Genomic DNA, 51,011 nt, shown 5'->3' on the forward strand with positions numbered 1-51,011 from the left:
CCCCCGCACCGGCTGCGCCCGCCGCACAGCCCCCCGGCTCCGAGGCGCGCGGCGTGCCCGAGGTGATCGACACGGGCACGCTCTCGTTCCGCGGCCGCACCGTGCGACTCACGGGCGTCGACGGCCAGGGCGGCCACCTCGCCCGCCAGCTCGCCCGATACCTGCGCCGCCGCGAGGTGGTGTGCACGCCCGATGCCGGCGGAACCCAAGGCACCCGCTGCCGCATCGACGGCGACGACCTCGCCGCCCTGATCCTCTCGGCCGGCGGCGCCCGCGCCACCGAGGACGCCCCGCCGGACCTGCTGGCGGCGGAAGAGCAGGCCCGCTCGGAACGCACCGGGATGTGGGGCGGGCGGCGGTGACGGACGCGTGCCGGGACAGACGGCCTTCGCCCTATCGATCCCCGAGCCGTCCGGCCTGACGCGAACGCCGTCCGGCTGCTAGCGTCCGATCCGACGCGAACAGAACGTCGATGGGAGGTCACGATGCGGAAACCCGTCCTGGGCGGCGTATGCGCGCTGCTGTGCTTCGGCTCGCTGGCCCTGGCCGAGCCCGCCCCCGACCCCCCGGCGACCTTCAAGCCGGCGCAGCGCGAGGGCTACTTCTTCGTCGGGGGCACCTACGAGACGGCCGGCGGCAAGGCGGCTGCGGTCGGGCAGATGTTCGTCCAGTATCACGCGCCGTTGCAGGTGACGCAGCCCTACCCCGTGGTGATGGTGCACGGCACGGCGCAGACCGGCGTCAACTTCCTCGGCACGCCCGACGGCCGTCCCGGCTGGGTCGACCGCTTCGTCGAGAAGGGTTTTGCGGTCTACGTGGTCGATCAGGTCGGGCGCGGCCGATCCGGGGACAACCCCGAGGCCTACGGCCCCTATGCGCGCCTCGCGCCGAACGACCTCGAGACGATCTTCACGGGCCAGGAAAACTTCGGCCTGTTCCCGCAAGCCAAGCTCCACACCCGTTGGCCGGGCGGAGCCGGCGTGAAGGGCAACGCGGCGTTCGACCAGTTCTATTTCTCGCAGGTCCCGTTCATCGCCAGCGCCCTGCGCAGCGAGGAGCTCGTCGACCCGGCGCTGATCGCGCTTTTGGAAAAAATCGGTCCCTCCGTCCTGCTGACGCACTCGCAGGCCGGCGTGTTCGGCTGGGCGGTGTCCGACCGGCGGCCCGACCTCGTGAAGGCGCACGTCGCCGTCGAGCCGAACGGGCCGACCTTCTACGACATCCGCTTCAAGGGCGGCGCCGACTGGTACGAGAAGGTCGGCGAGGCCCGCGCGCGGCCCTACGGGATCACCCGCGTGCCGCTGACCTTCGATCCGCCGGTCTCGTCTCCGACGGACTTGGTGGTGGCGCAGTCCGAGGCGCCGCTCCGCCCCGGCCAGATCCGCTGCTGGCTCCAGGCCGAGCCGGCACGCAAGCTGCCGAACCTCGCGCGCGTGCCCGCCGTGATCGTCACGGCCGAGGCGTCGTTCCGCGCGACGATGGACGATTGCACGGGCGCCTTCCTCGAACAGGCCGGCGCCAAGCCCGACCGGCTGGCGCTGGCCGAGCACGGCATCCACGGCAACGGCCACATGATGATGCTGGAGACCAACAACGGCGAGGTCGCCGACGCGATCATCGGCTGGATTGCCGGCACGCTGAAATAGCGAGGACGCTCTACCGGAACGGCGGCTCGTCGAAGCTCCTGAGTTTGCGCGAGTGCAGGCCGTGGCGGTCGCCGCGCAGGATGTCGAGGGCGGCGAGCCCGATCAGCAGGTGTTCGGCCACCGCGCGCTCGTAGAACGCGTTGGCCGCGCCCGGCAGCTTGATCTCGCCGTGCAGCGGCTTGTCGGAGACGCAGAGCAGGGTGCCGTAGGGGACGCGGAGCCGGTAGCCCTGCGCGGCGATCGTCCCGCTTTCCATGTCGACGCCGATGGCGCGGCTGAGGTTGATCCGGCGGCGCTCCTGGCTGAAGCGCAGCTCCCAATTGCGGTCGTCGTAGGTGACGACGGTGCCGGTGCGCAGGCGGCGCTTGAGCGCGTCGGCCTTCTCGCCCGTCACCTGCGCGGCCGCGGCCTGCAGCGCGAGCTGCACCTCGGCGAGCGCCGGCACCGGCACGTCCGGCGGCACCAGCTCGTCGAGGATGCGGTCGCGGCGCATGTAGCCGTGGGCGAGCACGTAGTCGCCGATGGTCTGCGACTGCCGCAGGCCGCCGCAATGTCCGACCATCAGCCAGCAATGCGGACGCAGCACCGCGAGGTGGTCGGTGATCGTCTTCGCGTTCGACGGGCCGACGCCGATGTTGACGAGCGTGGTGCCCTGCGCGGTGCCGTCGGCACCTTCCGCGACGAGGTGGTAGGCCGGCATCTGGAAGCGATGCCAGGGCGAGGCCGCCATCAGCGCCGCCGGATCGGCCGACGCCGCCTCGCCGCGCGTCACGGTGATGCCGCCCGGCATGACCAGCTTGGTGAAGCCCTCCGCGCCCGAGGCCAGGCGCTCCAGTCCGTGGCGGACGAACTGGTCGACGTAGCGGTGGTAGTTGGTGAGCAGGATCCAGGGCTGCACCTCGCGCCAGTCGCAGCCGGTGTAGTGCACGAGGCGGCGCAGCGAGTAATCCACTCGCACGGCGTCGAACAGGGCGAGCGGGCGCGGCTCGTCGGCCATTGGCTGCCACAGGCCGTCGGCGATCTCGTCGCCGACGAGCGACAGCAGCGGCACCGGGAACCAGGTCGCGAGCTCGGCCGGGCTCACCCGCCCGGCGCCGAGGTCGGTGCCCGGCTCGAGCACATAGGAATACGGGATCTCCTGTGCGCTCAGGCCGACCTCGAGCCCGACGCCGTAATCGGCCACCAGCGGCTCGAGCTGCGCCGTCAGGTAGGCGCGAAAGTCCGCGGGGCTGGTCACGGTGGTGCTGTAGGTGCCGGGCGCCTGCATCTTGGCGGTGGCGCGGCTGATCCGCGGCACCGGGCCGGCGGGGCGGTAGGTGACGCGCAGCTCGGGGTAGCGGAACTGCAGCCGCTCGGCGGCGTCCGGCGGCGGGCCGCCGTCGAGGGTCCGGGTCAGCGCCGTGCGCAGGGCCTGGGTCGCGCCGGCATGCAGCTCGACGAGCCGGTCCACGGCGGTCGCGACGTCGGCCACCGCCTCCATCGGGCGCAGTTCGTTCTCGATCACGCGCGATCCCCTTGCTGCTTCGTCCCGGCTCTACACCCCCCTGCCCGGTCGCGCGAGGCGGGGCTTGCGGTCCGCGCCGACTTGTCGGAAAGCCGCCGGACGGACCGGTCGGGACGCCATGGACGCTGACAGCAACGATTTCGCGCGCCGCGAGGGCGAGGAGGCAATCGCCCTCCCCGAGCAGGCCGATGCCGGCGTGCACTTCATCGGCCGTATCCGCACGCCGTGGACCATCCGCGGGCAGTGCCCGAAGAACGGGCTGCAGACCGACGCGGCCTGCACCGTCGAGGTCGACCCGGTCTACGCCGCGGGCCTCCAGAACGTCGAGTGCGCGAGCCATCTGATCCTGCTCTACTGGATGGACCGGGCCGAGCGCGGCCTCCTCGTCCAGCGCCCGCGCCACGCGAACGGGAGCCGCGGCACGTTCTCGCTGCGCTCGCCGGCGCGCCCCAACCCGATCGCGCTCTCTGTGGTGGAGTTGCTGGGGCGCGATGGCGCGACGTTGACGGTACGCGGGCTCGATTGCCTCGACGGCACGCCGCTCCTCGACATCAAGCCCTACTACGCCACCACCGATTCCCGGCCCGGGGCCACGGTCGACCGCGCCGGGACCGTCCGCGCATGAAGCGCCGGGTCGCGCTCGCCGCCACCGCCGTGCTGCTCGTCGGCGCCGGCATCCTGGTCGGGCGGATGCTCTCCACCGCCCCGGTCAACGTGCGTGCCTACGCCCTGGGGCGGCTCTACGCGGTGCAGGCGCATCTCGACGAGGCGCCGGGGGCCTACGTGTTCCTGGCCGGCGATTCCCACGCGGAGCTGCAGGCCCCGGCCCAGCGGCCCTGCGGTCTCGAACTCGTCAACGGCGGCGTCAGCGGCGCCACCGCACCGGTCTACGCCGACCTCGTCGCGACACTGCGGTTCCCCGTGCGCCCGCGGGCCGCGGTGCTGACGATCGGCACCAACGACATCCTGTCCAAGAACGACCCGCGCGACCCGGCCGCGGCGGCGCGCTACGAGGCGGCCGCGACGCGGATCATCCGGCAGCTGACGGCCACGACGGATCGCCTCGTGGTCACCGCGCTTCCGCCGATCGGGCGCGAGCTCGACGGACGCCTCGACCCGCTGGCGGTCGGCGACTACTCGGAGCGCCTGAAGGCCCTGTGCACGCGCCTCGGCTGCCGCTTCGCCGACCCGTTCGCCGCCATCCGAGACGGGACCACGGGCTTCGCCAAGCCCGGCGCGATGCGCGACGGCTTGCACTTGTCAGCCTATCGCCCCGCGCTCGCCGCCCTCGCGCCCGCTCTGTGCAGCGCCGGCACGCCTTAAGCGAACTTCCGCCGGCAAATAAGGTTGTGTCGGCGGAGACAAGTTTCCACGTTGCAGGTGCGCAACGCCCGGGAACAGGTCTAAGTATTCCGGAGACCGGGACGATCCGGCATCGCGTGGCGATGAACGGGTGAACAAGTCCCGGCGGGGTGTGGCCAATGGGTCGATCGAACGAGGGCGCCCATGAGCCGCCCGACGTAAACGAAAGCACGAGCGCCATGGTGGACCCGAAGGTCTACGTGCCGGCGCTGCTGACCCTGTTGTCCAACACGCTGACCAACAACGCGTCGATCTTCTACCGGCAGCATTTCGGCGTCGGCCTGACCGATTGGCGGATCATGTACCGGCTCGCCTCGGACCCGTGGATCACCGCACACCGGATCTGCGAGCTGTCCGCCCTCGACAAGGCGGTGGTGAGCCGCAGCATCGCCTGGATGGAAAGCCGCGGCCTCGTGCTGATCCGCGGCGACGCCGAGGACGCCCGCCGCCGCCTGCTGGCGCTGTCGCCCGCCGGCCTCGACCTGCACGACCGCATCACCGTGGTGGCGCTGCAGCGCGAGCGCAACTTCCTCGCCGCGCTCAAGGAAGACGAGGTGGCCGAGACGATCCGCCTGCTGACGAAGCTGGTGGACAACCTGGGCGCGTTCTCGACGCCGGTGGCGATCCCGCCGCAGCGGGTCGCCCCGATCGAGTCCGCACCGCCGACCTCGCCGCGGCGGGCGATCAAGCCGCGTTAGGCTTCGGACCGTTCGCGGCCGGCGGGCGGATCCGGTACCACCCGACGTAGAGCGCCGGCAGGAAGAACAGCGTCAGGAAAGTCGCCGCGATGATGCCGCCGATCATCGCGTAAGCCATCGGCCCCCAGAACACCTCGCGGGCGATCGGCACCATGCCGAGGCTCGCCGCCGCCGCCGTCAGCAGGATCGGGCGCATGCGGTGGCGCGTCGCCTCCACCACCGCGTCCCAGGGGGCGAGCCCGTCGGCCTCGCATTCCTCGATCTGGCTCACCAGGATCACCGCGTTGCGGATGATGATGCCGATGAGCGCCAGGATGCCGAGGATCGCGACGAAGCCCATTGGCTTGCCCGAGGGCAGGAGCGCCGCGACGACGCCGATGAGCCCGAGTGGCGCCACGCTCGACACCAGGAACAGCTTCTGGACGCTCTGAAGCTGGATCATCAGGAACACCGCCATGGTCAGCAGCATCACCGGCACCACCGCCGCGATCGGTCCCTGGCCCTTGGCCGCCTCCTCGACGGCGCCGCCGGTGGCCAGCGCATAACCCTCGGGCAGCGCCTCCGTGAAGGCGGCGATGTCGGAGGCGAGCGCCGCTACGATCGTCGGCGGCTGGGTCGCGTCGACGATCGGTGCGCGAACCGTGAGCGTCGCGACCCGGTCGCGGCGCCAGACGATCGGCTGCTCGAGGTCGAAGCCGATCCGCGCGAAGGCGAGCAGCGGCACCACCGAGCCGTTGGCCAGGCTCACCTGCAGGCTCTGGAGGGTGTCCAGCGAGGTCCGCTCCGCCGCCTGCGCCCGGCCGACGACGTTGACGAGGTAGATCGAGTCCCGCACCTGTGTGATCGAGGAGCCGCCGACGACGCCGTTGAGGATGCCGGCGATGTCCTGGCTGGTGACGCCGAGCTGGCGCGCCTTGTCCTGCAGGATCTCGACCCGCAGCACCTTGCCGGGCTCGTTCCAGTCGAAGGTCGGCACGCCGACATGCGGGCTCTTGGCGACGATGTCGGCGAGCGCCAGCGCCTTGGCGCGCACCACCTGCAGGTCCGGCCCGCTGAGGCGGTACTGGATCGGCCGTCCCACCGGTGGGCCGAGCGAGAGCGGGTTCACGAACACGTCGGTGCCGACGAAGTCGCGCTTCGTCCGCGCCTCGAGCTTGGGGAACAGGCGGTCGCGCGCCTCCAGCGACTTCGTCACGACGACGACCTGCCCGAAGAAGCTGTTGGCGAGCTGCTGGTCGAGCGGCAGGTAGAAACGCACCGCGCCCTGTCCGACATAGGACGACCAGCGCTCGATGTCGGGGTCGCCTTTCAACGTGGCTTCGAACCGGTCCATCTGCGCCCGCGTCTCGGTGATGGTGGCGTTCTGCGGCAGGGTGAAGTCGACCAGGATCTCGGTGCGGTCCGAGGCCGGGAAGAACTGCTGCTGCACGAAGGTCATGCCGAAGATCGACAGGCCGAGCAGCGCGACGCAGGCCGCGACCGTGAGCCAGCGCCAGCGCATGGCGGCGACGAGCACGCGCAGGAACAGGCGCCCCATCCGGCCGGGCTCGTGGCTGTGCTTCTTCATGGTCTTGGGCAGCAGCGTCACGCCGATCAGCGGCGCGAACAGCACGGCCACCACCCACGAGACCAGAAGCGAGGCCGCGATCACCACGAACAGCGAGTAGGTGTACTCGCCGGCCGAGGAGCCGTTGAAGCCGATCGGCAGGAAGCCGGCCACGGTCACCAGCGTGCCCGTCAGCATCGGGAAGGCGGTGGAGGTGTAGGCGAAGGTCGCGGCCTTCTTCAGCGAATCGCCGAGCTCGAGCCGCGCCACCATCATCTCGACGGTGATCATCGCGTCGTCGACCAGCAGGCCCAGCGCGATGATCAGCGCACCGAGCGAGATGCGCTGCAACGTGACGCCCATGATCTGCATCACCACGAAGACGATGGCGAGCACCAGCGGGATCGAGATCGAAACCACCAAGCCGGCGCGCACGCCGAGGCTGACGAAGCTCACCGCGAGCACGATCACCACCGCCTCGACGAGCGCCTGGGTGAAGCCGCCGACCGCCTCCTCGACGATGCGGGGCTGGTCCGAGACCAGGTGGATGCCGACGCCGATCGGGAGCTTGGCCTCGATCAGGCGCATCCGCGCCTTCAGGTCCTCGCCGAAATGCAGCAGGTTGGCGTTCGGCCGCATGGCGATGGCGAGACCGATCGCCGGCTTGCCATCGACGCGGAACAGCGCCGCGGGCGGGTCCTCGTAGCCGCGGCTGATCTCGGCCACGTCGGAGAGGCGGAAGAAGCGGTCGTTCACCCGAAGGTTGATCGTCTCCAGCGAGGTCTCGGACGAGAACTGCCCGCTCACCCGCACCGAGACCCGCTCGGGGCCGGCCTGGACCACGCCCGAGGGCGAGATCGCGTTCTGGCTCTGCAGCGTCTTGATCAGGGACTGGATGTCGATGCCGTAGCCGGCGAGCTTGCGCGTGGAGAAGTCGAGGAAGATCGTTTCCTTCTGCGTGCCGAGCAGTTGCGTCTTGCCGATGTTGGGCACCTTGAGGATCTCGGTGCGCACGCCCTCGACGTAGTCGCGCAGCTGACGGTGGCTCAGACCGTCGGCGGTGAAGCCGTAGACGTTGCCGTAGACGTCGCCGAACTCGTCGTTGAAGAACGGCCCCTGCATCCCCTGCGGGAAGGTGCCCTGGATGTCGCCGAGGCGCTTGCGGACCTGGTAGAACGACGGCTGGATCTCGGACGCCTTCGTGGTGTCGCGCAGCTGCACGAACACCGTGGCGTTGCCCGGCGTGGTGTAGCTGCGGACGTAGTCCAGGGTCGCGACCTGCTGCAGCTCCTTCTCGATCCGGTCGGTGACCTGCTCGAGGGTGTCGCCGATCGTGGCCCCGGGCCAGACCGCCTGCACCACCATCGTCTTGATCGCGAAGGGCGGGTCCTCCTCACGGCCGAGGCCGCGATAGGCGAGCGTGCCGGCCACCAGGCAGATCGCCATGAGGAACCACACGAACGAGCGGTGCGACAGCGCCCATTCCGACGCGTTGAAGTTACCCACGATCCAGAATCCTGCCCACGATCAAAGGTCCTGCGTGCCGGGAACGGCGATGGGCGTATCCGCGAGGCGGATCGCCTGGCCCTCGGCGAGGGAGCGGACGCCGGCGACGACGACGCGGTCGCCGGCCGAGAGGCCGCTCGCGACGCCGACGTAGTCGCCCCTCCGGTCGGTCACCGTGACCGCGACGCGCTTGGCCGCGTCGCCGGCGGCGTTGACGACCCAGACCGCGTCGCGGCCGTCTGCGCTCAGGATGGCGGTGGCGGGCAGGACGAAGCGCGGCGGGACCTTGCGCACCAGCGAGACGGTGATCGTCGCGCCGAGCCGGAAGGCGCCCGGCGGGTTCTCCAGCGACATCCGGATGCGCCGGGTGCGGGTGCTCGAATCGGCGAAGGGCGCCGTCTCGCGCACGGTGCCGACCGCCGTCACCGTGGGCGCGCTCTGGAGGGCGACGGTGAAGCGGCCGTCCTTGGGCATGGCCGCGACGAGGTCGTCGGGGATGTCCACCACCGCCTCGCGCACCTCGGGCCGGGCCACGGTCACCACCGTCTGCCCGGCGGTGAGGTCCTGCCCGATCTCGGCGTTGCGCTGGGTGACGACCCCGTCGAAGTCGGCGTGGAGCTCGGTGTAGCCCATCTGGTCGCGGGCCTTCTGCAGGCTCGCCTGCGCCTGGGTCAGGCGCGCCTGCGCGGTGTCGCGGTTGGCCACCATGCCGTCGAGCTGGGCCTGGGTGACGTTGCCGCCCTCCATCAGGCGGCGCGTCCGCGCCTCGGTTGCGGCGGCGTTCTCGGACTGCGCCTTGGCGTCGGCGACGTCGGCTTCGGCGCGGGTCATGGCGAAGCGCGGCACCACCGTGTCGAGGGCGGCGAGCCGCTGCCCCTTCTTCACGAGGTCGCCGACGGTCACGTCGCGGGCGACGACGCGGCCGCCGACCTGGAACCCGAGCTGCGACTGGTAGCGCGGCTCGACCGTGCCGGCGAACGGCCCGAACCGCACCGCCTCGATCGGCTTGGCGACGGCGTACAGCACCGGCCGCACCGGCGGCGCCTTCGCCTCCTCGGCGGGCTTGCAGGCGGCGAGTGCGAGCAGCGATGTCCCGGCGAGGATGGTGACGAGAGGCAGCTGGATGCCGCGAAACGCGGAATGCCTCACGCTTCCATCCTTCACCTGCGGCGCGGCGTGACACGCGGGTCCCCTCTCCCGAGCGGGAGAGGGACAGGGTGAGGGACGAGAACGCACCGGAGAGGTCACGCCCCTCACCCCACCCCTCTCGCCCTGGGAGAGGGGACCGCGATGCGACGCGCGGAAACCGTCAGCGATCGAGTGAAACACCATCACTTCGCGGCTCCCGTAGCGACCTGCTCGGCCACCGTCACGGTCTGGCCCGGGCGAAGGAACTGGATGCCGGCGATGACGACCTCCTCGCCGGACGCGACGCCGCCCGCCAGGGCGATGCTGTCGGGGCCGTAGCGGTCGATGGTCACGACGCGCGGCGCGACCGTCCCGGCGCTTGGGTCGCGCACCCACACGGCGGGCTGGTTCTTCCAGCGGTAGAGGGCCGACCACGGCAGCACGACCGCCGCATGGCTCTGGAACCGGCCGCGGCCGATCACCACCGCGCCGAGCGTCATCGCCGGCGGCGTCTCCTTGAGGCCGACCTTCACCCGCACCGTGCCGGAAGCCGGGTCGACGCTGGGCGAGATCTCGCGGACGCTGCCGACGGCGGTGACCGTCGGGTTGCCCTGAAGCGTCACGTCCACGGTGCCCGATTGCGGCGGCGCGGCGAGCAGCGCCTCGTAGACGTTGAAGACCGCGTCGCGCGGCCCGTCCTGCGCCAGGGTCAGGACCGACTGCCCCGCCTGCACTACCTGGCCGACCTCCAGGGACCGGTTCAGCACCACGCCGGCCACGCCCGACCGCAGCTCGGTGTAGGACAGCTGCTCCTGCGCGGTCCCCAGCGCCGCCTTGGCCGAATCGACCGCGGCCTGGGTCGTGCGCAGCTGCTGCTCGGCGTTGTCGTAGGAGGGCCGCGTGGTGTAGCCGCTGGCCATCAGCTGCTCCTGGCGCTTGAACCCGAGCTTGGCCTGCGTCGACAGGGCCTCGGCCGAGGCGAGCGCGGCCTGCGCGTTGGCGAGGTTCGAGCGCTGCTCGCGCGGATCGAGCCGGGCCAGGACCTGGTCGGCGGCGACGTGGTCGCCGACCTCGACGAGGCGGGTCTCGATCTTGCCGGCGGTGCGGAACGAGACGCTGGTCTGCCCCTGGGCCTGGACGTCGCCGGTGAAGACGGCGTCGGAAGCGATCATGCTCTTCGTCGCGATCACGGTGCGCACCAGGGTCTGCGCCATGAGGCCGACCGGCGCACCGGCTTGCGGTTGGGCTTGTTCGGCGCTTGCCGCGGCCGCCGCGAGCAACGCCGCGGCAAGAGCGGAGACAAGCACGACAGAGAAACTTCGGTTCACGGCGTTCCTCGGCTCCGCACGCCCTATCGCGGCGCGAACCTATCCACTATCTTACCGACCGTCCAGACGGTTTTTACGGGGGAGGGTGATGGACGACGTGACGGCCAAGGCGCGCAGCCGCCGGCAGGACCGCGCCGAGGTGATCCTCGACGCGGCCGAGGCGCTGCTGCGGCGCTCGGGCACCCGGACGCTGACCATCGACGCGGTCGCCGTGGAAGCCGGCTTGAGCAAGGGCGGGGTGCTGCACCACTACGCGTCCAAGGACGCGCTGTTGACCGCTCTGGCCGTCCGCAAGGTCGGCCGGATCCGCGTCGGCATCGCCGCGTGCCTCGCTTCCGCCCCCGACGGGCCGGCGGCGCTGCCGCTCGCGGTGGTCGCGCATGCACGCCAGGTCTACGCCGAGGAATGCGGCTTTCCCGATTCGCTGCTGATCGCGTCGGCCGACAACGCCGGCGCGGCGGCGGCGTTCGCGCAGTTCCTGGGCGAACAGCTCGCCGCCATGGGCGCGATCGAGGCGCGGTCGGGTCAGGGGGCGGCGCTGACCTTCGCGGTGCTGGGAGTGATGCTGAGCCGGTCCCTCGACTTCCACCGCATCGACGGCGCGCCCCTGGAGCGCCTGTTCGACGCGCTGGAAGCGCAAGCGCGCGCTCTGCCGAAGGATCAGTAGAGCGCGTTGGCGGCGAGCGCCTGGAACACTAGGGCGTGGCGGCTTGCGAGCGCGTCGACGTCGTGGGTGTAGCCGCCGCCGATCACCGCCACGAGGGGGATGCCCCGCGCCCGCGCCTGCCCGACGACGTAGCGGTCGCGCGCCAGCAGCCCGTCGTCGGTGAGCGCGAGCCGCCCGAGGCGGTCGTCCCGGTGCGGGTCGACGCCGGCGTTGTAGAAGACGAGGTCGGGCGCCAGCGCGTCGAGCAGCGGCGGAAGCCGCGCCTCGAGGACGGCGAGGTAGCCGGCATCGTCGAGCCCGTCGGGCAGGCCGACGTCGAGGTCGCCGGCGATCTTGGCGGTCGGGTAGTTCTTCTCGCAATGGATCGACAGCGTGAACAGGTCCGGTGAGCGGGCGAGGCAGTCGGCGGTGCCGTCGCCCTGGTGCACGTCGCAATCGACCACGAGCGCCCGGCGGATCGCACCCTCGCCCTGCAGCGCGCGGGCCGCGACCGCCACGTCGTTGAACACGCAGAATCCCGCCCCCTGCTCGCGCCGGGCGTGGTGGCTGCCGCCGGCGGCGCTGCCGGCGAGTCCCTGCACCAGGGCGAGGCGCGCGGCGAGCAGCGTGCCGCCGACGGAGGCGCGCGAGCGTCGGACCACGCTCTCGTCCACGGGCAAGCCGATCGCCCGCTCGATCGCCCGCGGCACCGCGAGCCCGAGCACGGCCTCGACGTAGGACGCGTCGTGGGCGAACCGTAGGAGCTCGGGCGAGGCCGGCTCCGGCGTCGTGAACCCGCGCGGCGCCAGCCCGCGCTCCATCAGCACCTCCGCAAGCCGCCCGTACTTGCGCATCGGGAAGCGGTGCCCGGCCGGGAGGATCGCCTCGTAGGCCGGATGGAACACGATGGGCGGGATCACCGCCCGAACGTCAGGTCGGCGGCGATGCGGTCGGCGAGCGCCCGGCCGCTGTCGAAGGCCGCCTCGATCCGCGGACCCAGGCACCAGTCGCCGGCGGCACCCAGCCGCTGCGCCGGATCGTAGAGGCAGGGGTGGCCGAGCGCCGACTCGACCATGGCGTAGCGCCAGCGGTGGACGGCGGCGTAGGTCGGGCGGACCGACGTCCCCAGGCGCGCTTCGAGGGCGGCGACCAGGGCGGCCTGCACCGCCTCGCGCGCCTCCTCCAGGTGGGCGCGCGACCAATCCGGCGCGGCGTGGACCACGAGGCGATGCCCGGGCGCCCGGCCGGGCTTGGTCTCCTCGCGCGCGATCAGCGCGATCGGACTCTCCGAAAACGTGAGATGCGTTTCCGGGAAGCCTGGTGCCGCATCGAGGTCGAGCAGCAGCGACCAGCACGGCGCGTAGGATGCGCGCTCCGGCCCCGGCAGCGCGACGCCGCTCGTCTCCATCAGCGCCGTCACCTGCGGCGCCGGGAAGGTCACCGCCACGGCGGCGAATGGGCCTTCGGTCGCGCCCGCGGCATCCGTCAGCATCCAGCCGCGATCCCCCCGCGCAATGCAGGCGATCGTCGTCTCCAGCGACACCGGCAGCCCGTCGAGCAGGTGGCGGACAGGCGCCGGCATGCCGGGCAGGCCGACCTCGCGGCCCTCGACGCCCCAGGGCGCGGCGACGCCGGCGGCGATCCAGGCCGCGCATTGCGCGCGAAACGCCTCGCCCTTCGCGCGGAAGAACTGTGCGCCGTGGTCGAAGCGGGCGCCGGCTTGCGTGCGCCGCGTCGCCATGCGCCCGCCGATGCCGCGGCCCTTGTCGAAGACGCGGACGTCGAGGCCGGCCTCGGCGAGGCGCCGGGCGGCGGCGGCACCCGCCATGCCGGCCCCGAGGATCGCGACGGTTCCGCCTTCGGCCAAAGCTTCGCTCCCTCATCCGCTTGGTGCTGCTGTCATACGGCTGAAACGCGCGCGCTGTTAGGGGCAGTCAGCCGACGCGGCCGCGCGCCGCGGGACAGGCCAGTTCGGAGATGCGCGCCGCATGGGTCTCGTCAGCACCTTTCCGGCCCCGGACGGCACCACGGTCGCCCTCGTGCTCTGCGCACTCCTGACGGCCCTGCACCTCGCGAGCCTCGTCGTCGCCGGCCGGCGGATCGGGCGTCATGCGTGCGGGACGACGTTTCCGGTGGGCGCGCCCGTCTCGCTGGTGCGCCCGGTCTGCGGCCTGGAGACCTTCAGCGAGGAGACGCTCGCCCGCGGCTTCGCCCTCGACTACCCGGCCTACGAGATCGTCTTCTGCGTCGCCGACGCCGCCGACCCGGTGCTGCCGCTGGTCCGCCGGCTGATCGCGGCGCACCCGCGGGTCCCGGCCCGCATCCTCGTCGGCGACGAGCGCATCAGCGACAACCCGAAGCTCAACAATTGCGTGCGGGGCTGGGAGGCGGCGCGGCACGATTGGATCGTCATCGCCGATTCGAACGTGTTGATGCCCACCGATTACCTGCAGCAACTGCAGGCCGCCTGGCGCGACGACACCGGCCTCGTCTGCTCGACGCCGATCGGCGCCCGCCCGGACGGGATCTGGGCCGCGGTCGAATGCGCCTTCCTCAACACCCTGCAAGCCCGCTGGCAATATGCCGGCGAGGCGGTGGGGCTCGGCTTCGCGCAGGGCAAGAGCATGCTCTGGCACCGCCCGTTCCTCGAGGCGCGGGGCGGCATCCGGGCGCTCGCCGCGGAGATCGCCGAGGACGCGGCGGCGACGAAGCTCGTGCGCGCGGCCGGCCGCCGGGTCCACCTCGTCGCCGCCCCGTTCGAGCAGCCGCTGGGGCGCCGCGCGGCGTTCGAGGTCTGGTCGCGGCAGATCCGCTGGGCGCGCCTGCGCCGGGTGACGTTCCCGCTGTTCTTCGCGCCCGAGATCGCCAGCGGCACCTTGCTGCCGTTCGTGATTGCGGGGTCGCTCGCGGGCACCTGGACGGCGGCGGCCGGGCTCGCGGCGCTGTCGGCTTTGGGCTACGCGGCCGAGTTCCGGCTCGCCGCGCGCGCCGGCTGGTTCCACGCGCCGCGGCTGCTCGTCGGCTTCCTGCTGCGCGACGCCCTGATCCCGCTGGTCTGGTGCGCGGCCTGGACCCATCGTGCGATCGTCTGGCGCGGCAACGCCATGGACATCCGCCTGAAGGGCGCCGTCGGCCCGCGCGCGGTCCTCCGGCGGGCACGCGCCGCCTGAGGCGGTTGCATCGCGCGGTGAACGGCGCGATGCCGAGCCTGTCGCCCACAGCAACGGTCAGCCCGTGCGCATCGCCATCCTCGAAGCCGGCTCGCCGCTGGCGCGGCTCGCCCGCTTTCCGTCCTACGGCGCGATGACCGCGCGCATGATCGGCCCGGCGCATGCCGCCACGATCCTCGACGTGCGCGCCGGCGAGCTACCGACAGACCCGGATGCCTTCGACGGCTACGCGGTCTCCGGCTCGGCCGCCGGCGTCTACGATCCGCTGCCCTGGATCGCGCCGTTGATCGGGTTCCTGCGCGCGCTGCCACCGGGCAAGCCGCTGGTCGGCATCTGCTTCGGCCATCAGGTCGTGGCGGAGGCCTATGGCGGCCGCGCGGTCCGCTCCGGGAAGGGCCGCGGGCTCGGGCTCCACAGCTATGCGGTGACCGAGCGGGCGCCGTACATGGACGACGCGGACCGGATCGCCGTGGCGGCCTTCCACCAGGATCAGGTCGTCGAGGTTCCGCCCGCCACCCGGGTGCTGGCGGCGAGCGCCTTCACCCCCTACGCGATGCTGGCCTATGAGGACCGCGCCGCGCTCTCGGTGCAGTTCCACCCGGAATTCGAGCCCGATTACACCCGCGCGCTGATCGCCGGCCATTCGGAGGCGCAGGACGACCCCGAACGCGCACGGGCCGCGCTCGCCTCCCTCGACGCACCGGACGACCGGCACCGGGTCGGCGGCTGGATACGGCGGTTCCTCGAATAGAGTTGAGAGGCGTTGGTGCGGGTAGAGGGAATCGAACCCCCACGCCTTGCGGCTGGCGATTTTGAGTCGCCCGCGTCTACCAGTTCCACCATACCCGCGACGGGGAGCCTTTTCGCACAGGTTCCGCGGTCGGGCCAAGCCCTTTCCGGGTCGCGCCGCGTGCGCCGGCACGCTGGTGCGTTCGGGCCGGCTGTGCTCAAAGGGCGCCCTCCCCCCGAACCGGATGCAGACGGTCCCGATGATCCGCCGCCTCTACGAGTGGATACTCGCGCTCTCGGGCAAGCCGTCGGCGCCCTACGTGCTGGGTGCCGTGGCCTTCGCCGAAAGCTCGTTCTTCCCGGTCCCGCCCGATGCGATGCTGGTGCCGATGGCGGTGAGCCGGCCCGACCGGGTCTGGTTCTACGCGCTGATCGCCACGGTCGGCTCGGTGCTCGGGGGCCTCGTCGGCTACGCCATCGGCGCGCTGCTGTTCGACTCGCTCGGAACCTGGCTGATCCGCCTCTACGGGCTGCAGGACAAGGCCGCGACCTTCCAGCAATCCTATGCCGAGTACGGCCACTGGGTGATCCTGCTGAAGGGCCTCACGCCGATCCCCTACAAGCTCGTGACCATCACCTCGGGCTTCGCCCATTACAGCCTGTTCTGGTTCACGCTGCTGTCGATCGTCACCCGCGGGGCGCGCTTCTTCATCCTGGCGGGGCTGCTCGGGCGCTACGGCGTCCAGATCCGCGGCGTGCTTGACCGGCACCTCAACGCGGTCGTCGCGATCTCGGTCGCGGTGATCGTCCTCGGCTTCGTCCTGTTCAAGGTGATCCTCTAGATGAGCTACGCCGCCCTGCTGCGCCTGCGCCGCGCCGCGCTCAGCCTTCTGATCGGGTCCGTGCTCACGGTGGGCGCCGCCCTCGTGCTGCAGTTCGGCTACGGCTACGCGCCGTGCAAGCTCTGCCTGACCGAGCGCCTGCCCTACTATGCCGCCGTGCCGTTGAGCCTGCTGGCTCTCTTCCTGCCGGAGCGGCTCTCGCGCCTAGCCCTCGGGCTGGCCGCGGCCGGCCTGCTCTACGGGGCCGGGCTCGGCGCCTACCATGCCGGCGCGGAATGGGGGTTCTGGCCGGGCCCGACCGATTGCGGTGGCGGGACCGGCGCGAACCCGGCCGCCGTCGGCGACTTCCTGAACACCCTCCAGACGACGAAGGTGGTCGATTGCTCGGTCGCGGCGATGAAGGTGCTGGGGATCTCGCTCGCGGGCTGGAACGCGGTCGTCGCCTTCGTGCTCGCCTGCGTCGCCAGCACGGCCGCGGCAAAGCCCTGACGCGACGACCGGCGCCGGCCCGTCCGGTGGATCAGTTGCGGTCGTCGGGCATCGGCGGGAGCGGGGCGACGTCGATGCCCTCGTCGATGAGGGCGCGGGCCTCGTCCGGGCTCGCCTGCCCGTAGATCGCGCGCTCTTCCGTCTCGCCGTAATGGATCTTGCGCGCCTCCTCGGGGAAGCGCGTGCCGACATGCTCGGCCGAGGCGACGACCTGCTCGCGCAGGGTCCGGAGCATCGCGCGGATGCGCCGCTCGGGCTCGCCGGTCGTCGGCATCGCCGAGGGCGGCGCCGGGACGACCGGAGCCGCCTCGCCGTCCGCAGCGGCCCGCGCCCGGTCGGTGCGGGCGAGGCTCGGCGCCATCAGGCCCTTGGTGACGTGCGTCGAGTCGCAGACCGGGCACGTCACCAAGCCGCGCGCGGCCTGTTCGTCGAAGGAGTCGGAGGAGGGAAACCAGCTGTCGAAGCCGTGCCCGGCCTCGCATACGAGGTTGTACCGGATCATGCCGTCACGTCGTGGCGGCTCCGGGCGTGCCGACGCGCTCGACGGTGAAGGGCCGCCCGTGCTGGAGCGAGGGAATCCGCGCCCGCGCGTCGGCCACCGCGGCGAGGTCGATCTCGGCCAGGATCACGCCGGGCTCGGTGCCGCCCGCGTCGGCCAGCACCCGGCCCCAGGGATCGACGATGAGCGAGTGCCCGTAGGTCTCGCGCCCGTCCTCGTGCTTCCCGCCCTGCGCCGCCGAGATCATGAACGATCCGGTCTCGATGGCGCGGGCTCGGTGCAGCACGTGCCAATGCGCCTCGCCGGTCTGCTTGGTGAAGCAGGCAGGCGCCGTCAGCACCGAGGCGCCGGCCTCGGCGAGCGCCCGGTACAGCGCCGGGAAGCGGATGTCGTAGCAGATGCCGAGCCCAATCTCGGCCCACGGCGTCGGCGCCACGACGGCGCAGGCGCCGCCGGTATAGGTCGAGGATTCCCGCCAGCGCTCGCCGCTCGGCAGGTCCACGTCGAACAGGTGGAGCTTGTCGTAGGCCGCGACGATCGCGCCGTCGGCGCTGATCAGGAAGGCGCGGTTGGCGACCTTCTCGCCCGCGAGGATGGCGAGGGAGCCGACCTGCACCACCGTCCCGGTCTCGCGCGCCACGTCGCGAAGCGCCGCCAGCGTCTCGTCCGCGTCCTGGCCGCGAACCACGGCGAACAGTCGCGCCCGATCGCGCTCGACGAGCGAGGTCATCTCCGGGGTCTGGACGAACTGCGCGCCGCGGGAGGCGGCCTCGCGCACGCCGGCCACCGCCGCGTCGCGGTTGGCGGCCGGGTCGCGCCCAGACCGCATCTGCACGCAGGCGGCGACGAAGCGCGGCTCAGGCATTGGCCGACGCCGTCAGCAGCGCATCGAGCTTGCCGGCCTTGTCGAGGGCGTAGAGGTCGTCGCACCCGCCGACATGGGTCTCGCCCACGAAGATCTGCGGCACGCTGGTGCGCCCGCCCGCCCGCGCCATCATAGTCGCGCGCTCGCCCGGCGCCTTCTCGACGTCGATTTCCCGGAACGCGGCGCCCTTCTCCTTCAGCAGGCTCTTGGCCGCCGAGCAGTAGGGGCACCACGCCGTGGTGTAGATCTTGATCGGATGCATAGGCGTGTTCGCGTCCCGCGGATGACACGAACCATATAGCGGCCGACGGTCCCGAACGCCTATGGCCGGAACGTCACGCCGGCCGCCTCAAGCGGCCAGGAGCTTCTCGACCTCGTTGACGAGGTCGCGCAGGTGGAAGGGCTTCGACAGCACCTTAGCGTCCTTGGGGGCCTTCGAATCCGGATTGAGCGCCACGGCGGCGAAGCCCGTGATGAACATCACCTTGATGTCAGGGTCGAGCTCGGTCGCCCGGCGGGCGAGCTCGATCCCGTCCATCTCCGGCATCACGATGTCGGTCAAAAGCAGCTCGAAGGGCTCTTCGCGCAGGCGGTTGTAGGCCGAGAGGCCGTTGTCGAACGACAGCACGTCGAAGCCGGCGTTCTGCAACGCCTTGGCCAGGAACCGGCGCATGTCGTTGTCGTCTTCCGCCAAGAGAATTTTCATCAGACGGTTCCGGACCCTCGAATCGCAACGTTCTTTTCATAAAGGGCGGCTTCGGTAAACAGAACGTTAGGATTAGGTCGTCCCGCGAGGTGACAGGCCGCACCGCGCGTGCCCGACTTGGCCGGTCGGCATAGTGGACAGGCCGTCGCCGCCGCCGCACAGTGTGACCTGACGTTGGCCGTTCCCATCCCCGACGGTGCGCCTCCCTGCCGATGACGCTGCCCCTCCCGCACCTGACCGACGCCTTCGGATTCTCGCCCGCCTTCGTCGTGGACGAACCGACGCGGCACAGCCTGCCCTTCGTCTTCAACACCGGCCATTCCGGCTCGGTGTACCCAGAGAGTTTCCTGAAGGCCTCGCGCCTCGATGCGCTGGCGCTCCGCCGCTCGGAGGACGCCCATGTCGACCGGCTGTTCGCCGGGGTCGTCCAGCTCGGCGCGCCGCTTCTGCGCTGCAACTTCCCGCGCGCCTACCTCGACGTGAACCGTGAGCCCTACGAACTCGACCCGCGGATGTTCGAGGGCCGGCTGCCGCCCTTCGCCAACACCCGCTCGATGCGTGTGGCGGGCGGCCTCGGGACGGTGCCCCGCGTCGTCTCGGACGGGCAGGAGATCTATGCCGGCCGCATGCCGGTGGACGAGGCGGTGGCGCGCATCGACGGGCTGTACAAGCCGTACCACCGGGCCTTGCGCGGGCTGATCCTACGCACGGTTCGTGAATTCGGGCGCTGCCTGCTGATCGACTGCCACTCGATGCCGTCCTCGAGCCTCGGGCGCGACCACGACGCGCGGGCCGACTTCGTCCTCGGCGACCGCTTCGGCACCTCCTGCGATCCGGCCCTGATCGACGCCTTCGAGGCAGCGTTCCGCGCCCGCGGGTACAAGGTGGTGCGCAACAAGCCCTATGCCGGCGGCTTCATCACCGAGCATTACGGCGAGCCGAACATCGGCCGGCACGCGCTGCAGATCGAGATCAACCGCGCCCTCTACATGAACGAGGCGAGCCTTGCGATCACGCAGGGCTTCTCCGGCCTCGTCGAGGCGCTGCGGGGTGCGATCGTGGAGGTCGCCGACGAGCTCGGCTCGGAGACGCCGCTCGGCATCGCCGCGGAGTAGGTCGCGTCTAGGAAAACGACCCGCACAACACCATCATTCCGGGAGGCCGGAGGCGAGCCAGAAATCCAAAAGCAGGGTTCATTTTCCAGCTGGCGCCGTCGCCGGCTCTGGCTCTCGGCCTCCGCTGCGCGGCCTCGGGATGACGGAGAGGTTCCGAGGAAGGGGTCCGCACGGCCTGATGATTCAGGCGCGACACGAAATGCCGTTCGGCCCTGCGACCAAGAAAAAAGGCCACTCCCGAAGGAGCGGCCCGAAGTCTAGGGAGGAAACGCCCAAGAAGGGCTGCCGGACCGCGACGCCATCGCGATCCCGCAATGCACAAAGTAGATTGCGGCGCACAAAGCGCAACTGAAATCCCCCTACCGCGCGCGCATACCCCGCCCGCACCGGCTGCACGTCCGGCGACGCTCAGTGCTCCGCGAGCAGCTTGGCGATCTCCGCCTTGAGCGGCCCTACGAGGTCCTTGCGGTCGAGGGCGTAGGCGATGTTGGCGGTGAGGAAGCCGAGCTTGGAGCCGGTATCGTAGGTGCGGCCCTCGTAGCGCATGCCGAAGAAGTCCTGGCTTCCCATCAGCTTGATCATCGCATCGGTGAGCTGAATCTCGCCGCCCGCGCCCTTCTCGCCGTGCTCGAGAATTCCGAAGATCTCCGGCTGGAGGATGTAGCGGCCCGAGATGATGAAGTTCGACGGCGCGGTTCCCTGCTTCGGCTTCTCGACCATGCCGGTGACCTCGAAGGTCTGGCCGAAGGTCTCGCCGACGCTGACGATGCCGTACTGGTGCGTCTCCTCGGGCGCGACCTCTTCTACCGCGATGACGTTGCCGCCGTGCCGCTCGTAGGCGGAGAGCATCTGGCCCATGCAGCCGCGACTGAGCATGTCCGGCAGCAGCACGGCGAAGGGCTCGTCGCCGACGATTTCGCGGGCGCACCACACCGCGTGGCCGAGGCCGAGCGGCGCCTGCTGACGGGTGAAGCTGGTCTGGCCGGCGGCCGGCAGGTCGCGCTTCAGCTCCTCGTAGGCGGCCTGCTTGCCGCGCTCCTGCAGCATCCGGTCGAGCTCGAACGCGATATCGAAATGGTCCTCGATCACCGCCTTGCCGCGGCCCGTGACGAAGATGAAGTGCTCGATGCCGGCTTCCCGCGCCTCGTCGACTACGTGCTGCACGACCGGCCGGTCGACCACCGTCAGCATCTCTTTCGGGACGGCCTTGGTGGCGGGCAGGAAGCGGGTGCCGAGGCCCGCAACGGGGAGGACGGCCTTTCGGATCGGTTTCATCAAGCAAAAACCCAAACGTGGGAGTTGGACGGGCCGGGCGTTCCTGGCAACACTAGCACGGCGAGCGATCGGCCATGGGCCGTCGCGGCGCACGATTGAGCATTATCGGTTAAAAGCAAGCTCGCGCAGGCCTGCGCGAGCGATTTCTTTCCAAGGGCGACGATGGCGGTTCTGGTCACGGGCGGTGCCGGCTATATCGGCAGCCACATGGTTCTGGCGCTTCAAGACGCCGGGCACGAGGAGGTGGTCGTCCTCGACGACCTTTCCACCGGCTTCGATTGGGCGCTGCCGCCGGAGGTGCCGCTCGTGCGCGGCGACGTCGGCGACCCCGCCCTCGTCACCGAGACGATCCTGCAGCATCGGGTCGACGCGATCGCCCACTTCGCCGCCCGCATCGTGGTGCCGGACTCTGTCGCCGACCCGCTGCACTACTACCTCGCCAACACGGTCAAGACCCGCGCCCTGATCGAGACCGCCGTCCGCACCGGCGTGAAGCACGTGATCTTCTCCTCGACCGCCGCGGTCTACGGCGAGCCGGAGACGGTGCCGGTGCCGGAGGACCTGCCCGCCAACCCGATCAACCCCTACGGCCGCTCGAAGCTGATGAGCGAGTGGATGATCCGGGACGCGGCCGCCGCGCACGGCTTCAGCTACGTCATCCTGCGCTACTTCAACGTCGCCGGCGCCGACCCGCGGGGGCGCACCGGGCAGTCGACGCCGAACGCCACACACCTGATCAAGGTCGCGACCCAGGCCGCGCTCGGCCAGCGCCCGCACCTCGAGGTGTTCGGGACCGACTACCCGACCCCGGACGGCTCGTGCCTGCGCGACTACATCCAGGTCTCGGACCTCGCCGAGGCGCACCGGGTCGCCCTCGACCACCTGCGCGCCGGCGGCGAGAGCCTGACGCTGAACTGCGGCTACGGCACCGGCTACTCGGTGCTGGAGGTGATCGACACGGTGAAGCGCGTGTCGGGGCGGGACTTCCCGGTTCGCGTCTCGACCCGCCGCCCGGGCGACCCGGCACGGATCGTCGCCGAGGCGTCGCGGATCCGCGACCGCCTCGGCTGGCGCCCGAAATACGACGACCTCGACGGGATCGTCCGGCAGGCGCTCGATTGGGAAGACGCCTTGTCCAAGCGCAACCGGATCTGATGGCAATCCACCCGTTCCCCGCCGCGCTTCTCGCGCTCGGCCTCTGCATCGCCTCCGGGGCGTTCGCGGCACAGGCCGCCCCTGTCGGGAAGGCCGGCCAATCGGATGCGTTTCCGGCCTTCGTCGCCGCCCTGCGCGTCGACGCCCTGGCGAAGGGCATCACGCCCGCGACCTTCGATGCGGCGTTTCGGGGCGTGACGCCCGATCCAACTGTCCTCGCGCGGATCAAGGGTCAGAGCGAGTTCGGGCGGCCGGTCTGGGAATACCTCGTCGGCGCGGTCTCGCCCGGACGGATCGCCCGCGGCCGGGCGCGTGCCGCAGCGCTCGGTCAGGCCCTGCCGGCGATCGAGGCGCGCTACGGCGTCCCGGCCTCGGTGCTGCTGGCGATTTGGGGCGTCGAGTCGGATTTTGGCGCGAGCGGCGGCACGGTACTAACGGTCCGCGCCCTGGCGACCCTCGCCGCCGCGCGGCACCGCGGCACGCTGTTCCGCGACGAGCTGCTGGCCGCCCTCGCGATCCTGCAGCGCGGCGACGTCGCGCCGGAGCGGATGCTCGGCAGCTGGGCCGGCGCCATGGGGCAGGTACAGTTCCTGCCCTCGACCTTCCTGGCGCACGCCGTCGACTTCGACGGCGACGGCCGGCGCGACATCTGGACGAGCGACGCCGACGCGCTCGCCTCCATCGCCGCGTACCTCAAGGATCTCGGGTGGAACCCCGCCATCTCCTGGGGTTATGCGGTCAGCCTCCCCGATGGGTTCGACCTGACCCGCTACGCGGCCGACCTCTCCGACTTCGCCCGCCGCGGCGTGCGCCGCATCGGCGGCGGCGACCTGCCGGACAAGGGGTCCGCGTCCGTCTTCCTGCCCGGCGGCGCCGGCGGCCCCGCCTTCCTGATCACCGACAACTTCGAGGTGATCCGCGGCTACAACACCTCGGACTCGTATGCCCTCGCCATCGGGCACCTCGCCGACCGGCTGGCCGGAGGGCCGCCGCTCGCCGCCCCCTGGCCGAGCGCGGCCTCCCGCCTCGACAAGGTCGGGCTGCAGAAGCTGCAGGTGGGCCTTTCGCGCGAGGGACTCTATGCCGGCGAGGCCGACGGTCGGGCGGGCCCGAGGCTGCGCGAGGCGATCCGCCGCTATCAGATCCGCGAGGGCCTGACCGCCGACGGCTACGCGACGCCGGCGCTCCGTGACCGGCTATCGGGCAGGCCTTAGACGCGCGGTAAGGGCTCGGCTATGCTCAACCGCGGGTCGAAGTCCGCGGCACCGGAGGGCGCATGATCGGAGGGCGGATGAGACGCGATGCGACGAACCGAGTTGTGACAACCGCCAAGGGGGCCCGCATCGTCCTGGCGCTCGGGTTCGGCCTCGCTCTACCGCTCGTCCTCCTGCCGCCGTCGCCGGCCGAAGCGCAGTGGGGCGACAGCTACGACCAGCCGCGCCGACGCGGCCGCGACGCCTATTACCGCGAGGACGACGGCTATGCTCGTGCCCCGCGCCGTACCGTGGCGCCGGAGCCCGAACGAAGGCAGTTCTACTGGCCCTGGGAGGACAGGCCGAGCGCGCCCGAGCCGCGCCAGGTCGCCCCGACCTACCGTCCGCCACGTCCGCGCCCGCCGGTCGGTGCCGACGCTGCACCGCGCCAGATCCGGCGACCGCAGACCCGGCCGGCGCCCACGATCGCGGCCCCGACGCCGGCGGTGAAGAAGACCGAGGCGAAGGTGCAGATCGCAGTGTTCGGCGATTTGCTGGCCGACCACCTGAGCCGCGGACTCGACGACGTCTTCGCGGACAGCGCCGACATCGCGGTGATCGACCGGGCCAAAGGCGACAGCGGCCTCGTGCGCCGGGACGTCATCGACTGGCCGAAGGCCGCAGACGACTACCTCAAGGCGAACGCGAAGGTCGGCTACGCCGTGGTCATGCTCGGCGCCAACGATCGCCAGCCGATACGCGACGGCGACCAGACCCTAGACCCGCTCACCGATCGCTGGCGCGAGCTCTACCGCGCCCGCGTCGAGGCCTTGGTCAAGGTGTTCGCCGACCGGAAGATCCCGCTGGTCTGGGTCGGCACCCCGCCGATGCGGAGCGAGAGCCTGACCCGAGACCTCGGCAGCATCAACGACATCGTCCGGGACGCGGTCACCAAGGGCGGCGGCACCTACGTCGACGTCGGGCCGGGATTCTCCGACGACCGCAACCACTACACCGCCACCGGGCCGGACCTCGACGGGCAGACCGCCAAGCTGCGCACCGCCGACGGCGTGCACTTCACCCATGCCGGCGCCCGCAAGCTCGCACATTTCGCCGACGTGGAGTTGAAGCGGCTGATGGGCGCGACGACGCCGACCGCACCCGAGCAGCCGGCGGCGGCCGTCTCGGCCCTGCCTGCGACGCCGCTGGATGCGGCGCCGACGAAGCTCGACGACGTCACCGCGATCGACCGGCAGATCACGGCGATGCTGCCGAGCCTGCCCGAGCCCCCGGGAGTGCCGGCGCTGCCGGTGAAGCCCGCGGCGGGTCCGGTCGTGCCGCTCGGCCGGGTCGAGCTCTCGCCCGGCGGCGTCCTCGTCAGCGGCCGACCGCGCGACGGCGACGCCACCGGCACCGTCGAACGCGCACTCCAGCGCGGCGCGGCGCCCCTGCCGCAGCCCGGCAGGGCCGACGACTTCCGCTGGCCCCCGGGCTGAACGCCCGACAGAGACTCAGCGCGGCAGGATCGAGGCGCCCATCAGCGTCTCGTCGATCGAGCGGGCGGCCTGCCGGCCCTCGCGGATCGCCCACACGACCAGGGACTGGCCGCGGCGCATGTCGCCGGCCGCCCAGATCTTCGGATCGGAGGTGCGGTAATCCTCCTCGTTCGCGGTGACGTTGCCGCGCTTGTCGACCGTGATGCCGGACTGCTCCAGAAGCCCCTTCTGGATCGAGCCGGCGAATCCGATCGCCATGAACACGAGGTCGGCCGGCAGGACGAATTCCGAGCCCTCGATGGGCTGGCGCTTGGCGTCGACGCGGGCGCAGACGACCCCGGTGAGACGCCCCTTCTTGTTGCCTTCGAGCCGGAGGGTGGCCGCCTGGAACTCGCGCTCGGCGCCCTCGGCCTGGCTCGACGAGGTCCGCATCTTGGTCGGCCAGTACGGCCAGACCGAGAGCTTGTCCTCGCGCTCGGGCGGCCGCGGGCGGATGTCGAGCTGCGTCACCGACAGGGCGCCCTGACGGAACGCGGTGCCGACGCAGTCGGACGCGGTGTCGCCGCCGCCGATCACCACCACGTTCCTGCCCGACGCCAGGATCGGCGCCTCGCCGTTGCCGCGCATCGGCTCGGCACCGACCCGGCGGTTCGACTGGATCAGGTAGGGCATCGCGTAGTGCACGCCCTCGAGGTCCTGCCCCGGCAGCTGCGGGTTGCGCGGGTCCTCGGCGCCGCCGGAGAACAGCACCGCATCGTACTCGGCGGTCAGCTCCTCGACCGGCTTCGTCACGCCGACGTTCTGGTTGTAGTGGAAGACCACGCCTTCGGCTTCCATCTGCTTCACGCGCCGATCGATGTGGCGCTTCTCCATCTTGAAGTCGGGGATGCCGTAGCGGAGCAGACCGCCGGCCTTCGGCTCGCGCTCGTAGACATGGACCGCGTGCCCGACGCGGGCGAGCTGCTGCGCCGCCGCGAGGCCGGCCGGACCCGAACCGATCACCGCCACCTTTTTGCCGGTGCGGATCGACGACGGCTCCGGCTTCACCCAGCCCATGTTCCAGGCCCGGTCGGCGATGGCCTGCTCGATCGTCTTGATCGCCACAGGCTGGTTCTCGAGGTTCAGCGTGCACGCCTCCTCGCACGGCGCCGGGCAGATGCGGCCGGTGAATTCCGGGAAGTTGTTGGTGGAGTGGAGGTTGCGCGCCGCCTCCTCCCAATCCGACTGGAAGACGAGGTCGTTCCAATCGGGAATCTGGTTGTGCACCGGGCAGCCGGTCGGCCCATGGCAGAACGGGATGCCGCAATCCATGCAGCGCGCCGCCTGCTTCTTCAGGTCGTGCTCATCGAGCGGCAGGGTGAACTCGCGGAAGTGCCGCACGCGGTCGGCCGCGAGCTGGTACTTCTGGTCCTGCCGGTCGAATTCGAGGAAGCCGGTGATCTTGCCCATCGGTGTACTCAGCGTCGGTAGCGAAAAATCGGTGTCGCAGCTTTCCGGTCAGCGACCGGCGGTAGCGGCGATAGCGTCGGGTTCGAGCCGGAACGCGACCCTGCATCGGTCGAGCCAACCCCGGATCGCGGGCCTCCCCGCCAAGTCGAATCCACCCTCGTCGGCCCACTGGGTGTAGGCGAACAGGGCGACGTCGGCGATAGTCACGTTGCCGCCGACGAACCATTCGCTTTCCGCGAGATGCCGCTCCATCAGGTCGAGCGCCGCCTCGCCGCGCGCGACCCGGCCCGGATCGCGCCCCTCGCGCGGCACGCCGCGAAACGTCATCTCAACGCGGCAGACCGCGATGGTCGGCTCGTGGCTGTACTGCTCCCAGAACAGCCACTGGTCGACGGTCGCCGCCGCGAACGGGTCGCCCGGAAGCAGCGTGCTCTCGCGGGCGAGATACCGCATGATGGCGTTCGACTGGGCGAGGCGCCGCCCGTCGTCGAACACCACCCCCGGGATCTGCCCTGCCGGGAACAGGGCGAGATACGCAGGTGTCCGCGTCTCGCCCTTCAGCGCATCGACCTGGACCCATTCATAGGCGAGGCCGAGAACATCGGCGACGATCTTGATCTTCAGGCAGTTGCCCGAGGTGAGGTCGCCATAGATCCGCATGGCGGCGGGCGGCGTCGTCGAGAACGTATCCGTCATGCGCCTCCCCTCGCGCTGTCCATCGTCGGCGGCGTCTTCCTTCATGGCCAACCGACTTCAAAGCAGGTCGGGGTGTTCGTTCAGCCATTCCTTCAGCGCGGTCTCGATGCGGATCTGCCAGTCCGGACCACCGCTCCGGAACCGTTCGACGAGGTTCGTCGGGAGGACAAGTCGCTCCGTATCACCAGGGCGATGACCACGTTCGACCAAGCGCCCGCCGACCCGAATATCAGCTTGTTCGAACCAAGCAGCATCCAGCTCCGGTGCGTCGTCGGGATCCCAGCCGATCTCATCGGGAGACATCGGTTGATCGGGTGCGGCCGCCGAATTGCGCATGCTCTCGTTCATTGGCCTTCCTCAAGCTGATGATCCGTCGATCGCCGTCCCGTTCCGTCCAGACCACGATGACCATTCGGTCGTCGAGGAGACCGACTGTTATCCACCGTGTCTCCCCATAACCGAACCGCACGTCCTCACGCGTCGCTTCGGTCCCGTTGAAGACTTGCCCACATCGAGCGAAATCCAACCCGCGCTCACGCAACGCGTGCGCGCGCTGCTCGTCATCGTAGACGACGCGCAGGGGCGTCTCTCACCGAGAGAGCGACGGTCCTTACTCCGCCGCCACCGGCATCCGCGCCATCTCCATCTCGCGGAGCGCCCGGCGGTACTCCACCGGCATCACCTTGACGAACTTGGTGCGGTAGCCCGCCCAATCCTCGAGGATCGCCTTGGCGCGCGGGCTGCCCGTGTACTTCAGGTGGTTGGTGATGAGCTGCGACAGGCGCTCCTCGTCATGCCCCGACATGTCGGCGAGGATGTCGACGCGGCCCTTGGTCTCGAGGTCGCCGTCCTGGTGGAAGCGGCGCATCAGGTCGTCTTCCTCCTCGACGGGTTCGAGATCGACCATCGAGAGGTTGCAGCGGGCCGAGAACGATCCGTCCTCGTCGAGCACGTAGGCGATGCCGCCGGACATGCCGGCCGCGAAGTTGCGCCCGGTCTCGCCGATCGACACGACGACGCCGCCGGTCATGTACTCGCAGCCATGGTCGCCCATGCCCTCGACCACGGTGATCGCGCCGGAGTTGCGCACGGCGAAGCGCTCGCCGGCCGAGCCGCGGATGTAGCACTCGCCGGCGATGGCGCCGTAGAGCACGGTGTTGCCGACCATGATCGTCCTGTCGGCGGGCGCCTTGAGGGCGTCGCTCGGCCGGATGATCAGCTTGCCGCCCGACAGGCCCTTGCCGACGTAGTCGTTGCCGTGGCCGGTGAGCTCGATCGTCACGCCGGCCGCGACCCAGGCGCCGAAGCTCTGGCCGGCGGTGCCGGCGAGCTTCACCACGATGGTGTCGTCGGGCAGGCCTTCGTGGCCGTGCGCCTTGGCGACGGCGCCCGACAGCATCGCGCCCGCCGTCCGGTCGGAGTTGCGGATCACGTCGTGCAGGACCACCGGCTCGCCGGTGTCGATCGCGTTCTGCGCGCCGGCGATCAGGCGGCGGTCGAGCACGTCGTCGATCGGGTGCTTCTGCGTCTCGACCCAGCGGATCGCCACGTCCGGCCCGACGTCGGGCCGGTGGAACAGCTTCGAGAAGTCGAGGCCGCGGGCCTTCCAGTGCTGGATCGCCTCGACCTTGTCGAGGAAGTCCGAGCGGCCGACGAGGTCTTCGAGCTTGGTGAAGCCCATCGCCGCCATCAGCTCGCGCAGCTCCTCGGCGACGTAGAAGAAGTAGTTCACCACGTGTTCGGGCGTGCCCTTGAAGCGCTTGCGCAGAACCGGGTCCTGCGTCGCGACGCCGACCGGGCAGGTGTTGAGGTGGCACTTGCGCATCATGATGCAGCCGGCCGCGATCAGCGGCGCGGTGGAGAAGCCGAACTGGTCGGCGCCGAGGAGCGCCGCGATCAGCACGTCGCGGCCGGTGCGGATGCCGCCGTCGGCCTGCAGCGCGACGCGGCCGCGCAGGTGGTTCATCACCAGCGTCTGCTGCGTCTCGGCCAGCCCCGTTTCCCACGGACCGCCGGCGTGCTTCAGCGAGGTCAGCGGCGCCGCGCCGGTGCCGCCGTCGAAGCCCGAGATGGTGATGTGGTCGGCCCGCGCCTTGGCGACGCCGGTGGCGACCGTGCCGACGCCGACCTCGGAGACGAGCTTCACCGACACGTCGGCCGCCGGGTTCACGTTCTTCAGGTCGTAGATCAGCTGCGCTAGATCCTCGATCGAGTAGATGTCGTGGTGCGGCGGCGGCGAGATCAGGCCGACGCCCGGGGTGGCGTAGCGGACCTTCGCGATCTTGGCGTCGACCTTGTGGCCGGGCAGCTGGCCGCCCTCGCCGGGCTTGGCGCCCTGCGCGACCTTGATCTGCATCATGTCGGCGTTGACGAGGTACTCGGTGGTGACGCCGAAGCGCCCCGACGCGACCTGCTTGATCGCCGAGCGGCGCGAGCGCCCGTCCGGCAGCGGCTTGAAGCGCTCGACCTCCTCGCCGCCCTCGCCCGAGTTCGAGCGTCCGCCGAAGGAGTTCAGGGCGATGGCCAGCGTCTCGTGCGCCTCCTTCGAGATCGAGCCGTAGGACATCGCGCCGGTGGCGAAGCGCTTGACGATCTCGGAGGCCGGCTCGACGCTCTCCAGCGCCACCGGCTCGCGCCCGATCTCGGGGGCGAGCTTGATCCGGAACAGGCCGCGCAGGGTCTTGAGCTGCTGCTCCTGGTCGTTCACCAGCCGGGCGTATTCGCGGTAGCGCTCGGGCACGCCGAGACGCACCGCATGCTGCAGCGTCGCGACCGTGTCGGGGGTCCAGGTGTGGGCCTCGCCGCGCAGCCGGTAGGCGTACTCGCCGCCGACGTCGAGGGCGTTGCGATAGATCGGCGCGTCGCCGAACGCGTCGGCGTGGCGGCGCACGGTCTCCTCGGCGATCTCGGCCATGCCGACGCCCTCGACCATCGTCGCCGTGCCGAAGAAGTCGCGCGCGACGAAGGCCGAGTTCAGCCCGATCGCGTCGAAGATCTGCGCGCCGCAATAGGACTGGTAGGTCGAGATGCCCATCTTCGACATGACCTTCAGCAGGCCCTTATCGATCGACTTGATGTAGCGGTAGATGATCTCCTCATCCAAGAGGTCCGGCGGGAACTCGTGCTTCATCGCCACCAGCGTCTCGAAGGCGAGATACGGGTTGATCGCCTCGGCGCCGTAGCCGGCCAGGCAGGCGAAGTGATGGATCTCGCGCGGCTCGCCCGATTCGACCACGAGGCCGACCGAGGTGCGAAGCCCCTTGCGGATCAGGTAGTTGTGCACGGCCGCCGTCGCGAGCAGCGCCGGGATCGGGATACGATCGGGGCCGACCGCGCGGTCGGACAGGACGATGATGTTGTAGCCGCCGCGCACCGCGACTTCCGCGCGGTCGCAGAGCCGGTCGAGCGCGCCGTTCATCGCCGCCGCGCCGGTCTCGGCCGGATAGGTGATGTCGAGGGTCTTTGTGTCGAAGCGGTCCTCGAAATGGCCGATCGAGCGGATCTTCTCGAGGTCCGTGTTGGTCAGGATCGGTTGGCGGACTTCCAGGCGCTTGCGGCGGGAGGCGCCTTCCATGTCGAGCAGGTTCGGGCGCGGGCCGATGAACGAGACGAGGCTCATCACGGCCTCCTCGCGGATCGGGTCGATCGGCGGGTTGGTGACCTGCGCGAAGTTCTGCTTGAAGTAGGTGTAGAGCGACTTCGACTTGTCGGACAAAGCCGAGAGCGGCGTGTCGGTGCCCATGGAGCCGACCGCCTCCTGGCCGGTCACGGCCATCGGCGCCATGAGCAGCTTGAGGTCTTCCTGGCTGTAGCCGAACGCCTGCTGGCGATCGAGCAGCGACACGTCGGTGCGGCTCTCGCGAGCGGTGACGGGCTTGAGATCCTCCAGCACGATCTGGGTGTTCTTCACCCAGTCGGCGTAGGGGTGCGCGGCCGCGAGCTCGCCCTTGATCTCCTCGTCGTCGACGATGCGGCCCTTCTCCAGGTCGATCAGAAGCATCCGGCCCGGCTGCAGGCGCCAGGACTGGACGATCTTCTCATCCGGGATCGGCAGCACGCCCATTTCTGAGGCGAGCACGACGAGGCCGTCGTCGGTGACGATGTAGCGGGCGGGGCGCAGTCCGTTGCGGTCGAGGGTCGCGCCGATCTGGCGGCCGTCGGTGAAGGCGACCGCCGCCGGGCCGTCCCACGGCTCCATCAGCGCGGCGTGGTACTCGTAGAAGGCGCGCCGCTCCTCGCTCATCAGCGGGTTGCCGGCCCAGGCCTCGGGGATGAGCATCATCATCGCGTGGGCGAGCGGGTAGCCGCCCATGACGAGGAACTCGAGCGCGTTGTCGAAGCACGCGGTGTCGGACTGGCCCTCGTAGGAGATCGGCCACAGCTTCGAGATGTCGTTGCCGAACAGGTCCGAATCGACGCTCGCCTGGCGGGCGGCCATCCAGTTCACGTTGCCGCGCAGCGTGTTGATCTCGCCGTTGTGCGCGACCATCCGGTAGGGGTGCGACAGGCGCCAGGTCGGGAAGGTGTTGGTGGCGAAGCGCTGGTGCACGAGGGCGATCGCCGAGACGAAGCGCTCGTCCTTCAGGTCGAGGAAGTAGTTCCCGAGCTGGTTCACCAGCACCATGCCCTTGTAGACGATGGTCCGGCTCGACACGGAGACGGGATAGAACTCCATCACCCGCGGGTCCTTCAGGCCGTAGACGCGGCCGGAGATCACCTTGCGGGCGACGTAGATCCGCCGCTCGAACGCGTCGCCGTCGGCCGCGGAGGCCGGGCGCCCGATGAAGAGCTGGCGGTGATGCGGCTCGGTCGCCTTCACGGCGACGCCGAGGTCCTCGGGATCGACCGGCACGTCGCGCCAGCCGAGCAGGGGAAGCCCCTCGGCGGCGAGCGACTGCTCGACGATGGATTCGATGATCGCGCGCGACTCCTCGGCCTTCGGCATGAACAGCTGCGCGATGGCGTAGTCGCCGGCCGGCGGCAGCTCGAAGCCGAGCCGCGAACACTCCTCGGCGAAGAAGGCGTGCGGGATCTGCGTGAGGATGCCGCAACCGTCGCCCATCTTCGGGTCGGCGCCGACCGCGCCGCGATGGTCGAGGTTCTCCAGGATCTTCAGGCCCTGCTCGACGATGGCATGGGTGCGCCGGTCGTGCATGTCGGCGACGAAGCCGACGCCGCAGCCGTCCTTCTCGTTGCGCGGATCGTAGGCACCCTGGGCGACCGGCATCGCCGGATCGCGCACCACGAGCGGCGCGACGCCGTCGCGCGAAGCCGGCGCGGTGTCCGGGTCGAGGTTTCCGCTCACGGTCATGTCCGCATTCCCGAAAGCCGCCATGCCCACCATCCCCGAAAGTTCGAAAAGTTCGACCAGACCCGTCCGAACGTCCATGCCCGCCGACGCGAGCACGTTTCATGCCCGACACTCAAGCGAGGCCGGGCCAGTCATCTTGTCTCGTCGGGTCTCGGGAGGGTCCTCGGTGGAGGAAGCGCCCGCAACCCGCGGGCTCGCACCGGCCCGATGTCAGCCGGCGTGGGCCCGGATCGCCTCGACGGCGACCGGCTTGAGATCTCGTTTCGACGTCACGATGATCACGTGCCGAAACCCTCTACCCCGGACCCTTAGGTCTCGCAGCGCGGCGTCCATCACGCGCGCCCACCGGAAATGGGACAGTCATACTGTCCTAACGCTGCAAATTGGCAGATTTCAAATATTCCAGCAAGGCCCACACACCGGCAAAAGCGGCGTTTTGATGCCGCATCCCACGCCTTCCCTGCTCGATCCGAGCGCCAGGAGCGACCGAACGCCGTCGAACTACATCGGGAATCAGCCGCTTGCCGCCCGAATTCTCCCGCAATTGCGCCCGAATCGTCCCGTCAATGGCGAACGCCGAGCACAAGCGGCATGCGGGGCAACGACCCTGCCGGAATGGCCGAAGGACACGCGGGACGCGGTCCTTCGGCGTGGGGCCCGCTCCGGATCGTCGTCCGGCCTCGACGAAACTCCCCGGTGCGGGGCGAGCGCCGCAGGAGGTCGGGCGATTTTGTGAGAGCGTGACCCGGATGTCAGCCGTGAACCCATTCCATCGTCGTCTTCGCGCGAGCCTCTCGGCCTGCGCCCTGCTGATCGGCGCCACCGGCGCGGCGCAGGCGCAATACGCCTTCGACGACGCGATCATGCCGCCCCGCGCGGTGGCCTGGCGCCTGAGCGAGCGCGGCTTCAGCGGCATCAGCCGGCCGCGCTTCGACGGCCGCGCCTACGTCGTCGAGGCGCTCAACCCGAACGGCGCCCGCGTGCGCCTGTTCGTCGACGCGCGGGACGGTGCGATCCTCGGCCGCCAACGCCTCGACGACGGCCCGGTGGTGATCGCTCGCCCGGCCCCCGGCTATGGCTGGACCGAGGAGGACGCGATGCCGCGGAGCCCGATGCGGCAGGCCGAGCGACTTCTTCCGCCAGGCGACATCCCGATGCCGGAGAACCGCGGCGTGCCCCTGCGCCGACCTGTGCCGCACTCAGACTTCGCACGGCCCGAGGGCGGACCAGACACCTACGGCCGCACGCTCGCAGAGCCGAACCCGCACGGGATCAACCCGGATCGCCGCGGGCCGGTCGAGGCGCCGCGCCGGCTCGCACGCACCGGCAACCCGACCCGGGGGCCGGACGGTAGGACGCTCGACGGGAAGACGCTCGACGGCAAGAACCCGGACGGCAGGGCGCAGGCGCGCACCGTTCCCGAGGTGCCGAAGCTGCGCCCGGTGGAGGCCGCCAAACCCGAGCCGAAGCCGGAAGCGCCCGTCGCGACGGCGGAGCCGCCGAAGGCGGCCGCGCCTGCCGTCATCGCGACGCCCGCAGCGGTTCAGCCGCCCGCGGACGGCACGGTGGCGAAATCCCCAGAGACCAAGGCTTCAGAGACCAAGGCGGCGGAAGCAAAGCCCCCCGCTGCGAAGCCGGCCGAGCAGACTTGGCAGAACCCGCCCGAGACCAAGCGCAACGTCCGCGTCATCGGCGGCGCGACCCTGGTGCCGGGTGCGCCCGACAAGGATGCGCAGACCCCGTAACCTGAAGCCTCAAGCTACCCAGGCGTCCAGGCGCTCGTCCCCGCAGAAGACCGTGAACGAATCGGCGCGGGCGATGGCGCAGAGCGTCATGCGGTGGAGGCGGGCCCGGTCGATGGCGAGCGAGGTCGGCGCCGAGATCGCGACCAGGACCGACGCGCCGAAATGAGCCGCCTTCTCGACCATCTCGAACGAGCAGCGGCTGGTGATCACCAGGAAACCTTCGGCCGGGTCGGTGCCTGCGCGGATCAGCGCGCCGATCAGCTTGTCGAGGGCGTTGTGCCGGCCGACATCTTCCCGCACAGCCACGAGGCTACCGTCGAGACCTGCCCAGGCCGCTGCATGCACCGCGCGCGTCTCGCGCCCGAGCGCCTGGGCGTCACCGAGGTCGGACAGAGCGCGCGCGATCGCCTCCGGCCGGACGCTCACGGCCGTGGACGCGTCGCGCATCTCCGCCCGCGGCAGGGCGGCGAGGTCCTCGATCCCGCAGACGCCGCAGCCGGTGCGCCCGCTGATCGCGCGCTTGCGGGCGAGGTGCTCGCGCAGCCGGCCCGGCGCGAGGTCCACCAGCAACCGTAGCCCGCCCTCGCCCCGCTCGACCGCGGCGCCGCGGATCTCGTCGGCCGAGGCGACGATGCCCTCGGTGAGGCTGAAGCCGTAGGCGAAATCCTCGAGATCGGCGGGCGTCGCCATCATCACCGCGTAGGGCACGCTTCCGTAGACGAGGTTGACCGGCATCTCGACGGCGAGCGCACGCTCGCCGTCGCGCGGCTCCGGCGCGGCGTAGGCGACGACGCGCGTCGCCACCCGCACCGCCGTCTCCGGTCTGCTCCGCCCGGTCCGCATTCCGTCCGCCATTCCGCTGGTCCCGCCGATCGCCCCCGCATCCGCCTCATAGCAGGCGGCGACCCGGACCGCGCCTGCGGCGATGCTGCCCCCGCCTCATGCAATGCTTCCGGCCCCTGCGGCGATGCTTTCGGTGGTGCCGCGACGCATCCGGAAAGCGTGCGATGCGACGCTTGTGCGGTTGCACCTTGCACGACCTTGTGGTCTGACACCGCGATCGGATACCCGGGCATCGCGCCGACAGGGCGTCCAACTCCGCCGGACGACACCGCGGGCCTCGTACAAGCAAGACGCGGGCGGTCGACGGAGCGTAACGTGACCAAGGGGAGCCACGAGAGGCACATGCGGACGGCGCAGACGAAACACCGCTCCAAGAGGGGGCTCGCCGCGTTCGGCGCGTTGCTCCTGACGTCGTCGCAGGCCCTGGCCGCCGGCATCGGCCAGCCCGAGCCCTGGCAGATGACCCGCCAGGTTCCGGTCACCGAGAACGCGCGCGACATCCTCCAGTTCGAGTCGTGGGTGCACTGGCTCTCGCTCGCGATCTGCGTGTTCGTGCTCGGGCTGATCCTGTGGTGCATCTACCGCTTCAGCGAGAAGCGGAACCCGACGCCCTCGAAGACCACCCACAACACCTTGATCGAGGTGGCCTGGACGATCGTCCCGGTGCTGATCCTCGTCGCCGTCGCAATCCCCTCGTTCCGCCTGTTGCGCGTTCAGCTCTCGGATCCGAAGTCCGACGTGATGATCAAGGTGACCGGCCACGCCTGGTACTGGTCCTACGAGTACCCCGCAGACCAGGGCGGCGGCTTCTCGTTCGATGCCAACATCGACGAGGACAAGCAGCCGCGCCTGCTCCAGGCCGACAACGAGATGGTCGTGCCGGTGAACAAGATCGTGAAGATCCAGGTCACCGCCGCCGACGTGATGCACTCGTGGGCGATGCCGTCCTTCGGCTTCAAGATCGACGCCGTGCCGGGCCGCCTCAACCAGTTCTGGTTCAAGGCCGACCGCGAGGGCACGTATCACGGCCAGTGCTCCGAGCTCTGCGGCCAGCGCCACGCCTACATGCCGATCGTCGTGCGCGTCGTGAACGATGAGGCCTACGCGGCCTGGCTCGGCGAGGCGAAGACCAAGTACGCCCGCATCGACGACGGGTCCAAGTTCGCCGACGCCCGATAGAGGGCGCGCCTCGGGCCGGTGCCTCGACCGCGCCGGCCCGACCCACCGAGATCTCGAGAGACACGCACAAGGCTCAGCTCAGATGGCAACCGCCGCAGCGCATGCAGGGGCCCACGAGGCCCACGACCACAAACCTTCCTTCTTCGCCCGCTGGTTCCTCTCCACGAACCACAAGGATATCGGCACGCTCTACCTGCTGTTCGCGTTCTGCGCGGGCATGATCGGCGCGTTCCTGTCGTTCGGCATCCGGATGGAGATGGAGGCGCCCGGCCTCCAGTACTTCTCCAATCCGCAGACCTACAACGTCTTCGTGACCGGCCACGGCCTCATCATGGTGTTCTTCATGGTGATGCCGGCATTGATCGGTGGGTTCGGTAACTGGTTCGTCCCTCTGATGATCGGCGCGCCGGACATGGCCTTCCCGCGCATGAACAACGTCTCGTTCTGGCTGACGGTGGCGGGCTTCTGCAGCCTGATCTGCTCGCTGTTCGTCGAGGGCGCGCCTGGCGCGTCCGGCGCCGGCACCGGCTGGACCGTGTACCCGCCGCTCTCGACCGCGGGCCACCCCGGCCCGGCCGTCGACTTCGCGATCTTCGCGCTGCACCTGTCCGGCGCCGGCTCGATCCTCGGGGCGATCAACTTCATCACCACGATCCTGAACATGCGCGCCCCCGGCATGACGCTGCACAAGATGCCGCTCTTCGCCTGGGCCGAACTCGTCACCGCATTCCTGCTGCTGCTGTCGCTCCCGGTCCTCGCCGGCGCGATCACCATGCTGCTCACCGACCGCAACTTCGGCACCACCTTCTTCGACCCGGCCGGCGGCGGCGACCCGATCCTGTACCAGCACCTGTTCTGGTTCTTCGGTCACCCCGAAGTGTACATCATGATCCTGCCGGCCTTCGGCATCGTCTCGCACATCATCGCCACGTTCTCGCGCAAGCCCGTCTTCGGCTACCTCGCGATGGCTTACGCGATGGTCGCGATCGGCGTCGTCGGCTTCGTCGTGTGGGCGCACCACATGTATACGGTGGGCCTGTCGCTGCAGACGCAATCGTACTTCGTCTTCGCCACCATGGTCATCGCGGTGCCCACCGGCGTGAAGATCTTCTCCTGGATCGCGACGATGTGGGGCGGCTCGATCCGCTTCACCGCGGCGATGCACTGGGCGGTGGGCTTCATCTTCCTGTTCACGGTCGGCGGCGTCACCGGCGTCGTGCTCGCGAACTCGGCCGTCGACAAGTACCTGCACGACACCTACTACGTCGTCGCGCACTTCCACTACGTGCTCTCGCTCGGCGCCGTGTTCATCATCTTCGCGGGTATCTACTACTGGTTCCCGAAGATGACCGGCCACATCATCCCCGAGTGGGCCGGCAAGCTGCACTTCTGGCTGGCCTTCATCGGCGCGAACGTCCTGTTCTTCCCGATGCACTTCCTTGGTCTCGCCGGCATGCCGCGTCGTTACGCCGACTACCCGGAGGCCTTCGCCGGCTGGCACAAGGTCTCGACCTACGGCGGCCACATCTTCGGCCTCGGCATGATGGTGTTCGTCATCGGCGTGATCCTCGCCTTCCGCTCGAAGGAGCGGGCCGCGGACAACCCCTGGGGTCCCGGTGCGACCACGCTGGAGTGGACGCTGTCCTCGCCGCCGCCCTTCCACCAGTTCGAGACGCTGCCCCGCATCGTCGACGAGCCGGGCCACCACTGATCGGAAGCGTTTTCGAGTGAGGTGGAATCCGGCTCACGTGGAGAAAACGCGACCAACAGGAAACGAAGTGGGTTTCGCGTAAGCGGAATCGACGACCATCGCGGGGGCTGCGCTTGCAGCCCCCGCCCTTCCCTGGACCCTTTCCGCGAAGGGTCCCGGCAAGGGCGGTGCGACGGTCCCGTCTGAGCGAAGCTCGGCGGGATCCCCCCTTTTCCGGGTGAGCCTTGCCCGGACGTTTGGACCTGTTCCGGTTCGCGTCTACCCGCGGCGGAACGAGCGCTCCCGCCGCGCGGGCTCGAGTGCGAAAAGCAGAATGGTTGCGGTGTCCATGACCACCCTGTCGAACAGCATGCCCGTCGGAGTGCCGCCGGTCCCCGTCGTCGGCGGCGACGTGCCGGACTATTTCGCTCTCCTGAAGCCGCGGGTGATGGTGCTGGTGATCTTCACCGCGCTGGTCGGCATGGTCGTGTCGCACGGCCACGTCCCGCCGGCCGTGGCCGTGATCTCGCTGCTGATGATCGCGATCGGCGCGGGCGCATCGGGCTGCCTCAACATGTGGTGGGATGCCGACATCGACGCGATCATGACGCGCACCGCCAAGCGCCCGATCCCCGACGGCCGCATCCAGCCGAACGAGGCGCTGGCCTTCGGCTTGGTGCTCTCGGTCGGCTCGGTGATGGTGCTCGGGCTCGCCGCCAACTGGCTCTCGGCGGGCCTGCTCGCCTTCACCATCGTGTTCTACGCGGTGATCTACTCGATGTGGCTGAAGCGGGCGACCGCGCAGAACATCGTCATCGGCGGTGCGGCCGGCGCCCTCCCCCCGGTGATCGGCCAGGCGGTCGTCAGCGGTTCGGTCGGCATCGAGTCGCTGGTCCTGTTCGCGATCATCTTCATCTGGACGCCGCCGCACTTCTGGGCGCTCGCTCTGGTGAAGGCTGGTGAGTACGCCAAGGCCGGCATCCCGATGATGCCGAACACCGCCGGCCCGACCTCGACCCGCCGCCAGATCATCTACTACACCCTGTTGCTCGCGCCGCTCGGCCTCGTGCCGGTCTGGCTCGGCTTCGCCGGCCTGCTCTACGCGGTCGTCGCCGTGGTCGGCGGCCTTGGGATGCTCGCCTTCAGCGTGCAGGTCTACCGCAACCGCGAGGGCGAGGCGGAGAAGAAGGCCGCGATGGGGATGTTCGGCTTCTCGATCCTCTACCTGTTCGTGCTGTTCTCGGCGCTGCTCGCCGAGCAGAGCCTCGGCCTGTTCCGCCCGGTCTTCGCCTGATGGAATACGATCCGCACGGCTTCCCCAAGATCGAGATGCGCCCCCTCACCCCCGAGGAGGAGGCGCGGCGACGCAAGCGTTCAATCGCGATCGCCCTGGCGCTCGGCGCCATGGTGCTGCTGTTCTTCGTCCTGACGATCGCCAAGCTCGGACCGCAAATCCTGAACCGGCCGCTGTAGAATGAGCATGCCGAACCCGAACCGGACGATGCTGCGCACCGCCTTCGCCTGCGCGGGCATGGCCGTCGGCATGATCGGCCTCGCCTTCGCGTCGGTGCCGCTCTACGACGCGTTCTGTAAGGCGACCGGCTACGACGGCACGCCGCGCCAGGGGCCGGCGCTCACGGCCGGCGTTTCGACCGACGACAGCATGGTCGTACACTTCGACACCAACGTGTCGGCCTCGCTGCCGTGGCGGTTCAAGGCGGAATCGCGTCGCGTCGAGGCGCGACTCGGCGAGACTAAGACGGTGTTCTTCCAGGTGAAGAACACCGGCGCGACGCCCTCCACCGGCGTCGCCACCTTCAACGTCCAACCCGGCCTGATGGGCAGCTACTTCGTCAAGATCGAGTGCTTCTGCTTCAAGGAGCAGACGCTGCAGCCGGGCGAGGCCCTGGACGTGCCGGTGGTGTTCTACATCGATCCCGAAGTGCGCAAGGATTCGAACACGGCGCACCTCTCGGAGATGACGCTGTCCTACACCTACTTCGCGTCGAAGAACGGTGAGCCGATCCCGGCGGCTATCGCCGCCACGGGCACCACCGGCACGAAGCGCGACTTCTGACTGCGCGCGGATTTCCGGGCGCACCCGGTTTTCCCCACGCGGGAAGCGTGACAACACGCGCCCGCCTCCGCTAAGGGTGCGGGCAGACCGGACGGGTCGAACAGCCCAAATTCGGCGTATCAGAGTACACGGACCGCGAGCCGGCGACGGCGCAGGACCGACGGGGTCGAGGAGAGACGGGTAAGATGGCCGAGGCGCACGCCAAGAATCACGACTTCCACATCCTTGCACCGAGCCCTTGGCCGCTCATCGGCGCCTTCTCCGGCTTCGTGATGGCCTTCGGCGCCGTGTTCTGGATGAAGAGCCTGCAGATCGGCACGCTCACCCCGGGCCCCTACATCTTCGGCGCCGGCACGCTCGGCGTGCTCTACACCATGTTCTCGTGGTGGAAGGACGTGGTCCACGAGGCCAACCACGGCGACCACACCCGCGTGGTGCAGCTTCACCACCGCTACGGCATGATAATGTTCATCGCCTCCGAGGTGATGTTCTTCGTCGCTTGGTTCTGGGCCTACTTCGAGGCGGCGCTCTACACCGCCGACCCGATCCAGGCTTCCCGCGTCGGCTTCACCGGCGGCGTCTGGCCGCCGAAGGGCATCGAGGCCTTCGACCCCTGGCACCTGCCGCTGCTCAACACGCTGATCCTGCTCACCTCGGGCACGACGGTGACCTGGGCGCACCACGCCCTGCTGCACGACGATCGCAAGGGTCTGAAGTACGGCCTGTGGCTCACCGTCATCCTCGGCGTGCTGTTCACCGCGTGCCAGGCCTACGAGTACGGTCACGCGCATTTCGGCTTCGCCGGCAGCATCTACTCGTCGACCTTCTTCATGGCGACGGGCTTCCACGGCGCGCACGTCCTCATCGGCACGATCTTCCTCGGGATCTGCCTGTACCGCGCCTATCTCGGCCAGTTTACGGTCAAGCAGCACCTCGGCTTCGAGTTCGCCGCCTGGTACTGGCACTTCGTCGACGTGGTGTGGCTGTTCCTGTTCGCCGCCATCTACGTCTGGGGTTCTGGCGCCGGTCACGCGGCCCACTGACCGCGACCGGGCCTCGATCCCCTGTGACGCAGGGGGGGATTGCGTGGAAGGGCGGCTCAGGCCGCCCTTTTTCGTATCCAAGACCCCATATCGTGGTGGAGGCCGACGTATCGTTCGTCGCCGGGGGGCCTCACCTCATGCAAGGAACCTGAGCTTGGCCCGGACCTACACGCCACAAGCCCCGATCTCGACCGGCCTGCGGGGCCGCTGCCCCCGCTGTGGCGAAGGCCACCTGTTCAAGGGTTTCCTCACCGTCGCCCCCTCCTGCGAAGCCTGCGGCCTCGATTACGGGATGTTCGATTCCGGCGACGGCCCGGCCTTCTTCGTGATGTCGATCGTCGGCATCTTCGTGGTCGGCCTCGCCCTTTGGATGGAGATCACCTACCAGCCGCCGATGTGGGTCCACGGGCTCGTGGCGGGCTCGCTCTCCGTAGGCTTGAGCCTCCTTCTGGTACGCCCGCTGAAGGGCATGCTGCTCGCCCTGCAATATGCGAACAAGGCCGAGCAGGGGCGCTTCGAGCCGTGACCGCGGCCGAGACCGCCCCGCGGACGCGCCCCGGCGCGATCCGCGATCTGTTCCCCCCGGCGCTCGCGACGCTGATCGCCCTGGCGATCCTGCTCGGGCTCGGCGTGTGGCAGTTCGAGCGCAAGGGCGAGAAGGAGGCGCTGATCGCCCGCATCGTCTCCCGCTCGCAGGCCGAACCGGTGGCGCCGCCCGCCGACTGGAACCCCACGCGCGACGAGTTCGAGCACGTCCGCGTCGCCGGGCGCTTCCTCAACGACCGCGAGACCCTGGTGCACGGGCTCGCGGCCGGTGAGACGCCGGGCCGGGCGCTGCAGGGCTACTACGTGATCACGCCGTTCCGGCGCGACGACGGCGGGACCGTGCTGGTCAACCGCGGCTTCGTGCCGACCGAGCTGAAGGACCAGGCCGACCGTCGCGACGGGCTGGTCGAAGGCGAGACCACCATCGTCGGCCTGCTGCGCGGAAGCGAGCCGAGGACGATGTTCGTGCCGGCGCCGGACCCCGTGCGCAACGAGTGGTTCAACCGCGACGTGCCCGGCATCGCCGCCGCGCGCGGGTTCCCGGACGCCGCGCCCTACCTGATCGAGGTCGACGCCACCCCCGGGAGCAAGACCTGGCCGCGCGGCGGGCAGCTCCGGGTCGACCTGCCGAACAACCACCTGCAATACGCCTTCACTTGGTTCGGCATCGCCGCCTGCCTGCTCGGCGTCTTTTCCGTTTTCGCCTGGAAGCGCCTGCACGAGCTCGAGCCGCCTGCCGCCTGAGTCGCACTTGCGGCGGCGGTGAGGCCGGCTAAACTCGCCGCGTTCGATGGCGGAGTGGTCCCTGATGCGCTGCTGGCTCGCCTTGTTCCTCGCCTTCGCACTGACGCCGGCGCACGCGGCCGACGACGGCGCGCGTGACGCGGCGCGTGCGACCATCACCCGCCAGGCCGAAGCGCTGGTGCGCGACGACGCCACCACCGCCTACGCCCAGGCGGCGCCGTCGATCCAGGGCATGTTCCCGACCGCGGACGTGTTCCTCGGCATGGTCCGCAACAGCTACCGCCCGGTCTACCGCCACCGCAGCTTCGTCTTCGGCAAGCTGCTCGACCTCGGCGACGGCGCCCTGTCGCAGGACGTGGCGATCCAGGACGAGGACGGCATCGATTGGACCGCCGTCTACAGCCTCGAGCGCGGCGCGGACGGCCAATGGCGCATCAGCGGCTGCCGGCTGATGAAGGCCGAGGGCACGAACGCCTGAACGGCGACGGCCTGCGTAGAGCCCTCGATCCTGCAGGGCGCTTGCAGAAGGCACGACACCGTCATTCCGGGTCGCCATAGGCGAGCCTGGAATCCAGAACCGCCGACGGTGGAAAGTCCTGCTCGACCTGTGGTTCTGGATCCAGGGCTCCGCTGCGCGGCTCCGGGATGACGCAGCGGTGCAAGTGAGTTTCCGAAAAGCGAATCGCCGTCTGCGATCCTCCCTCGGTTCAGGCGAGAGGCCGCCGAGCCGTGTGGCGGACGCCGAGGATGACGATCTTGTCGTCCCCGATGCGGTCGGCGACGGCATAGGAATAGGGCCGCACGACCATCCGCCGCCCCCCTGGGCGAGCCGTCGCGGCGCCGGCCTGGGGTTGTTGCTGCAACACATCGATCACGGCGCGGATACGTTCCTGCACGTTGTGCGCGCCGGTCGGATGCTGCTCGCCGATCGTCGTCAGGATGCGGTCGAGCTGACGTGCGGCTGGAAGGGTGAAACGCAGCCTCACAGGCCGTGCTTGGCCCAGATGGCGCGCACCTCGGCATCCGTGGCGAACTCGGGGCGGTCGGCGGCCCGCTCGGATTCGTCCAGTCCCGCAGTTTCCTCAGGCGTGAACCGATAAACGGCCGTGTCGTCGCCGACGAAGGCCAGCACCACCCGCGCAACCTCGTCCTGCATCTCGGGGGAAAGCCCGCGTGCGGTGGCCACCGCCTTTTCGAGGAGATCCGTCATGCTCGCATGATGGCCGGAATCGGCGGACGGCAAAAGCGGAATCGATGGCGTCGCCACAGGCTCGGTCGGCCATCGCGAGCGCGATCCTTCTCAGGCGGCCGCGAAAGCCGAGGGCGATCTGTGGCCGACCCCGTTTCGACAGGCCCGAACCGATCGTGTAGAGGGGGCGCCTTCCCCGGAGGCCCCCGTGCTGCACGTCTCGACCCGCGGATCCGCCGCGCCGCTCTCGTTTTCCGATGCCCTGCTCGCCGGGCTCGCCCGCGACGGCGGGCTCTACGTGCCCGAGGCGTGGCCGACGATCACGAAACCGGAAATCGCGGGGCTCGCGGGCAAGCGCTACGCCGACGCCGCCAAGCTGGTGCTGCGCCCCCTGATCGACGGCGAGATCGCCGACGCCGACCTCGATCGGATGATCGAGGAGGCCTACGCCACCTTTCGCCACCCGGCGATCTGCCCGCTGACCCAGCTCGACGACAACCTGTTCCTGCTCGAGCTCTTCCACGGCCCGACGCTCGCGTTCAAGGACGTGGCGATGCAGCTGCTCGGGCGCCTGATGGACCACGTGCTCCGCGCCCGCGGCAGCCGCGCCACCATCGTCGGCGCGACCTCGGGCGACACCGGCAGCGCCGCGGTCGAAGCCTTCGGCGGGCTCGACCAGGTCGACGTCTTCATCCTGTTCCCGCACGGCCGCGTGTCGGAGGTGCAGCGCCGGCAGATGACCTCGGTCGACGCGCCCAACGTCCACGCGCTCGCGGTCGACGGTAACTTCGACGACTGCCAGAACATGGTGAAGGCCATGTTCCAACACGGCGACTTCGCCGACGCGGTGAAGCTCTCGGGCGTGAACTCGATCAACTGGGCCCGGGTCGCGGCGCAGGCGGTGTACTACTTCACCAGCGCGGTGGCGCTCGGCGCGCCGCACCGCAAGGTGTCGTTTTCGGTGCCGACGGGCAATTTCGGCGACGTGCTGGCGGGCTGGGTCGCCAAGCGCATGGGGCTGCCGATCGAGCGCCTGATGATCGGCACCAACGCCAACGACATCCTGGCGCGCACCCTGGAGCACGGCGCCTACGAGCTGCGCGGCGTCCACGCGACCACCTCGCCCTCGATGGACATCCAGATCTCCTCGAACTTCGAGCGGCTTCTGTTCGAGGCGCTCGGCCGCGACGCGTCCGCCCTCGGCCGGCTGATGGCGGGCCTGAAGCAGTCCGGCGGCTTCACCCTCGACGACGCGGTGCTCTCTGCGGTGCGGGCGGAGTTCGACGCCACCGCCGTGTCCGAGCCCGACGTGATGGACGAGATCGCCCAGACCCATGCTGCCACCGGCATGGTGCTCGATCCCCACAGCGCCATCGGCGTGCGCGCCGCCCGCCGCCTGCTGAAGCGGGACCCGGCGACGCCGGTCGTCGCGCTGGCCACGGCGCATGCCGCGAAGTTCCCCGACGCGGTGAGCCGCGCCACCGGGGGCCTGCGCCCCGCCCTCCCCCCGCACCTCGCCGACCTGATGGACCGGCCGGAGCGGATGACACGAGTGGGCAACGACCAGGCCGAGGTCGAGGCCCTGATCCGGGATCGCGCTCGCATCACGAGGGGCGCATGAACGACGGGCAGGATTCGGTCGGCCACTCCGACGGGAAACCGTCGGCAAGCGCGAATGCGCATCGGCGCCGGTGCGCCGGAACGCCCTTGAGGCGTCTGCATCGAGGGCAACAACGATGAACCAGCACTTCGCCACACACGCCGCCTCGCCGGGCCTGCGCATCACCACCTTGGACAACGGCGTCACCGTCGCGACGGAGGCGATGCCCGGCGTCGCCACCGCGACGCTCGGCGTCTGGGTCGGGGCCGGATCGCGCCACGAGCGTCCGGACGAGAGCGGCCTGAGCCACCTCATCGAGCACATGGCGTTCAAGGGCACGCGCACGCGCTCGGCCCGCGCCATCGCCGAGGACATCGAGAACCTCGGCGGCGAGATCAACGCCGCGACCTCGGCCGAAGGCACGAGCTACACGGCGCGGGTGCTCGGCGAGGATGTCGGCACCGCGCTCGACGTGCTCGGCGACATCCTGACCGATTCCGTGTTCGACGCGGGCGAGCTCGCCCGCGAGAAGGGCGTGATCCTGCAGGAGCATGCCGGGATCGAGGATACGCCGGACGACGTGGTCTACGACGCCTTCACCGAGGCCGCGTTCCCCGACCAGCCGATCGGCCGCCCGATCATCGGCCGGCCTGAGACGATCAAGAGCTTCGACGAGGCCGGCATCCGCGCCTACCTCGCCCGCGAATACACCCCCGACCGCTTCGTGGTCGCCGCCGCGGGCGCCGTCGAGCACGAGGCCTTCGTGGCGTCGGCCGAGCGCCATTTCGGCGGCATGGCGAAGGCGGCGGCGCCCGAGGCGATCCCGGGAACCTACGGCGGCGGCGAGCGGCGCATGCCGAAGAAGCTCGAGCAGGCCAACCTCGTGATCGGCCTGCCCGGCCTGTCGTTCCGCGACGAGGCCTACTACGCCCTTCACATGTTCTCGCAGGTGCTCGGCGGCGGGCTGACTTCGCGGCTGTGGCAGGAGGTGCGCGAGACCCGCGGCCTCGCCTACGAGATCCAGGCCTTCCACTGGCCGTTCTCCGATTGCGGCCTGTTCGGCATCGGCGCGGCGACCTCCGGCGCGGACCTGCCCGAGCTCGTCGAGGTGACGCTGGAGGCGACCGCGCGGGCCGCCCGCGACCTCGACACCGTCGAGATCGCCCGGGCCAAGGCGCAGCTGAAGGTCTCGCTGCTCTCCGCGCTGGAGACGCCGGGCGGCCGGATCGAGCGCAACGCCCGCCAGATCCTCGCCTGGGGCCGGGTGATCCCGGCGGACGAAGTGATCGCCAAGGTCGATGCCGTGACGGTGGACCACGTGCGCGCGGCCGGCCTCGCCGTCCTCGCCGGCGCGCCGACGCTCGCCGCCATCGGGCCGATCAAGAAGCTGCCGTCCCTCGACCGGATCACCGCGGCTTTGCGCGCCGCCTGAACGCGGCCGGGGACGCCCCCCTCAGGAGCGTCCCGAAACTTGTTTTGGCCGCAAAAGCGAGCGATCTGCGGCCCGAACGATCGCGCAGACCAGCGGTGGGTGACGCCGGCCGCCGGGCCTCAGCCGCCTTGCTCACGGTTAATCCCGCCTCTACCACTGCGCGGAACCTGAGCCGTACTCGCCGCCGTACCCGGCCGGAACACTCGCCCGTTGCGCATCCTCGCCCTCTCCCTCGCACTCCTCGGCGGCCTTCTGTTCAGCGGTTCCGCGCGGGCCGTCGAGGCGGTGCGGGTCACCCTCGACGCGCCGGTCATCGACCTGACCACGGCGATCGAGCGTTACCGCTCGGACGGCGACCTGATCCAGATCTCCACGGCGCCCGGCAAGGACGGCATCGTCCGCCGCATCGTCGTGAAGGCGCGCGATGCCGGCGCGCGGCCCGACTGGATGGTGTTCGCGCTCACCAACGACACCGACGAGCAGATCGAGCGCATCCTCGTGGCGCCGCACTTCCGGCTGGTCGATTCCGGCGTGGTCTGGCCCGATCTCGGCGGCTCGCGCATCGCCGCGATCACCGCGAGCCAGGGCATCCGGCCCGAGCGCAACGAGAACCCCGAGGCGGACGAGTTCGTCATCACCCTCGATCCCGGCACGACGATCACCTACGTCGCCGAGCTGCGCGGCCCCAACATCCCGCAGGTGCACCTCTGGGATCAGGACGCCTACCGCAAGAAGGCCGCCGGGCTGACGCTGTACAAGGGAATCATCATCGGCATCAGCGGCTTGCTGGCGCTGTTCCTGACAATCGTTTTCGTGGTCAAGGGCGCGATCATCTTCCCCGCGGCCGCCGCCCTGGCGTGGTCGGTTCTCGCCTACGCCTGCATCGACTTCGGCTTCCTGCAGCGGGTCTTCCCCGTCACCGAGCTGGCCGAGCGGGTCTACCGCGCCTCAGCCGAGGCGGTGCTGGCGGCGACCCTGCTGGTGTTCCTGTTCGCTTACCTCAACCTTTCGCGTTGGCACGTGCGCTACAGCCACGTGGCGTTCTTCTGGCTGACCTTCCTCGCCGGCCTCGTCGGGCTGGCCCTGTTCGATCCGCCGGTGGCGGCGGGCGTGGCGCGCATCTCGATCGCGGCGGTGGCCGGCGTCGGGCTGCTGCTGATCGCGTACCTTGCCGCCCACAACGGCTACGACCGCGCCATCCTGCTCGTCCCGACCTGGACGCTTCTGGTGGTCTGGGTCACCGCCGCGGGCTTCGCGGTGACCGGACAGATCGGCAGCGAGCTGACCCAGCCCGCGCTGATCGGCGGCCTGGTGCTGATCGTCATGCTGATCGGCTTCACGGTGATGCAGCACGCCTTCGCCGGCGGCGGCCTCACCCACGCCCTGGTCTCCGACACCGAGCGGCGAGCGCTGGCGCTCACCGGCGCCGGCGACGTGGTGTTCGACTGGGACGTGCCGGGCGACCGCGTCTTCGCCGGCCAGGAGATCGAGGTCCAGCTCGGCCTCAAGCGTGGGGCGCTCGAAGGCCCGGCGGCGAACTGGCTCGGGCTGCTCCACCCGTTCGACATCGAGCGCTACTCGGCGACCCTCGACACCATGATCGAGGAGCGCCGCGGTCGCATCGTCCACGACTTCCGCCTGCGCACCACCGGCGGGGCCTACTATTGGTATCGCCTCAAGGCGCGCCCGGTGATCGGCAATGACGGCGAGGTCATCCGCATCGTCGGCACCATCGCCGACGTCACCGAGATCAAGACCGCCGAGGAGCGCCTGCTGCACGACGCCGTGCACGACAGCCTGACCGGCCTGCCCAATCGCGAGCTGTTCGGCGACCGGCTCGACGCGGCGCTCGCCTTCGCGAGCCAGGACCCGCGCCTGAAGCCGACGGTGATCGTCCTCGACATCGACCGGTTCAAGGGCATCAACGACGCGATCGGCCTCTCGGCCGGCGATTCGATCCTGCTCACCCTGTCGCGCCGGCTCGGGCGCCTGCTGCGGCCGCAGGACACGCTGGCGCGAGTGGCCGGCGACGAGTTCGCGGTCATCCTCCTGTCGGAGCGCGAATCCGACCGCATCCTGGCCTTCGCCGAGATGATCCGCCGCGCCATCGCGACGCCGATCACCTATGCCGACCGCGAGATCTTCCTCACCGTCTCGATCGGCCTGGCGCTGCACGAGACCGGGGCCAGCCTGAAGCGCGACGAGGTGTTCAAGAACGCCGAGACGGCGATGGTCCAGGCCAAGCGCGGCGGCGGCGACCGCATCGACGTGTTCCGCGCCGACATGCGTGCGGAGCGCTCGGACCGGCTGATGCTGGAGAGCGACCTGCGCCGTTCGCTGGAACGCAACGAGATGAAGGTGCTGTTCCAGCCGGTGGTCCGGCTGGAGGACCGCACGGTGGCGGGCTTCGAGGCGATCCTGCGCTGGGACCACCCGAAGCTCGGCCGCATCCCGCCGGCTACCTTCATGCCGGTGGCGGAGGAGAGCGGCTTCGTCGTGAACCTCGGCATCTTTGCCCTGGAACGCACGGCGCTCGAACTCGCGGCCTGGCAGCGCTCGCTCGAGGTGGACCCGCCGATCTTCGCCTCGGTCAACGTCTCCTCGCGCCAGCTCCTGCGGCACGACCTGCTGCACGACGTGAAGACGGTGCTCGCCCGCTCGGGCGTGATCCCGGGCTCGCTGAAGCTCGAGCTCACCGAGAGCCTGGTGATGGAAAACCCGGAATACGCCGCCCAGATGCTGACCCGCATCCACGACCTCGGCGCAGGGCTCTCCCTCGACGGCTTCGGCACCGGCTATTCGGCGCTGTCCTACCTGCAGCGCTTCCCGTTCGACACGATCAAGATCGACCAATCCTTCGTGCGCCAGATGGCGTCGGGCAAGACCGCGATCCTGCGCTCGATCGTGCGGATGGCCAACGAGCTGAACCTCGCCATCGTCGCCGAGGGTGCCGAGTCGGAAGCCGACGCCCAGGCCCTGGCCGAACTCGGCTGCGACTACGCCCAGGGCTACGCCTTCGGCGAGCCGATGACGATGCTCCAGGCCCGCCAGCTCGTCGGCGCGGCACCGGAAGCGGCCTGATCTAAATTCGATCCACAGGTCGCTTGTCGTGGCGTCCCGATCTCTTGCCCAACCGTCCCAAGGCTGCGGTTCGCGTTGAACGCGTCGGCGCCGCGCCCTAACGCTCGACCACCGGCCGATCCCCCAGCACCATGCGTGGCCGGGTTGCCGACAGGGCTGCGAACATCATGAAAAAACTACTCTTCTCCGCCGAAGGCCGGATCGGCCGCGGGACCTTCTGGAAGGGCGTCATCGTCTCGGTCTTCGGTGCCATGCTCGTCGCGGCGGCGTTGAACTACGCCCTGGCTCAGGCGATCCCGAACGAGGCCGGCGCGGGCGAAGGCTTCTCGGTCAACGGCGCCAACGCGGTCCCGTTCTTGGTCCTGAACCTGCTCACCACGGTCTTCATCGTCTGGTCGTCGGTCTGCCTCGGGATCAAGCGCTACCACGACCGCAACAAGCCCGGCGTGTGGGTGCTGCTGTCGCTCGTGCCGCTGGCCAACATCTGGTACTTCATCGAGACCGGGTTCCTCGGCGGCACCGTCGGCCCGAACAATTTCGGTCCCGATCCGCGCGGCCGCAGCCTCGCCGCCCCGACGGGCCTGTCGCCGGCGATCTGACGCCGCGCGACCGCCGCTTCGAAGGGGCCGGATGCCGGACTTCGAAGCGATTAGCGAGGAAGACGCGCGTCCGCTCCCGGGTTCCTCGGGGACGGGCGCTCGTCGTGTCTCGGTCGCCAAATGGGCGCTGCTTGCGCCTATCAAAAGGCGGCCGACGTGACCGGTTCCGCATGCCATTTAAACCTCCCTTAACCATGCCGACGCAAGGTTGTGTGGAGAAATGGCGGGGCGCACGGCGTGCCCCCTGCGTGCTGGAGAACAGTGATGGCCGAAGCGGCAAGGCGGTTTCGCGAGACGAGCGGATCCGATGTGGTGCGCCGGCTGATCGCGCGCCCGATCCGCCTCGACCCGCCGCGCATGGCCGCGGCGATGGCCGCCCCGACCGCGTTCGAGCGGCGCGCCGAGGCTTCGTTTTCCGAGACGATCGCGGACGAGGCCGCCCTCGAAGCCGTCGAGGCCGAGGATGCGGACTTCGACGACGAGGTCGAGGAGGACGTCGTCGAGCGTCTCCAGGCCGAGATGGCCGTGATGAAGGCGATCCTGATGGCCGAGCGGGCCGAGGCCGCCTCGCTTCGCGCCCGGATGGAACAGTACGTCGAGCCGGAGCCGATCGGCGCGGAAGCGCGCGCCACCCGCGAGCGCTGGGCCGGGATGGTCGACCGCCTCCTGATGTCCGCGCGCTGATCGCTGCCATCCTCATGACATTCGGGAGACGACCATGAGCGCGCGCTGCTCGCTCGTCGTCAACGGCAAGTCCGTGCGCGTCGCCACCGGCGACACCCCGCTCGATGCGGCCGTCGAAGACGGGATGATCGCCTACGCCCAGGCCACCCACGGCGCCGCCGTGCCGGGACAGGGCGCAAGCCCGGGCGCGCGCCGCGTGCCGGGC

General features: G+C 70.1%; 47 protein-coding genes, 1 tRNA gene and 1 pseudogene. 29 read left to right on the top strand and 20 right to left on the bottom strand.

Annotated features, from left to right (window positions below):
* Together FV229_RS04855 and FV229_RS04860 are read left to right on the top strand one after the other, a co-directional pair.
* Nucleotides 1-362, top strand: a pseudogene (locus FV229_RS04855) (penicillin-binding protein); the annotation flags it as partial.
* A gap of 123 nt (nucleotides 363-485) precedes the next feature.
* Complete coding sequence (locus FV229_RS04860) at nucleotides 486-1,646, top strand: alpha/beta hydrolase (protein WP_147750877.1); 1,161 nt, start codon at nucleotides 486-488, stop codon at nucleotides 1,644-1,646.
* Nucleotides 1,647-1,656: 10 nt separating this feature from the next.
* On the opposite strand, the gene FV229_RS04865 is transcribed toward FV229_RS04860, so the two are convergent.
* Nucleotides 1,657-3,126, bottom strand: a complete 1,470-nt coding sequence (locus tag FV229_RS04865; RefSeq protein WP_210246587.1) for an AMP nucleosidase — start codon at nucleotides 3,124-3,126, stop codon at nucleotides 1,657-1,659.
* Between the two features lie 142 nt (nucleotides 3,127-3,268).
* On the opposite strand from FV229_RS04865, the gene tsaA reads away from it, so the two are divergent.
* From tsaA to FV229_RS04880, 3 genes are all read left to right on the top strand, one after another.
* Entirely contained in the window at nucleotides 3,269-3,775 is a 507-nt protein-coding gene (gene tsaA, locus FV229_RS04870; protein WP_147750879.1) for a tRNA (N6-threonylcarbamoyladenosine(37)-N6)-methyltransferase TrmO, read from the top strand.
* The gene (locus FV229_RS04875) at nucleotides 3,772-4,473 is read left to right on the top strand and encodes an SGNH/GDSL hydrolase family protein (RefSeq protein WP_147750880.1); all 702 of its coding nucleotides are present in this window, start codon (nucleotides 3,772-3,774) and stop codon (nucleotides 4,471-4,473) included. The genes tsaA and FV229_RS04875 overlap by 4 nt, the downstream gene beginning before the upstream one ends.
* 218 nt (nucleotides 4,474-4,691) lie before the next feature.
* Entirely contained in the window at nucleotides 4,692-5,210 is a 519-nt protein-coding gene (locus FV229_RS04880) for a MarR family winged helix-turn-helix transcriptional regulator (RefSeq protein WP_187273549.1), read from the top strand.
* On the opposite strand, the gene FV229_RS04885 is transcribed toward FV229_RS04880, so the two are convergent.
* The 3 genes from FV229_RS04885 to FV229_RS04895 form a co-directional block, all read right to left on the bottom strand.
* Nucleotides 5,197-8,262 (bottom strand): efflux RND transporter permease subunit, encoded by a 3,066-nt coding sequence (locus FV229_RS04885; RefSeq protein ID WP_147750882.1) that lies wholly within the window; start codon nucleotides 8,260-8,262, stop codon nucleotides 5,197-5,199. The two genes, FV229_RS04880 and FV229_RS04885, sit on opposite strands and share 14 nt — an antisense overlap.
* A gap of 21 nt (nucleotides 8,263-8,283) precedes the next feature.
* Nucleotides 8,284-9,411 carry an efflux RND transporter periplasmic adaptor subunit gene (locus FV229_RS04890; RefSeq protein ID WP_246688051.1) on the bottom strand — a complete coding sequence of 376 codons (1,128 nt, stop codon included), beginning with the start codon at nucleotides 9,409-9,411 and terminating at the stop codon, nucleotides 8,284-8,286.
* Nucleotides 9,412-9,593: 182 nt separating this feature from the next.
* On the bottom strand, nucleotides 9,594-10,604 hold the full coding sequence (locus tag FV229_RS04895; protein ID WP_147750883.1) for an efflux RND transporter periplasmic adaptor subunit: 1,011 nt from the start codon (nucleotides 10,602-10,604) through the stop codon (nucleotides 9,594-9,596).
* 202 nt (nucleotides 10,605-10,806) lie between these two features.
* Here FV229_RS04895 and FV229_RS04900 point away from each other — a divergent pair, with 202 nt between their 5' ends.
* The gene (locus tag FV229_RS04900; protein WP_348644170.1) at nucleotides 10,807-11,385 is read left to right on the top strand and encodes a helix-turn-helix domain-containing protein; all 579 of its coding nucleotides are present in this window, start codon (nucleotides 10,807-10,809) and stop codon (nucleotides 11,383-11,385) included.
* Here FV229_RS04900 and FV229_RS04905 read toward each other — a convergent pair.
* Nucleotides 11,379-12,281, bottom strand: coding sequence for a histone deacetylase (locus FV229_RS04905; RefSeq protein ID WP_147750916.1), 903 nt, complete (start codon nucleotides 12,279-12,281; stop codon nucleotides 11,379-11,381). The two genes, FV229_RS04900 and FV229_RS04905, sit on opposite strands and share 7 nt — an antisense overlap.
* Entirely contained in the window at nucleotides 12,281-13,231 is a 951-nt protein-coding gene (locus FV229_RS04910; RefSeq protein ID WP_147750884.1) for an FAD-dependent oxidoreductase, read from the bottom strand. The genes FV229_RS04905 and FV229_RS04910 overlap by 1 nt, the downstream gene beginning before the upstream one ends.
* Nucleotides 13,232-13,352: 121 nt before the next feature.
* Here FV229_RS04910 and FV229_RS04915 point away from each other — a divergent pair, with 121 nt between their 5' ends.
* Complete coding sequence (locus FV229_RS04915) at nucleotides 13,353-14,534, top strand: ceramide glucosyltransferase (RefSeq protein WP_147750885.1); 1,182 nt, start codon at nucleotides 13,353-13,355, stop codon at nucleotides 14,532-14,534.
* A gap of 64 nt (nucleotides 14,535-14,598) precedes the next feature.
* Nucleotides 14,599-15,285: a gamma-glutamyl-gamma-aminobutyrate hydrolase family protein gene (locus FV229_RS04920; protein ID WP_147750886.1), complete on the top strand. Its 687-nt coding sequence runs from the start codon at nucleotides 14,599-14,601 to the stop codon at nucleotides 15,283-15,285.
* Nucleotides 15,286-15,298: 13 nt separating this feature from the next.
* Here the strand turns inward: FV229_RS04920 and FV229_RS04925 are convergent.
* Nucleotides 15,299-15,383, bottom strand: a tRNA-Leu gene (locus tag FV229_RS04925).
* A 140-nt stretch (nucleotides 15,384-15,523) separates the two neighbouring features.
* Here FV229_RS04925 and FV229_RS04930 point away from each other — a divergent pair.
* A complete protein-coding gene (locus tag FV229_RS04930; protein WP_147727379.1) occupies nucleotides 15,524-16,105 on the top strand; it encodes a YqaA family protein in 582 nt (193 codons plus the stop codon).
* Nucleotides 16,106-16,594, top strand: a complete 489-nt coding sequence (locus tag FV229_RS04935) for a disulfide bond formation protein B (RefSeq protein ID WP_147750887.1) — start codon at nucleotides 16,106-16,108, stop codon at nucleotides 16,592-16,594. It abuts the gene before it with no gap.
* A 31-nt stretch (nucleotides 16,595-16,625) separates the two neighbouring features.
* On the opposite strand, the gene FV229_RS04940 is transcribed toward FV229_RS04935, so the two are convergent.
* The 4 genes from FV229_RS04940 to FV229_RS04955 form a co-directional block, all read right to left on the bottom strand.
* Nucleotides 16,626-17,096: a DUF1178 family protein gene (locus FV229_RS04940; RefSeq protein ID WP_147750888.1), complete on the bottom strand. Its 471-nt coding sequence runs from the start codon at nucleotides 17,094-17,096 to the stop codon at nucleotides 16,626-16,628.
* Nucleotides 17,097-17,100: 4 nt separating this feature from the next.
* Complete coding sequence (locus FV229_RS04945) at nucleotides 17,101-17,958, bottom strand: carbon-nitrogen hydrolase family protein (protein ID WP_147750889.1); 858 nt, start codon at nucleotides 17,956-17,958, stop codon at nucleotides 17,101-17,103.
* Entirely contained in the window at nucleotides 17,951-18,220 is a 270-nt protein-coding gene (gene grxC, locus FV229_RS04950; protein WP_147750890.1) for a glutaredoxin 3, read from the bottom strand. Before grxC ends, FV229_RS04945 begins: the two co-directional genes overlap by 8 nt.
* 87 nt (nucleotides 18,221-18,307) lie before the next feature.
* Complete coding sequence (locus FV229_RS04955) at nucleotides 18,308-18,664, bottom strand: response regulator (protein ID WP_147727374.1); 357 nt, start codon at nucleotides 18,662-18,664, stop codon at nucleotides 18,308-18,310.
* 212 nt (nucleotides 18,665-18,876) lie between these two features.
* On the opposite strand from FV229_RS04955, the gene FV229_RS04960 reads away from it, so the two are divergent.
* Nucleotides 18,877-19,779: an N-formylglutamate amidohydrolase gene (locus tag FV229_RS04960; RefSeq protein ID WP_147750891.1), complete on the top strand. Its 903-nt coding sequence runs from the start codon at nucleotides 18,877-18,879 to the stop codon at nucleotides 19,777-19,779.
* A gap of 408 nt (nucleotides 19,780-20,187) precedes the next feature.
* Here FV229_RS04960 and FV229_RS04965 read toward each other — a convergent pair whose 3' ends face one another.
* Nucleotides 20,188-21,054: a UTP--glucose-1-phosphate uridylyltransferase gene (locus FV229_RS04965; RefSeq protein ID WP_147750892.1), complete on the bottom strand. Its 867-nt coding sequence runs from the start codon at nucleotides 21,052-21,054 to the stop codon at nucleotides 20,188-20,190.
* Between the two features lie 162 nt (nucleotides 21,055-21,216).
* Here FV229_RS04965 and galE point away from each other — a divergent pair, with 162 nt between their 5' ends.
* The 3 genes from galE to FV229_RS04980 all read left to right on the top strand — a co-directional run bounded on the left by galE (nucleotide 21,217) and on the right by FV229_RS04980 (nucleotide 24,898).
* A complete protein-coding gene (gene galE / locus FV229_RS04970) occupies nucleotides 21,217-22,209 on the top strand; it encodes a UDP-glucose 4-epimerase GalE (RefSeq protein ID WP_147750893.1) in 993 nt (330 codons plus the stop codon).
* Nucleotides 22,209-23,423: a lytic murein transglycosylase gene (locus tag FV229_RS04975; protein ID WP_147750894.1), complete on the top strand. Its 1,215-nt coding sequence runs from the start codon at nucleotides 22,209-22,211 to the stop codon at nucleotides 23,421-23,423. The genes galE and FV229_RS04975 overlap by 1 nt, the downstream gene beginning before the upstream one ends.
* Before the next feature lie 173 nt (nucleotides 23,424-23,596).
* Nucleotides 23,597-24,898: an SGNH family hydrolase gene (locus FV229_RS04980; RefSeq protein WP_246688053.1), complete on the top strand. Its 1,302-nt coding sequence runs from the start codon at nucleotides 23,597-23,599 to the stop codon at nucleotides 24,896-24,898.
* A 15-nt stretch (nucleotides 24,899-24,913) separates the two neighbouring features.
* On the opposite strand, the gene FV229_RS04985 is transcribed toward FV229_RS04980, so the two are convergent.
* The 5 genes from FV229_RS04985 to gltB all read right to left on the bottom strand — a co-directional run bounded on the left by FV229_RS04985 (nucleotide 24,914) and on the right by gltB (nucleotide 32,354).
* Complete coding sequence (locus FV229_RS04985; protein ID WP_147750896.1) at nucleotides 24,914-26,347, bottom strand: glutamate synthase subunit beta; 1,434 nt, start codon at nucleotides 26,345-26,347, stop codon at nucleotides 24,914-24,916.
* A gap of 48 nt (nucleotides 26,348-26,395) precedes the next feature.
* Nucleotides 26,396-27,007 carry a glutathione S-transferase family protein gene (locus FV229_RS04990; protein WP_147750917.1) on the bottom strand — a complete coding sequence of 204 codons (612 nt, stop codon included), beginning with the start codon at nucleotides 27,005-27,007 and terminating at the stop codon, nucleotides 26,396-26,398.
* A 93-nt stretch (nucleotides 27,008-27,100) separates the two neighbouring features.
* Entirely contained in the window at nucleotides 27,101-27,391 is a 291-nt protein-coding gene (locus FV229_RS04995; protein ID WP_210246585.1) for a BrnA antitoxin family protein, read from the bottom strand.
* Complete coding sequence (locus FV229_RS05000) at nucleotides 27,333-27,584, bottom strand: BrnT family toxin (protein ID WP_348644171.1); 252 nt, start codon at nucleotides 27,582-27,584, stop codon at nucleotides 27,333-27,335. The genes FV229_RS04995 and FV229_RS05000 overlap by 59 nt, the downstream gene beginning before the upstream one ends.
* 69 nt (nucleotides 27,585-27,653) lie before the next feature.
* Entirely contained in the window at nucleotides 27,654-32,354 is a 4,701-nt protein-coding gene (gltB, locus tag FV229_RS05005) for a glutamate synthase large subunit (RefSeq protein WP_147750897.1), read from the bottom strand.
* A 749-nt stretch (nucleotides 32,355-33,103) separates the two neighbouring features.
* On the opposite strand from gltB, the gene FV229_RS05010 reads away from it, so the two are divergent.
* A complete protein-coding gene (locus FV229_RS05010) occupies nucleotides 33,104-34,099 on the top strand; it encodes a PepSY domain-containing protein (protein ID WP_147750898.1) in 996 nt (331 codons plus the stop codon).
* Nucleotides 34,100-34,108: 9 nt separating this feature from the next.
* Here FV229_RS05010 and fdhD read toward each other — a convergent pair whose 3' ends face one another.
* The gene (gene fdhD, locus FV229_RS05015; RefSeq protein ID WP_147750899.1) at nucleotides 34,109-34,954 is read right to left on the bottom strand and encodes a formate dehydrogenase accessory sulfurtransferase FdhD; all 846 of its coding nucleotides are present in this window, start codon (nucleotides 34,952-34,954) and stop codon (nucleotides 34,109-34,111) included.
* 330 nt (nucleotides 34,955-35,284) lie between these two features.
* Between fdhD and coxB the strand changes: the two genes are divergently transcribed.
* The 9 genes from coxB to FV229_RS05060 all read left to right on the top strand — a co-directional run bounded on the left by coxB (nucleotide 35,285) and on the right by FV229_RS05060 (nucleotide 42,699).
* Complete coding sequence (coxB, locus tag FV229_RS05020) at nucleotides 35,285-36,121, top strand: cytochrome c oxidase subunit II (protein WP_147750900.1); 837 nt, start codon at nucleotides 35,285-35,287, stop codon at nucleotides 36,119-36,121.
* An 82-nt stretch (nucleotides 36,122-36,203) separates the two neighbouring features.
* Nucleotides 36,204-37,832: a cytochrome c oxidase subunit I gene (gene ctaD, locus FV229_RS05025; protein WP_147750901.1), complete on the top strand. Its 1,629-nt coding sequence runs from the start codon at nucleotides 36,204-36,206 to the stop codon at nucleotides 37,830-37,832.
* Nucleotides 37,833-38,160: 328 nt separating this feature from the next.
* Nucleotides 38,161-39,105: a heme o synthase gene (locus FV229_RS05030; RefSeq protein WP_147750920.1), complete on the top strand. Its 945-nt coding sequence runs from the start codon at nucleotides 38,161-38,163 to the stop codon at nucleotides 39,103-39,105.
* A complete protein-coding gene (locus FV229_RS05035; RefSeq protein WP_147725195.1) occupies nucleotides 39,105-39,284 on the top strand; it encodes a hypothetical protein in 180 nt (59 codons plus the stop codon). The genes FV229_RS05030 and FV229_RS05035 overlap by 1 nt, the downstream gene beginning before the upstream one ends.
* Before the next feature lies 1 nt (nucleotide 39,285).
* Nucleotides 39,286-39,888 carry a cytochrome c oxidase assembly protein gene (locus tag FV229_RS05040; RefSeq protein WP_147750902.1) on the top strand — a complete coding sequence of 201 codons (603 nt, stop codon included), beginning with the start codon at nucleotides 39,286-39,288 and terminating at the stop codon, nucleotides 39,886-39,888.
* A gap of 185 nt (nucleotides 39,889-40,073) precedes the next feature.
* The gene (locus FV229_RS05045) at nucleotides 40,074-40,931 is read left to right on the top strand and encodes a cytochrome c oxidase subunit 3 (protein ID WP_147750903.1); all 858 of its coding nucleotides are present in this window, start codon (nucleotides 40,074-40,076) and stop codon (nucleotides 40,929-40,931) included.
* Nucleotides 40,932-41,085: 154 nt separating this feature from the next.
* Nucleotides 41,086-41,457, top strand: coding sequence for a DUF983 domain-containing protein (locus FV229_RS05050; RefSeq protein WP_147750904.1), 372 nt, complete (start codon nucleotides 41,086-41,088; stop codon nucleotides 41,455-41,457).
* Nucleotides 41,454-42,221 (top strand): SURF1 family protein, encoded by a 768-nt coding sequence (locus tag FV229_RS05055; RefSeq protein WP_147750905.1) that lies wholly within the window; start codon nucleotides 41,454-41,456, stop codon nucleotides 42,219-42,221. The genes FV229_RS05050 and FV229_RS05055 overlap by 4 nt, the downstream gene beginning before the upstream one ends.
* Before the next feature lie 64 nt (nucleotides 42,222-42,285).
* Nucleotides 42,286-42,699: a DUF4864 domain-containing protein gene (locus FV229_RS05060; RefSeq protein WP_147750906.1), complete on the top strand. Its 414-nt coding sequence runs from the start codon at nucleotides 42,286-42,288 to the stop codon at nucleotides 42,697-42,699.
* A 229-nt stretch (nucleotides 42,700-42,928) separates the two neighbouring features.
* On the opposite strand, the gene FV229_RS05065 is transcribed toward FV229_RS05060, so the two are convergent.
* Together FV229_RS05065 and FV229_RS05070 are read right to left on the bottom strand one after the other, a co-directional pair.
* Nucleotides 42,929-43,207, bottom strand: coding sequence for a type II toxin-antitoxin system RelE/ParE family toxin (locus FV229_RS05065; protein WP_147750907.1), 279 nt, complete (start codon nucleotides 43,205-43,207; stop codon nucleotides 42,929-42,931).
* Complete coding sequence (locus FV229_RS05070) at nucleotides 43,204-43,431, bottom strand: hypothetical protein (RefSeq protein ID WP_147750908.1); 228 nt, start codon at nucleotides 43,429-43,431, stop codon at nucleotides 43,204-43,206. The genes FV229_RS05065 and FV229_RS05070 overlap by 4 nt, the downstream gene beginning before the upstream one ends.
* Nucleotides 43,432-43,618: 187 nt before the next feature.
* Here FV229_RS05070 and thrC point away from each other — a divergent pair, with 187 nt between their 5' ends.
* From thrC to FV229_RS05095, 5 genes are all read left to right on the top strand, one after another.
* Nucleotides 43,619-45,031, top strand: a complete 1,413-nt coding sequence (thrC, locus tag FV229_RS05075) for a threonine synthase (RefSeq protein WP_147750909.1) — start codon at nucleotides 43,619-43,621, stop codon at nucleotides 45,029-45,031.
* A gap of 115 nt (nucleotides 45,032-45,146) precedes the next feature.
* Entirely contained in the window at nucleotides 45,147-46,442 is a 1,296-nt protein-coding gene (locus FV229_RS05080; RefSeq protein ID WP_147750910.1) for a pitrilysin family protein, read from the top strand.
* A gap of 210 nt (nucleotides 46,443-46,652) precedes the next feature.
* Nucleotides 46,653-49,523, top strand: coding sequence for a sensor domain-containing phosphodiesterase (locus FV229_RS05085; RefSeq protein ID WP_147750911.1), 2,871 nt, complete (start codon nucleotides 46,653-46,655; stop codon nucleotides 49,521-49,523).
* Between the two features lie 167 nt (nucleotides 49,524-49,690).
* On the top strand, nucleotides 49,691-50,122 hold the full coding sequence (locus FV229_RS05090) for a DUF805 domain-containing protein (protein ID WP_187273548.1): 432 nt from the start codon (nucleotides 49,691-49,693) through the stop codon (nucleotides 50,120-50,122).
* 264 nt (nucleotides 50,123-50,386) lie between these two features.
* A complete protein-coding gene (locus FV229_RS05095; RefSeq protein WP_147750913.1) occupies nucleotides 50,387-50,806 on the top strand; it encodes a hypothetical protein in 420 nt (139 codons plus the stop codon).
* Nucleotides 50,807-51,011 lie beyond the last annotated feature (205 nt).

The organism is Methylobacterium sp. WL120, assembly GCF_008039465.1.
GTDB lineage: Bacteria > Pseudomonadota > Alphaproteobacteria > Rhizobiales > Beijerinckiaceae > Methylobacterium > Methylobacterium cerastii.

Bases quoted from the DNA above. Each gene is read 5' to 3' on its own strand.
- FV229_RS04860 (WP_147750877.1), top strand. From the start codon at position 486: ATGCGGAAACCCGTCCTGGGCGGCGTATGCGCGCTGCTGTGCTTCGGC.
- FV229_RS04865 (WP_210246587.1), bottom strand. From the start codon at position 3,126: ATGGAGGCGGTGGCCGACGTCGCGACCGCCGTGGACCGGCTCGTCGAG.
- tsaA (WP_147750879.1), top strand. From the start codon at position 3,269: ATGGACGCTGACAGCAACGATTTCGCGCGCCGCGAGGGCGAGGAGGCA.
- FV229_RS04875 (WP_147750880.1), top strand. From the start codon at position 3,772: ATGAAGCGCCGGGTCGCGCTCGCCGCCACCGCCGTGCTGCTCGTCGGC.
- FV229_RS04880 (WP_187273549.1), top strand. From the start codon at position 4,692: ATGGTGGACCCGAAGGTCTACGTGCCGGCGCTGCTGACCCTGTTGTCC.
- FV229_RS04895 (WP_147750883.1), bottom strand. From the start codon at position 10,604: ATGGCGCAGACCCTGGTGCGCACCGTGATCGCGACGAAGAGCATGATC.
- FV229_RS04900 (WP_348644170.1), top strand. From the start codon at position 10,807: ATGGACGACGTGACGGCCAAGGCGCGCAGCCGCCGGCAGGACCGCGCC.
- FV229_RS04915 (WP_147750885.1), top strand. From the start codon at position 13,353: ATGGGTCTCGTCAGCACCTTTCCGGCCCCGGACGGCACCACGGTCGCC.
- FV229_RS04930 (WP_147727379.1), top strand. From the start codon at position 15,524: ATGATCCGCCGCCTCTACGAGTGGATACTCGCGCTCTCGGGCAAGCCG.
- FV229_RS04935 (WP_147750887.1), top strand. From the start codon at position 16,106: ATGAGCTACGCCGCCCTGCTGCGCCTGCGCCGCGCCGCGCTCAGCCTT.
- FV229_RS04940 (WP_147750888.1), bottom strand. From the start codon at position 17,096: ATGATCCGGTACAACCTCGTATGCGAGGCCGGGCACGGCTTCGACAGC.
- FV229_RS04945 (WP_147750889.1), bottom strand. From the start codon at position 17,958: ATGCCTGAGCCGCGCTTCGTCGCCGCCTGCGTGCAGATGCGGTCTGGG.
- grxC (WP_147750890.1), bottom strand. From the start codon at position 18,220: ATGCATCCGATCAAGATCTACACCACGGCGTGGTGCCCCTACTGCTCG.
- FV229_RS04955 (WP_147727374.1), bottom strand. From the start codon at position 18,664: ATGAAAATTCTCTTGGCGGAAGACGACAACGACATGCGCCGGTTCCTG.
- FV229_RS04960 (WP_147750891.1), top strand. From the start codon at position 18,877: ATGACGCTGCCCCTCCCGCACCTGACCGACGCCTTCGGATTCTCGCCC.
- FV229_RS04965 (WP_147750892.1), bottom strand. From the start codon at position 21,054: ATGAAACCGATCCGAAAGGCCGTCCTCCCCGTTGCGGGCCTCGGCACC.
- galE (WP_147750893.1), top strand. From the start codon at position 21,217: ATGGCGGTTCTGGTCACGGGCGGTGCCGGCTATATCGGCAGCCACATG.
- FV229_RS04975 (WP_147750894.1), top strand. From the start codon at position 22,209: ATGGCAATCCACCCGTTCCCCGCCGCGCTTCTCGCGCTCGGCCTCTGC.
- FV229_RS04985 (WP_147750896.1), bottom strand. From the start codon at position 26,347: ATGGGCAAGATCACCGGCTTCCTCGAATTCGACCGGCAGGACCAGAAG.
- FV229_RS04990 (WP_147750917.1), bottom strand. From the start codon at position 27,007: ATGCGGATCTATGGCGACCTCACCTCGGGCAACTGCCTGAAGATCAAG.
- FV229_RS04995 (WP_210246585.1), bottom strand. From the start codon at position 27,391: ATGAACGAGAGCATGCGCAATTCGGCGGCCGCACCCGATCAACCGATG.
- gltB (WP_147750897.1), bottom strand. From the start codon at position 32,354: ATGACCGTGAGCGGAAACCTCGACCCGGACACCGCGCCGGCTTCGCGC.
- FV229_RS05010 (WP_147750898.1), top strand. From the start codon at position 33,104: ATGTCAGCCGTGAACCCATTCCATCGTCGTCTTCGCGCGAGCCTCTCG.
- fdhD (WP_147750899.1), bottom strand. From the start codon at position 34,954: ATGGCGGACGGAATGCGGACCGGGCGGAGCAGACCGGAGACGGCGGTG.
- coxB (WP_147750900.1), top strand. From the start codon at position 35,285: ATGCGGACGGCGCAGACGAAACACCGCTCCAAGAGGGGGCTCGCCGCG.
- ctaD (WP_147750901.1), top strand. From the start codon at position 36,204: ATGGCAACCGCCGCAGCGCATGCAGGGGCCCACGAGGCCCACGACCAC.
- FV229_RS05030 (WP_147750920.1), top strand. From the start codon at position 38,161: ATGACCACCCTGTCGAACAGCATGCCCGTCGGAGTGCCGCCGGTCCCC.
- FV229_RS05035 (WP_147725195.1), top strand. From the start codon at position 39,105: ATGGAATACGATCCGCACGGCTTCCCCAAGATCGAGATGCGCCCCCTC.
- FV229_RS05040 (WP_147750902.1), top strand. From the start codon at position 39,286: ATGAGCATGCCGAACCCGAACCGGACGATGCTGCGCACCGCCTTCGCC.
- FV229_RS05045 (WP_147750903.1), top strand. From the start codon at position 40,074: ATGGCCGAGGCGCACGCCAAGAATCACGACTTCCACATCCTTGCACCG.
- FV229_RS05060 (WP_147750906.1), top strand. From the start codon at position 42,286: ATGCGCTGCTGGCTCGCCTTGTTCCTCGCCTTCGCACTGACGCCGGCG.
- FV229_RS05070 (WP_147750908.1), bottom strand. From the start codon at position 43,431: ATGACGGATCTCCTCGAAAAGGCGGTGGCCACCGCACGCGGGCTTTCC.
- FV229_RS05080 (WP_147750910.1), top strand. From the start codon at position 45,147: ATGAACCAGCACTTCGCCACACACGCCGCCTCGCCGGGCCTGCGCATC.
- FV229_RS05090 (WP_187273548.1), top strand. From the start codon at position 49,691: ATGAAAAAACTACTCTTCTCCGCCGAAGGCCGGATCGGCCGCGGGACC.
- FV229_RS05095 (WP_147750913.1), top strand. From the start codon at position 50,387: ATGGCCGAAGCGGCAAGGCGGTTTCGCGAGACGAGCGGATCCGATGTG.